The organism is Collinsella aerofaciens, assembly GCF_005845035.1.
Lineage (GTDB): Bacteria > Actinomycetota > Coriobacteriia > Coriobacteriales > Coriobacteriaceae > Collinsella > Collinsella aerofaciens_I.
Genome location: NZ_SPFO01000002.1, coordinates 115,695 through 172,763 on the forward strand (window position 1 = coordinate 115,695; position 57,069 = coordinate 172,763).

The 57,069-nt window shown below is 60.3% G+C and carries 52 protein-coding genes and 4 tRNA genes (1 of these 56 cut by a window edge); 8 read left to right on the forward strand and 48 right to left on the reverse strand.

What is annotated here, in order from left to right:
* Positions 1-248 precede the first annotated feature (248 nt).
* The 3 genes from FGQ67_RS01600 to serS form a co-directional block, all read right to left on the reverse strand.
* Positions 249-325, reverse strand: a tRNA-Arg gene (locus tag FGQ67_RS01600).
* 77 nt (positions 326-402) lie between these two features.
* Positions 403-780, reverse strand: coding sequence for a hypothetical protein (locus FGQ67_RS01605; protein WP_099432632.1), 378 nt, complete (start codon positions 778-780; stop codon positions 403-405).
* Positions 781-953: 173 nt separating this feature from the next.
* Entirely contained in the window at positions 954-2,237 is a 1,284-nt protein-coding gene (serS, locus tag FGQ67_RS01610) for a serine--tRNA ligase (protein WP_138339722.1), read from the reverse strand.
* Between the two features lie 111 nt (positions 2,238-2,348).
* Here serS and FGQ67_RS10025 point away from each other — a divergent pair, with 111 nt between their 5' ends.
* Entirely contained in the window at positions 2,349-2,522 is a 174-nt protein-coding gene (locus tag FGQ67_RS10025; protein WP_171025133.1) for a DUF6724 family protein, read from the forward strand.
* A gap of 157 nt (positions 2,523-2,679) precedes the next feature.
* Here the strand turns inward: FGQ67_RS10025 and proC are convergent, their stop codons facing one another.
* The 26 genes from proC to FGQ67_RS01740 form a co-directional block, all read right to left on the reverse strand.
* On the reverse strand, positions 2,680-3,450 hold the full coding sequence (gene proC / locus FGQ67_RS01615; protein ID WP_138339723.1) for a pyrroline-5-carboxylate reductase: 771 nt from the start codon (positions 3,448-3,450) through the stop codon (positions 2,680-2,682).
* A gap of 73 nt (positions 3,451-3,523) precedes the next feature.
* On the reverse strand, positions 3,524-3,994 hold the full coding sequence (gene rlmH / locus FGQ67_RS01620; RefSeq protein WP_138339724.1) for a 23S rRNA (pseudouridine(1915)-N(3))-methyltransferase RlmH: 471 nt from the start codon (positions 3,992-3,994) through the stop codon (positions 3,524-3,526).
* Between the two features lie 6 nt (positions 3,995-4,000).
* The gene (locus FGQ67_RS01625; RefSeq protein ID WP_117746891.1) at positions 4,001-4,939 is read right to left on the reverse strand and encodes an SPFH domain-containing protein; all 939 of its coding nucleotides are present in this window, start codon (positions 4,937-4,939) and stop codon (positions 4,001-4,003) included.
* Between the two features lie 387 nt (positions 4,940-5,326).
* A tRNA-Leu gene (locus FGQ67_RS01630) sits at positions 5,327-5,413 on the reverse strand.
* A gap of 43 nt (positions 5,414-5,456) precedes the next feature.
* On the reverse strand, positions 5,457-6,374 hold the full coding sequence (locus FGQ67_RS01635; protein WP_138339725.1) for a TatD family hydrolase: 918 nt from the start codon (positions 6,372-6,374) through the stop codon (positions 5,457-5,459).
* Entirely contained in the window at positions 6,364-7,224 is an 861-nt protein-coding gene (gene rsmA / locus FGQ67_RS01640; RefSeq protein WP_138339726.1) for a 16S rRNA (adenine(1518)-N(6)/adenine(1519)-N(6))-dimethyltransferase RsmA, read from the reverse strand. The genes FGQ67_RS01635 and rsmA overlap by 11 nt, the downstream gene beginning before the upstream one ends.
* 110 nt (positions 7,225-7,334) lie before the next feature.
* Entirely contained in the window at positions 7,335-8,936 is a 1,602-nt protein-coding gene (gene metG / locus FGQ67_RS01645) for a methionine--tRNA ligase (RefSeq protein WP_138339727.1), read from the reverse strand.
* Between the two features lie 69 nt (positions 8,937-9,005).
* On the reverse strand, positions 9,006-9,884 hold the full coding sequence (gene rsmI, locus FGQ67_RS01650; protein WP_138339728.1) for a 16S rRNA (cytidine(1402)-2'-O)-methyltransferase: 879 nt from the start codon (positions 9,882-9,884) through the stop codon (positions 9,006-9,008).
* Positions 9,885-9,890: 6 nt separating this feature from the next.
* Positions 9,891-10,952, reverse strand: a complete 1,062-nt coding sequence (locus FGQ67_RS01655) for a glycoside hydrolase family 5 protein (RefSeq protein WP_118256686.1) — start codon at positions 10,950-10,952, stop codon at positions 9,891-9,893.
* A gap of 483 nt (positions 10,953-11,435) precedes the next feature.
* A tRNA-Phe gene (locus FGQ67_RS01660) sits at positions 11,436-11,508 on the reverse strand.
* 123 nt (positions 11,509-11,631) lie between these two features.
* Positions 11,632-11,919 (reverse strand): ribbon-helix-helix domain-containing protein, encoded by a 288-nt coding sequence (locus FGQ67_RS01665; protein ID WP_212745995.1) that lies wholly within the window; start codon positions 11,917-11,919, stop codon positions 11,632-11,634.
* A 322-nt stretch (positions 11,920-12,241) separates the two neighbouring features.
* Positions 12,242-12,601 (reverse strand): DUF192 domain-containing protein, encoded by a 360-nt coding sequence (locus FGQ67_RS01670; protein WP_232512976.1) that lies wholly within the window; start codon positions 12,599-12,601, stop codon positions 12,242-12,244.
* Positions 12,598-13,074 (reverse strand): hypothetical protein, encoded by a 477-nt coding sequence (locus tag FGQ67_RS01675; protein WP_099432621.1) that lies wholly within the window; start codon positions 13,072-13,074, stop codon positions 12,598-12,600. Before FGQ67_RS01675 ends, FGQ67_RS01670 begins: the two co-directional genes overlap by 4 nt.
* Entirely contained in the window at positions 13,074-15,227 is a 2,154-nt protein-coding gene (locus FGQ67_RS01680; protein ID WP_249934351.1) for a hypothetical protein, read from the reverse strand. Before FGQ67_RS01680 ends, FGQ67_RS01675 begins: the two co-directional genes overlap by 1 nt.
* Complete coding sequence (locus FGQ67_RS01685) at positions 15,199-15,735, reverse strand: TadE/TadG family type IV pilus assembly protein (protein WP_138113974.1); 537 nt, start codon at positions 15,733-15,735, stop codon at positions 15,199-15,201. Before FGQ67_RS01685 ends, FGQ67_RS01680 begins: the two co-directional genes overlap by 29 nt.
* Positions 15,671-15,889, reverse strand: a complete 219-nt coding sequence (locus FGQ67_RS01690; RefSeq protein WP_138113972.1) for a hypothetical protein — start codon at positions 15,887-15,889, stop codon at positions 15,671-15,673. The genes FGQ67_RS01685 and FGQ67_RS01690 overlap by 65 nt, the downstream gene beginning before the upstream one ends.
* A 1-nt stretch (position 15,890) precedes the next feature.
* Positions 15,891-16,121: a hypothetical protein gene (locus tag FGQ67_RS01695; RefSeq protein ID WP_138113970.1), complete on the reverse strand. Its 231-nt coding sequence runs from the start codon at positions 16,119-16,121 to the stop codon at positions 15,891-15,893.
* A 296-nt stretch (positions 16,122-16,417) separates the two neighbouring features.
* Positions 16,418-16,651: a hypothetical protein gene (locus FGQ67_RS01700; RefSeq protein WP_138339729.1), complete on the reverse strand. Its 234-nt coding sequence runs from the start codon at positions 16,649-16,651 to the stop codon at positions 16,418-16,420.
* Positions 16,652-16,661: 10 nt separating this feature from the next.
* Entirely contained in the window at positions 16,662-17,303 is a 642-nt protein-coding gene (locus tag FGQ67_RS01705; protein WP_138339730.1) for a type II secretion system F family protein, read from the reverse strand.
* A complete protein-coding gene (locus FGQ67_RS01710; RefSeq protein ID WP_138339731.1) occupies positions 17,300-18,226 on the reverse strand; it encodes a type II secretion system F family protein in 927 nt (308 codons plus the stop codon). Before FGQ67_RS01710 ends, FGQ67_RS01705 begins: the two co-directional genes overlap by 4 nt.
* Entirely contained in the window at positions 18,199-19,527 is a 1,329-nt protein-coding gene (locus FGQ67_RS01715; protein WP_138339732.1) for a TadA family conjugal transfer-associated ATPase, read from the reverse strand. The genes FGQ67_RS01710 and FGQ67_RS01715 overlap by 28 nt, the downstream gene beginning before the upstream one ends.
* Positions 19,524-21,173 (reverse strand): nucleotide-binding protein, encoded by a 1,650-nt coding sequence (locus FGQ67_RS01720; protein ID WP_138339733.1) that lies wholly within the window; start codon positions 21,171-21,173, stop codon positions 19,524-19,526. The genes FGQ67_RS01715 and FGQ67_RS01720 overlap by 4 nt, the downstream gene beginning before the upstream one ends.
* Positions 21,173-21,832, reverse strand: coding sequence for a Flp pilus assembly protein CpaB (cpaB, locus tag FGQ67_RS01725; protein WP_249934352.1), 660 nt, complete (start codon positions 21,830-21,832; stop codon positions 21,173-21,175). The genes FGQ67_RS01720 and cpaB overlap by 1 nt, the downstream gene beginning before the upstream one ends.
* 252 nt (positions 21,833-22,084) lie before the next feature.
* Entirely contained in the window at positions 22,085-23,038 is a 954-nt protein-coding gene (rsgA, locus tag FGQ67_RS01730; protein ID WP_171025139.1) for a ribosome small subunit-dependent GTPase A, read from the reverse strand.
* A gap of 272 nt (positions 23,039-23,310) precedes the next feature.
* Entirely contained in the window at positions 23,311-23,562 is a 252-nt protein-coding gene (locus tag FGQ67_RS01735) for a helix-turn-helix domain-containing protein (RefSeq protein ID WP_118266160.1), read from the reverse strand.
* Between the two features lie 11 nt (positions 23,563-23,573).
* Positions 23,574-24,062 (reverse strand): hypothetical protein, encoded by a 489-nt coding sequence (locus FGQ67_RS01740; RefSeq protein ID WP_138339735.1) that lies wholly within the window; start codon positions 24,060-24,062, stop codon positions 23,574-23,576.
* A gap of 161 nt (positions 24,063-24,223) precedes the next feature.
* Between FGQ67_RS01740 and FGQ67_RS01745 the strand changes: the two genes are divergently transcribed.
* Positions 24,224-24,658 (forward strand): hypothetical protein, encoded by a 435-nt coding sequence (locus FGQ67_RS01745; protein WP_118266158.1) that lies wholly within the window; start codon positions 24,224-24,226, stop codon positions 24,656-24,658.
* Positions 24,659-24,675: 17 nt separating this feature from the next.
* The gene (locus FGQ67_RS01750) at positions 24,676-25,173 is read left to right on the forward strand and encodes a hypothetical protein (RefSeq protein ID WP_118266157.1); all 498 of its coding nucleotides are present in this window, start codon (positions 24,676-24,678) and stop codon (positions 25,171-25,173) included.
* 602 nt (positions 25,174-25,775) lie between these two features.
* Here the strand turns inward: FGQ67_RS01750 and FGQ67_RS01760 are convergent.
* Complete coding sequence (locus FGQ67_RS01760; RefSeq protein ID WP_138339736.1) at positions 25,776-28,457, reverse strand: cation-translocating P-type ATPase; 2,682 nt, start codon at positions 28,455-28,457, stop codon at positions 25,776-25,778.
* Between the two features lie 441 nt (positions 28,458-28,898).
* Between FGQ67_RS01760 and pyk the strand changes: the two genes are divergently transcribed.
* Positions 28,899-30,359, forward strand: coding sequence for a pyruvate kinase (gene pyk / locus FGQ67_RS01765; protein WP_055250555.1), 1,461 nt, complete (start codon positions 28,899-28,901; stop codon positions 30,357-30,359).
* Positions 30,360-30,571: 212 nt separating this feature from the next.
* On the opposite strand, the gene FGQ67_RS01770 is transcribed toward pyk, so the two are convergent.
* From FGQ67_RS01770 to pheS, 6 genes are all read right to left on the reverse strand, one after another.
* On the reverse strand, positions 30,572-31,420 hold the full coding sequence (locus FGQ67_RS01770) for a hypothetical protein (protein ID WP_117734721.1): 849 nt from the start codon (positions 31,418-31,420) through the stop codon (positions 30,572-30,574).
* Between the two features lie 80 nt (positions 31,421-31,500).
* Positions 31,501-32,271 (reverse strand): energy-coupling factor ABC transporter ATP-binding protein, encoded by a 771-nt coding sequence (locus tag FGQ67_RS01775; RefSeq protein ID WP_138339737.1) that lies wholly within the window; start codon positions 32,269-32,271, stop codon positions 31,501-31,503.
* Positions 32,272-32,315: 44 nt separating this feature from the next.
* Complete coding sequence (locus FGQ67_RS01780; protein ID WP_118098060.1) at positions 32,316-33,152, reverse strand: energy-coupling factor transporter transmembrane component T family protein; 837 nt, start codon at positions 33,150-33,152, stop codon at positions 32,316-32,318.
* A complete protein-coding gene (gene cbiM / locus FGQ67_RS01785; RefSeq protein WP_138339763.1) occupies positions 33,130-34,212 on the reverse strand; it encodes a cobalt transporter CbiM in 1,083 nt (360 codons plus the stop codon). The genes FGQ67_RS01780 and cbiM overlap by 23 nt, the downstream gene beginning before the upstream one ends.
* Positions 34,213-34,379: 167 nt before the next feature.
* Positions 34,380-36,833 carry a phenylalanine--tRNA ligase subunit beta gene (gene pheT, locus FGQ67_RS01790; RefSeq protein WP_138339738.1) on the reverse strand — a complete coding sequence of 818 codons (2,454 nt, stop codon included), beginning with the start codon at positions 36,831-36,833 and terminating at the stop codon, positions 34,380-34,382.
* Positions 36,834-36,995: 162 nt separating this feature from the next.
* On the reverse strand, positions 36,996-38,072 hold the full coding sequence (pheS, locus tag FGQ67_RS01795) for a phenylalanine--tRNA ligase subunit alpha (RefSeq protein WP_117794012.1): 1,077 nt from the start codon (positions 38,070-38,072) through the stop codon (positions 36,996-36,998).
* A gap of 504 nt (positions 38,073-38,576) precedes the next feature.
* Between pheS and FGQ67_RS01800 the strand changes: the two genes are divergently transcribed.
* Positions 38,577-40,151, forward strand: coding sequence for a carboxypeptidase M32 (locus FGQ67_RS01800; protein ID WP_138339739.1), 1,575 nt, complete (start codon positions 38,577-38,579; stop codon positions 40,149-40,151).
* A 499-nt stretch (positions 40,152-40,650) separates the two neighbouring features.
* Here FGQ67_RS01800 and glmM read toward each other — a convergent pair whose 3' ends face one another.
* The 7 genes from glmM to FGQ67_RS01835 all read right to left on the reverse strand — a co-directional run bounded on the left by glmM (position 40,651) and on the right by FGQ67_RS01835 (position 50,259).
* The gene (glmM, locus tag FGQ67_RS01805) at positions 40,651-41,982 is read right to left on the reverse strand and encodes a phosphoglucosamine mutase (protein WP_138339740.1); all 1,332 of its coding nucleotides are present in this window, start codon (positions 41,980-41,982) and stop codon (positions 40,651-40,653) included.
* An 83-nt stretch (positions 41,983-42,065) separates the two neighbouring features.
* A complete protein-coding gene (locus FGQ67_RS01810; protein ID WP_138339741.1) occupies positions 42,066-44,378 on the reverse strand; it encodes a DUF4012 domain-containing protein in 2,313 nt (770 codons plus the stop codon).
* Between the two features lie 149 nt (positions 44,379-44,527).
* Positions 44,528-45,550, reverse strand: coding sequence for a DMT family transporter (locus tag FGQ67_RS01815; protein ID WP_171025135.1), 1,023 nt, complete (start codon positions 45,548-45,550; stop codon positions 44,528-44,530).
* A 439-nt stretch (positions 45,551-45,989) separates the two neighbouring features.
* Positions 45,990-46,262, reverse strand: a complete 273-nt coding sequence (locus tag FGQ67_RS01820; RefSeq protein ID WP_187362341.1) for a hypothetical protein — start codon at positions 46,260-46,262, stop codon at positions 45,990-45,992.
* 384 nt (positions 46,263-46,646) lie between these two features.
* On the reverse strand, positions 46,647-47,552 hold the full coding sequence (locus FGQ67_RS01825) for a TVP38/TMEM64 family protein (protein ID WP_233539623.1): 906 nt from the start codon (positions 47,550-47,552) through the stop codon (positions 46,647-46,649).
* Between the two features lie 188 nt (positions 47,553-47,740).
* Positions 47,741-49,528 (reverse strand): sensor histidine kinase, encoded by a 1,788-nt coding sequence (locus tag FGQ67_RS01830; RefSeq protein ID WP_249934353.1) that lies wholly within the window; start codon positions 49,526-49,528, stop codon positions 47,741-47,743.
* Positions 49,525-50,259 (reverse strand): response regulator transcription factor, encoded by a 735-nt coding sequence (locus tag FGQ67_RS01835; RefSeq protein WP_117743134.1) that lies wholly within the window; start codon positions 50,257-50,259, stop codon positions 49,525-49,527. Before FGQ67_RS01835 ends, FGQ67_RS01830 begins: the two co-directional genes overlap by 4 nt.
* Before the next feature lie 259 nt (positions 50,260-50,518).
* On the opposite strand from FGQ67_RS01835, the gene FGQ67_RS01840 reads away from it, so the two are divergent.
* Both FGQ67_RS01840 and FGQ67_RS01845 read left to right on the forward strand, forming a co-directional pair.
* Positions 50,519-50,593: transfer RNA gene (locus FGQ67_RS01840), tRNA-Val, on the forward strand.
* A 316-nt stretch (positions 50,594-50,909) separates the two neighbouring features.
* Complete coding sequence (locus FGQ67_RS01845) at positions 50,910-51,596, forward strand: DUF5710 domain-containing protein (protein ID WP_138339742.1); 687 nt, start codon at positions 50,910-50,912, stop codon at positions 51,594-51,596.
* Between the two features lie 445 nt (positions 51,597-52,041).
* Here FGQ67_RS01845 and FGQ67_RS01855 read toward each other — a convergent pair whose 3' ends face one another.
* A complete protein-coding gene (locus tag FGQ67_RS01855) occupies positions 52,042-52,437 on the reverse strand; it encodes an HNH endonuclease (protein ID WP_171025136.1) in 396 nt (131 codons plus the stop codon).
* Between the two features lie 18 nt (positions 52,438-52,455).
* Positions 52,456-53,124: a hypothetical protein gene (locus FGQ67_RS01860; RefSeq protein ID WP_138339745.1), complete on the reverse strand. Its 669-nt coding sequence runs from the start codon at positions 53,122-53,124 to the stop codon at positions 52,456-52,458.
* A gap of 215 nt (positions 53,125-53,339) precedes the next feature.
* On the opposite strand from FGQ67_RS01860, the gene FGQ67_RS01865 reads away from it, so the two are divergent.
* On the forward strand, positions 53,340-53,831 hold the full coding sequence (locus FGQ67_RS01865) for a hypothetical protein (RefSeq protein ID WP_138339746.1): 492 nt from the start codon (positions 53,340-53,342) through the stop codon (positions 53,829-53,831).
* 100 nt (positions 53,832-53,931) lie between these two features.
* On the opposite strand, the gene FGQ67_RS01870 is transcribed toward FGQ67_RS01865, so the two are convergent.
* The 3 genes from FGQ67_RS01870 to FGQ67_RS01880 form a co-directional block, all read right to left on the reverse strand.
* Positions 53,932-55,398 carry an ATP-binding protein gene (locus FGQ67_RS01870; RefSeq protein ID WP_138339747.1) on the reverse strand — a complete coding sequence of 489 codons (1,467 nt, stop codon included), beginning with the start codon at positions 55,396-55,398 and terminating at the stop codon, positions 53,932-53,934.
* 428 nt (positions 55,399-55,826) lie between these two features.
* Positions 55,827-56,675 carry a PTS system mannose/fructose/sorbose family transporter subunit IID gene (locus tag FGQ67_RS01875; RefSeq protein ID WP_138339748.1) on the reverse strand — a complete coding sequence of 283 codons (849 nt, stop codon included), beginning with the start codon at positions 56,673-56,675 and terminating at the stop codon, positions 55,827-55,829.
* Positions 56,675-57,069: the 3' portion of a PTS mannose/fructose/sorbose/N-acetylgalactosamine transporter subunit IIC gene (locus tag FGQ67_RS01880; protein ID WP_138339749.1), read on the reverse strand. It continues 379 nt past the right edge of the window; only the last 395 of its 774 coding nucleotides appear in the window; its start codon lies off the right edge, out of view; the stop codon is at positions 56,675-56,677. The genes FGQ67_RS01875 and FGQ67_RS01880 overlap by 1 nt, the downstream gene beginning before the upstream one ends.

Genomic DNA, 57,069 nt, shown 5'->3' on the forward strand with positions numbered 1-57,069 from the left:
ATCCAGGCAGTGTTGCCATAAAAGAAAAGCCCCCGTTGCCGGAGGCTTCAAGTTCAATTGGTGCGGCGTATAGGATTCCGCGTATCCGCTTCGCGGATCCGCACCGGCTTCGCCCGCCTGCCGGCGTGCTCGCCCGCGGGCTAAAAACGCTCCGCGTTTTCTTTACGCCCGCGCCTCGACCGAGATTCGAATCCATGGGATACCGCCATAAAAGAAAAGCCCCCGTTGCCGGAGGCTTCAAGTTCAATTGGTGCGGCGTATAGGATTCGAACCTATGACGTTCTGATTCGTAGTCAGACCCTCTATCCAGCTGAGGTAACGCCGCAGCGCAAGACATATAAAACCACTTTAGCTTATTGGAGTCAAGCACAATCTCAAACTTTTTTGTGAAACGCAGTTTTGTCATGCTGCTCCGCACATACCGACGTTCCCCGTACGATCGATTGGCTTTTCGATCACGTCAAACTTAGCATCAAGTTCCCTCAGGAGCGATCTCACCCGCTGGGCACAGTCATAATCGGCAAACGAGATGCTCAGCATGCGCGCGACCTGGTTGGAAGTCCCAACTCCATAGAAGTGCTCCAGCGCCACAAGCCCCTCGTGCGTCACAAAGGTCTCGACCACATGCGGCGACTCCTCAAAGCACCATTGGGTCAACGGGCCCTCGCTCGCCTGCCGAACCACCAGGCCACCCATGCCAGACGGCTCACACGTTACAAGCAGGTACTCCCCGCCCTCGTCGCTCTCAAACAAAACCACCCGATCATCAAACAACTCCATCGCGTCCCCTTTCTCTCGCTCTTATTTAGCAAAAGCATAGCAGGTAGATGGCTGTATACAGAACAGTTGTTCGTGTGTTTTCTATTGAGCTGTCCGCACGGCATGGTATGGACCTGCGCACGAAATAGGGCGCCCCCGAAGGAGCGCCCTTGCATATCCCCTATGCAGCCAACTTACGCGACCGGCTCGATCTTCTCGAGACCGCCCATGTAAGGACGCAGGACCTCGGGGATCGTGATGGTGCCGTCGGCGTTCTGGTAGTTCTCCAGAATGGCGGCCATGGTGCGGCCGGCCGGCAGGCCGGAACCGTTGAGAGTGTGCAGGTAGCGCGAACCCTTGAAGTTCTCGGGGTCGCGATACTTGATGTTGGCGCGGCGAGCCTGGAAGTCACCGCAGTTGGAGCAGGAGCTGATCTCCTTGTAGGCGTTGTAGCTCGGCAGCCAGACCTCGACGTCGTAGGTCTGACGGGCAGAGAAGCCCAAGTCGCCGGTGCACAGGCTAATCACGCGATACGGAAGGCCCAGCTGCTGCAGCAGGTACTCGGCCTCGGCGGTCATGCTCTCGAGCTCCTCGTCGGACTCCTCCGGCTTAGCGAACTTGACCATCTCGACCTTGTCGAACTCGTGCTGACGGATGATGCCGCGGGTGTCGCGACCGGCGGAACCGGCCTCCTCGCGGAAGCAGGGGGTGAAGGCGGTGTAGCGGCGCGGCAGGGTGTCGGCGTCGAGGACCTCGCCGGCGTGCAGGTTGGTGAGCACGACCTCGGCGGTGGGGATCAGGAAGTTGTCACCCGAGACGTGGTAGGCGTCGTCCTCGAACTTGGGCAGCTGGCCCGTGCCGAACATGGTCTGACGCTTGACGACGATGGGCGGCCACCACTCCTTAAAACCACGGCTGGTGTGCGTATCGAGGAAGAAGTTGATGAGGGCGCGCTCCAGGCGGGCGCCGGCGCCACCGAGAACGGTAAAGCGGCTGCCGGAGAGCTTGTTGCCACGCTCGAAGTCGAGGATGTCCAGATCGGTGCCCAGATCCCAGTGCGGCTTAAAGTCGAAGTCGAACTCGCGCGGGGTGCCCCAGCGGCGACGCTCGATGTTCTCGTCCTCGTCCTTACCGTACGGGGTGGCATCGCACGGAATGTTGGGCAGGTGAGCCATGAAGCCGTACTGCTCCTGCTCGAGAGCGGTGCGGCGCTCGGCCAGACCGTCAATCTTCTCGTTGACGGCGCGCACGGCCTCCTTGGCGGCCTCGGCCTCGTCCTTCTTGCCCTCCTTCATCAGGGCGCCAATCTTCTTGGACTCGGCGTTACGCGTGGCCTGGAGCTCCTCGACCTCGGTGATGACGGCACGGCGCTCGTCGTCGAGTTCAAAGAACTTCTCGCGATCCCAAGACGTCTGGCGATTTGCCATGGCGGTATCGATGGCATCGGGGTTCTCGCGAACAAACTTGATATCAAGCATTAGATCCTCCGGCGATATACATTCCATTTAGGTTGCAACCTTGTACATGTATGGGCAAGTATATACTTATGAGCGTTTACGACCCAACCCAACTACGCAAGAAGGCACCCAATGGACGCAGTTTTTTCCTTTTTGTTTGGCACCCGCACCGGTTTTGCCATCCTTTTCGCCGGCGGCATCCTACTGTTTGCGATTCTTGCCTTTGTAATGGAGAAGCGCACCCATAAGATGTATGTCGACCGTGGCCCCAAGTCCGAGGACGAAGAAGACGGCTTCTGGGACTAGCCTGCCAAAAAGAGACAGGCTTATTTTGGTCGGTTTTATCTGGGCAAACGCAAGCGCCCCGCAACTGGAATTGAGCCAGTTGCGGGGCGCTTTTCGTACATGCAACAAAACCGCAGGAAAAACCTGCCAAAATAAACCTGTCCCTAAATGGCGGGTTTTACTGGAGGGTGGCGTCGATGGCCTTGACCAGGGCGCTGCGCATGCCGGCGTCCTCGAGCGCGACGACGCCCTTGATGGTGGCACCACCGGGCGAGCATACGGCATCCTTCATCGCCGCAGGATGCTGCCCCGTTGCAAGCTGCAGCTTTGCCGTGCCCAGCACCATCTGGCTCACAATGCGATAGGCATCGGCGCGCGGGATACCGTGCTTGACGGCCGCGTCGCCCAGGGCCTCGATCGCCATGGCGACAAATGCCGGTGCGCAACCGCCCACCGTGCCGCCCACAAACAGCAGGCTCGTGTCGAGCTCGACGACAGTGCCAAGCTTACCGAGCAGGTCGAGCACCACGGCACGCTGCTCGCCGTTGAGCGTAGAGGACTTCTCGCAGGCGATGACGCCCTCGCCCACCGAAACCGGCGTGTTGGGCACCGTCGAGATATGCGCGACACCCGGCAGGACCTGCTCCCACTTGGCGCTATCCCAAGTCCAGGCGACCGAAAGGACAACCTTGTCGGCTAGAGCGTCCTTGAGCGGAGCGAAGACCTTCTCGATCATGTACGGCTTGACCGCAGCAACCACGATATCGGATGCAGCGACAACCTCCGCCGCATCACGACAGGCAACCATCCCACGCGTCTCACAACGCTCAACCAAGGCGTCGTAGTGGCCCGCGCAGGCGCACATATCGCTCGCAGCCACACCGGCAGCGATCCAGCCATCGGCCATAGCGCTCGCCATATTGCCAAAACCGACAAATCCAATCTTCATATCTCATAGTCCTCTCAGACACGCTCTTCAAAACGAAGGCTATTGTCCCACGGCATTGTTTCGTATTGCCGACCTATTTGTGATACGGCTCGCCACGGCTAATCTTGCAGGCGCGGTAAATTTGCTCCAGCAGCACCACGCGCGCCAAGTTATGCGGCAAGGTAATGCGTCCAAAGCTGAGCATCTCGTCGGCTCGTGCGCGCACGTCATCGCTCACGCCGTCCGATCCGCCAATCACAAAGGCGATGTCGCTGTTACCACGCAGCATAAGATCATCGAGCCGCGCCGAAAGCTCCTCGCTCGAGCGCTCTTTGCCCTCAATGGCAAGCAGGATCACATGCGCTCGAGGCGGCAGGGCTGCAAGTATCGCCGCCCCCTCCTTGTCGCGCGCGGCATCCACGCCGCCCGCCTTAGCCGGGTCGATATCAGCCACCTCGCGGACATCCACCTTGGCATAGGCGCCCAGGCGCTTGGTGTACTCGGCGCACGCGTCCTTCCAAAAGCGCTCCTTGAGCTTACCGACGCAAACGACGGTGTATTTCACGCGCGTCTACTCCTTCGAATCGTTTTGAACTTTGCCGGCGGCCAGCATCTGCTCGAACATCGAGGCCGACTGCGAAAAGTCGCTCGGCAGCACGACCGTCGAGGTTTTACCCGTGCGAGCGAACTCCGTCATCATCTCGGACCACTGCGTAAACATGAACAGTTGGTTGGCCTCGTCATTGCCGACACCCGTCTCCTGGATGATCTCGAGCGAATCTTTGATACCCAGCGCGATGGCCTTGCGCTGGTTGGCGATGCCCTCGCCCGCCTTTTCCATAGCCTCAGCCTCGGCGGTCGCCTCGGTGACGCGCTTGATGCGGTCTGCCTCAGCGAGCTCCTGTGCCGCAGCGCGCTTGCGCTGGGCGGCGTTGATGTCGTTCATGGAGTTCTCAACCTCGGTCGGCAGTGCGATTTTGGTGATGAGCGTCGACACGAGGGTGAAGCCGTAGGCGGCCATCTGCTCGGAAACGGTAGCGTTGACATCCTTGGCGATGTCGTCCTTCTTGGCAAAGACCTCATCGAGTGTGTAGACGGGAATCGAAGAGCGCAGGGCGTCGGTGATGAAGTCACGCATCTGGTCGACGGGCTCCTGCAGCATATAGTAGCTCTTGTAGATGCCCGAATCTGCCGGGCCGGCGCCCATGTCATAGCTCACGTGGTACTGAGCAGAGACCTCAAGGCCGATGGTCACGTTGTCCTGGGTCTTAACGTCGATGCCAAAACCGTTTTTCATGGTTCGCAGACTCACCGTGGCGGCCTTGCGGTCGATCACGGGCACCTTCATGTGGAAGCCCGCGTTGACGATGCGGTTAAACTTGCCCAGACGCTCGATGATCACGGCATGCTGCTGTTCAACGACGTAGCAGGCGTTGGGAAGCAGCAGCAACAGAATGATGATGGGAATCAAAAGGCTGGTAAGGGCAGCGATGATACCGGACAACAGCATGGTCTCTCCTCTGATAGGCACACGTTGGCATTAGGATACCCGCACGAAGCAGCTGTGTGACACCAACAAGAGGACCCGTGGTCAAAAAAGGCCAAATATGAGTACTGTTACCAGTTTAGTAACAGCGTATTTGGGTCAAAATCGCCTCGTTGAACCCGAGGTCTATCGAAATTACTTCATTTTGTCTCAAGGTTGAGCCAAATTAGCGTACATCTGTTGCGCAAAATGAGCAAAAATAGCTTCATGAAATGTCTCTATTTTCATGTCAGTACTCATATTTGCCACTTTTTGACCACAGGGACATCTACCGCGCGAAATCGATATGTCAAATCTGCCAAAACGGCCCATAACAAAAAAGCTCCCATTGCTGGGAGCTCTTTCAATCAATGGTGCGGGCGAAAGGACTTGAACCTTCATGGGGTTGCCCCCATACGGACCTGAACCGTACGCGTCTGCCAATTCCGCCACGCCCGCGTGCAGGAATTAGAATAACGGAGCGCCACCACGAACGCAAGAACTATTTTTGAAAAAGTTTGCAGGCATTCTCCCAAGCGGCTTGCGCGATTGTTTCGGCGTCCTCACCAGTGCGATCGACACGGTCGTTAACCAGCGCGTTTGCCGTAATGGAGATCATTGCGGGCTCGCATTCAAGACCGCGGATGGGCTCCGGAGCCATATACGGGCAATCCGTCTCGAACAAAATTCGATCGAGTGGGGTTGCCGCAAATGTCTCGCGCACGTCGTCGTTGCGCTTGAAGGTGGCCGCACCACCATAGGCGATATAGCAGCCCAGCTCCACAAAGCGCTCCATCGTGGCGCGGTCCTCGCCAAAGCAGTGCAGCACACAACCGGCCTGGGGCACGCCCACCTCACGAAGCACGTTGTAGGCGTCCACGTGCGAGGTGCGCTCCTGGTCCGTGTCCTCGTGACGCAGATGTAGCTCCACCGGCACGTTACGGCACACGGCAAGCTCGAGCTGGCGCGCCATGCAGTCAATCTGCACGTTATGGGGTGCCGGCGCGATATCGTCGTCATAGTCCATGTGGTAGTCCAGGCCGATTTCGCCAATACCGGCGCATAAGGGATCATCGAGTGCGGCAACGACCTGTGCGTGAACGTCGTCGGCATAGTCCGGCGCGCCATACGGATGCACGCCGGCAAGATACTTGATCTGCGGGATATCCTGCATCGGCAGAATCTCGCGCGTCAGCCAGTCGCTATAGTCCGTCACGCTGCGTTTATCAGCGATGGGGTCGAACATCGTCACCAACAGGTCGACGCCCGCCGCCTTGGCACGCACGAGCGTCTCAGGCACATCCTTGCCCCAGAACGAAAGCAGATGCGCATGCGTGTCGGCAAGCGGTGCCAAGGGCACGGGACAAGCAACCGTCTTCTTTTTCTTGGTAAACGTCACACGTTCGGCATTAGGCATCATGGATTAGCTCCTGGGCCAGACGGACAAAGTCAGCAACATCAAGCGTCTCGGCGCGCGTGGTGGGTGCAATACCGCAAGCCTCAAAGGCAGCATCGAGCACGTCCTTGGCAAAGCCGTTGGCGCTCATGGAATTGCGGATGGTCTTGCGACGCTGAGCAAATGCAGCATCAATCACGCGGGCCACAAATTCGCGATCGAACCCCTCGGGCACCACGCCGTCAACACGGTCGATACGCACGACGGCCGAGTCCACGTGCGGCGCCGGCATAAAGCAACGCGGCGGCACCTCAAAGCGACCCGTCACCTGCGCGTACAGGCCGAGTTTTGCCGTGTAGCCGCCATAGGTCTTGTTACCGGGCGTTGCGGCAATGCGATCGGCAACCTCCTTTTGCACCATGACGACGGCACGCTTGAGCGCCGGCATCGTCTGGAAGAACTGAAGGATGATCGTCGCCGCCACGTTGTAGGGCAGATTCGCGACAAACACCGTCGGCGTACCGCCCGCAACCTGCTCAATCTGCTCCGGGCCCACCTTGAGCGCATCGCCCATGATAAAGCGGAAGTTGGCATAGTCGGCGGCGTGGGCGTCAAGCACCGGCTCAAGCTCGGGATCGGCCTCGATCGACGTAACGCACGCCGCCTCCTGCAGCAACGCAAGTGTCAACGTGCCGCAACCCGGACCCACCTCGAGTACGCGCTCGTCACCTGCAAGCTCGGCAAGCTCGCAGATACGCTCGATCACATGATTGTCGATTAGAAAGTTCTGGCCCAGGCGATGCTTAGTCGCAAGGCCAAACTCCTCTAGCAGCTCCCTGGTGGCCGTGGGGTTTGCCAAAGGCGAAGTTGTCATGGTTGCCTCCTTAGCATGATGGCGGCGTCTTGAAACAAAAGGGCATGGACCGTGGCGGCCATGCCCTTACAGCTAAACAACAAATTGCCGATATGGCGCTCGCGCGGTCTCTACGCCAGACGCGGGAACAGCGGATCGCCCTTCTCGACGGGCTGACCACCAGCAAGCAGGCCCCAAGCGCAAATGCCCTTGAGGTCGTCGCTCGCGGCCTCGTCCTCGCAGGACAGGCGGCGCAGAGCCTCGGCAGAAGTCTGGGGCATGAGCGGCATCAGCAGGTGAGCGGCAATGCGGATGGCCTCGAGCAGGTTGTAGATCACAAACGCCAGCTCGTCAGCCTTGGCCTCGTCCTTGGCAAGTGCCCAAGGCTCGGAGTCCTCGATGTAGTGGTTGGCGGCGTGGATGAGCTCCATGACCTCATCCTTGGCTCCGCCGTAATCGAGCACGTCCATCTTGGCCATGTAGCGGTCGACCAGGCCATCGGCGATCTTTGCCAGCGGGTTGTCAAACGCGTCGAACGATGCGGGCTTGGCGGGCGCGCAACCGTCAAAATACTTGCCGCTCATGTTGAGCGAACGCGAAATGAGGTTGCCCCAGCTGTTGGCCAGGTCGGCGTTGTAGACCTGCTCCATGCGGTCGAAGCTGATGGCACCGTCGGTGCCGGGGACGACGTCGGTCATAAAGTAGTAGCGATAGCCCTCGACGCCCAGCATGTCGATAACGTCCTGCGGAGCGATGGCGTTGCCGCGGCTCTTGGACATCTTCTCGGCCTTGCCGGTCTCGGCATTGCGCACGGTCAGGAAGCCGTGGGCAAAGACGTGCTCGGGCAGGGCCTCGCCGATGGCCATGAGCATGGCGGGCCAAATGACGCAGTGGAAGCGGATGATGTCCTTACCCACGATGTGGAACTGCGCGGGCCAGCGATAGGCCAGCTCGGCACGCGCGTCGTCGGTGTCGACACCGTAGCCAACGGCCGTCATATAGTTGAGCAGAGCATCGAACCACACGTAGGTCACGTGACCCTCGTCAAACGGGACCTGAATGCCCCAGTCAAAGCTCGTACGGCTCACGGAAAGGTCGTTGAGGCCGCCCTCGACAAAGCTGCGAACCTCGTTCATGCGGAACGCAGGCTCGACAAAGTCGGGATGCTCGTCATAGAGCTTAAGCAGCTTGTCCTGGAAGGCGGAAAGCTTAAAGAAGTAGGACTCCTCCTGCACGCGCTCAAGCGGACGGTGGCAGTCGGGGCACAGGTGCTGGCCGACGCTGCCGTACTCCTCGTCGCCCTTCTGGACCTGCGTATCGGTAAAGTAGGTCTCGTCAGGCACGCAATACCAGCCGTCGTAGCTGCCCTTATACAGGTAGCCGGACTCCTTCATGCGCTCCCACAGGTACTGCACGGCATGGTGCTGGCGCGGCTCGGTGGTGCGGATGAAGTCATCATTGGAAATCTCGAGCTTGCTCCAAAGCTCCTTGAAGTGCGGAGCCTGGCTATCGGTCCACTCCTGCGGCGTCATGTTGTGCTTGGCCGCGGCCTCGGCGACCTTCTCGCCGTGCTCGTCCATGCCGGTCAGGAACTTGACGTTATAGCCGGCGGAACGGCGATAGCGAGCCTGAACGTCGGCGATGATGGTGGAATAAGCCGTGCCCAGGTGCGGATCGGCGTTGACGTAGTAGATGGGCGTCGTGATAAAGAACGAAGGCTTGCTTTGATCCATGGGGTTTGTCCTCCAGAAAAACGTTGCATACAGAGGATGATTCTAGCGCAAGGGCTGGATATCCTCCATCTATTGCATATCGAGCACCATGGCATAGACATCGCGCTTGCGGCGCGAATACTTCTGAGACAGGCGCTTGGCCACCGCAGACGCGGGCTCCCCCTCCTCGAGCGCGGCGCGGATATCCGCGCGCAGGGCCTCGTCGGGATCCGCTGCCGCGGCGCCAACCGGCGCGACACCGGCCTCCTCATCCTCGCTCGGCGGCGCGATGACCAGCGCAATCTCGCCCTTTACCTCGCCGCGAGCACGCAGCTCCTCGGCAAGCTGGGCAGCGGGCCCGCGCAAGACCTCCTCGTGCAGCTTGGTGAGTTCGCGGCAGACGGCAACCTCACGCTGGGGAAAGACCTCCGCCACGGCCTCGAGCGTCGCCACGATGCGATGTGGAGACTCGTAGAAGATGAGTGCGCCGGGCACCACGGCAAGGCGCTGTAAACGGCGCACGCGGTCGCCGTGCTTTCGGCCCAAAAAGCCCTCGAAGAAAAAATGCTCGCAGGGAATGCCGGACGAAACGAGCGCCGTGACGCAAGCAGAGGGCCCGGGAATAACTTCAACGGGCACATCGGCCTCACGCGCCGCCTCGACCAGCGCCTGTCCGGGATCGGACACACTCGGCATGCCGGCGTCCGAGGCAAAAGCGAGGGTCTCCCCCGCCAGCAGACGGTCGACCAGGCCGGCGGCGCGGCTGGCGATCACATTCTCATCGCAACGGACAAGCGGCTTGGAAATGCCCAGATGCATCAGCAGCTTTGACGTCACACGCGTGTCTTCGCAGCAAATGACATCGGCGGCGGCAAACGCCTCGCCAACGCGCGGGGACAGGTCGCCCAGGTTGCCGATGGGCGTGCCGACCACATAGAGTTTGCCCGTATGGGCGCTGTTTTGCGTCATATCAACCTATTCAATCATGCCACGCTCGAGCGTACCGAGCGCCGCGCGGGCGTCCCATGCTGCAATGCGCTTCTCGGTCTTCCACGTTTGGAAGAACCAACCGGCAGCCGGTGCAAACGAAGCCAGTTGGTTGGCGATAAACACGCGCTCGTAGGCATTGCGGCCCTCGGGCGTAACCGACGAGTTGGCAAAGATCGCCGCGCCCGACCATTCGCCCACCAGCACGGGGAACCCAGTCGAAATCGCTTCTTTGAGCTCGCGCTTGTTACGAGAAATCGCCGTCGTCAGCCCGCGGGGGCTCGTGATGTCGAGCGCATGCTCGTCGCGGTAATGGTACAGGTGAAGGTCCATGTAGACGTTCTTGTACTTGGCGCCGCGCATAAAATGCTTCCACTCGCTGGGATGCCCCGACGACGAGAAGACGACGATCTTATCCTCGGGCATATACGAACGGACGAGCTCGTAGGCATCGCGATAGAAATTGCGCAGGTAGTGAGCAGGAATGCCATCCGTCATGGTGAAGAGGCTCTTGCGGACACTCATCTGCGGCGTATCCAGCAGCTCAATGCCCAGCAGGCTCTCGGCCTCGCCGTAGCGATCAGCCAAGCGCTCGAGCACGTCGAGTGCGACATGACGGCCGTTAGTGGACGAATGCCACTCGGCAACAGCCTCTGGCGTGGCGGGCGAATCGTTGGAATCGCCCTGGCCACCGGGCACAGTTGCTAGATCAAGCAGCACGCGGATGTCGTACTTGGCAGCCCACTCAATTGCACGGTCGATGTAGTCGACAACCGAGATGTAGGACGCATCGGACTCCTGCGAGCCAAAGGCATACCAGGGCACCGGCAGACGCACGGCATTGAGACCGATCTGCGCCATGCGACGGAAATCGTCCTCGCTCACAAACGTCTCGTAATGACGGCGCATGCGCTCGTTATAGGCGGCGGTGCCCATGGCCTCCTGCAGCTCGGCCGCGTTGGATGCACCGGTCGCCGCGTATAGCGACGGGGTCACCCAAGGCTCGGGAATAAACCAGCCAGAGAGATTAACGCCGAGTATCCTCTCCATCACTGCCCCCTTTTGAATCATACGGGCTAAGCCCGCATCGCTCTTGCATGACATATCTATCGATTTGAGTATACCCGCGCATGCAGACAGGCGACCGAACGGTCTACAAAGTGGCGCAAAAGTGGGAGGAATGTCTGGGACAGGTGGGCACGAGCTGGTGCGCCGAGATGTGCGCGCACGTCGGAAGTAAGCGCCGGAAAGCGCATCCCGTTTTTCGCAAAAGACTGGGATGCATTTTCCGTTCGAGGCCTCAATCGGAAAATGCATCCCGTTCTGAGCGCGAGATCTGGGACGCAGTTTCCGCCAAAGGCCGCAAAAGGAAAGCACGTCCCATTCTGACGCCGGATTCCGGGTCGCGCTTTCCCAAGCGACATCAAAGCGGAAAACGCATCCCACTCTGAAGCCAAATTCCGGGACGCAATTTCCGCAGAGCCCTCGATAAAAGAAAAGAACCCCTTTGCAGAGGTCCTAGTCAATTCAAGGTGGCGGGGAAGGGAATCGAACCCCTGACACGAGGATTTTCAGTCCTCTGCTCTACCAACTGAGCTACCCAGCCATTTGATGTGTGCCTTGTTTCAAGGCTTGATTAGTATAACCAAGGACGCGTTCCGGTCAACCGAGAATTTTAAAAAAGTTTTTGAGCACAGCCTCGGTTCTATAAATCGGCACGTCAGAGGCATCAGCCGGCAGCAAGAAGTTTTTCACTCAGAGCCGCACGGGCAAACTCACTTGGCGTCATCCCCTCGGCAGCCGCCCGTCGACGAATGGCCTCCTTCATTCCCAGAGGAATCTTGACCGACAGCGTTGCCGTCCCCTCACCTGAGAGCGGGGGCCGTCCACGCACGATTCCACCAACGGTGTGTTCGCCATCCGGAAACTCTCCGCGCTCGTACGACTCACACCACGCGTCAATCATTTCATCCGTTACAACCTGACCATTAGCGGCCGTATACGTCTTGCCCATCATCGACCCCTCTGCCGAGCTCGCTCGATCTCTTGCCAGAATTTCTTCTGAACCGGAGACAGGGCATGAATAATGAGCCATCCACGAATTAGTTCGACCGCAACAAGTTCCACACTTCGACCATCTGGAAGCCATCCAATGGCAAGCCATCTCGGCGGCTCGTCCTCCGACTCGCGGCGAATGCACTCAGTAACCGCGAACCAGGCACCAAGCACCTGCTTTTCCGTCAAGTGTTTTTTTGGCGTTCGGATGGATCTCAACATCCATGCATCTTCTCCTCCATCTTACCCAATTTCGTATGACGAAAGTCCGCTGTCGCCAATTCTTACGCCGGCACTTGTTGGAGGGCGGGAGGTATAGCGAGTATGGAAGGCCGCTCCAGTACTGCCCAGGCGCCTGGGTGGGAGCACGTGCGCCAGGGGCGAACGTTTTCGCAGCAAGCAAGGACATTGCCGTTGCGATCGATAAAGGCGATGTCGATGGGATAGGTCATAAGGCAGGTGTGAACCGAGAAGCAGCGCGGAAACGCCATGACAAACGGCAGTCCGCTGGCGGCAATCGGACGCCGTCCCAGCATGCCGCGCAGACGCACGGTAAACGACTCCGCCACCACAAACTCGGCCGGCGTCCAGCCCAACCTGTTGAGCGCCCGCGCGTAGGCGATATAGGACGAGACCGCGGTCACATGACCACCCCCGGACGCCATGGATCGACCGTCACCGCGCGCTCATGCGTGAGCACGGCCGGCGCCCCCAGCGAAACGCCGGCGATGCTCAGCGAACTCGGCCACGGCTCGTAGTGCATGGTGCAGGTATAGGTCCTAAACGTGCCAGAAAGAGAGAGCAGGCCACCATCCGATGACGCCGCGCCTTGCTCGCTCGAGACCTCAACCTGTAGGTCATATCTCTCCATGGCATCCTGAATCTGAGCTTGAACGGTCGCGGAAGCGTCAATGGAGCTCTCGTCACCCTCCCCGCCCGGCGCCACGGCGTGCGCCAGCACGATGTCGGGCACCACGCGGTCGAAGCGCGCGACCGCGCCGGCAAAGATCATAACGTTGTACGCGACGAGAGCCAGCACGAGCAGGACAGGCGTGACCACGGCCATCTCGACCGTCGCCTGGGCACGCTCCTCGCGCAAGCCCGCGCGAATGCCCATTACGACCCACCGCCAAAAGCTCCCACCAGCGTGGCAACATCGACAGTGAGCGGGATGGAGCCGCCTCCCGGCAGCGGGATCTCCGCAAGCGTGAACACCGCGCCGCTGATGGTGCGCTCGACGTGATATTCCAAGGCCTCGCAAAGTGCCTTGGGGTCAGTCACGCCCAAGGGGATTTTTCGCAGGGTATTTTGAGTTTTGGAGATGCCCGCGATATCGGACCCCGGACTTTTGATGACATTGGCGGTATCGGTCAGCACCGGTTTTCGCAGACGTAAATCGCATGGTTCGAGTCCCAGCGCCGCCACGGAGGACGAGACGGTGTCACCGAGCCAGGACGCGATGGAACCCAACGCGCCGCCACCCCCTCCCAAGCCACCGATCAGCTCTCCCATAAGCTCGTCGGCCGCACCCTGGATGTCTCCGTACCCCACAAGCAGGCGGCCCCAAACATCCATAACGCCATCGAGCACGCCGGCAACGCCGCCCGAACGCTCCTCCAGCGTCGAGAAAAACCGCGAGAGAACGTTATTCTGTGCCGTCGCATCATCGGGCGCCAGCACTGCAGCAGAAATTGCACCACGATCGCCAAGCTCAACTGCCGTGTTAAACGAAGAGTTGAGCTCGTCGGGACTCGTGACATCGCCCGAGACCGCAAAGGCGACCACGCCGTTGCGACCGGGCGGGGCGATGCGCGGACGCTCACCGGATAGTTCTTTGATGGCGGTATCGAACGCATTGCCCGCACGGTCGGCTTCGTCCTCGGTCTGACGCTCGAGCTCAAGCTCCTTGTTGCGACAGTCGACGTAGTCCTCCAGGGCGTCTTTAAACTTGTCAAAGTGATACTCGAAGCCGTTTTCGATAGAGGTTGAAGGCGCCGCAACAGCACCAAGCGACGAAACGCCAAAATGGCATTTGCTGCATTTATCTTGCCCATCGTAATCGGCAACCGAAGCAAATCCGCTCGGCGTTCCTTTCTTATAGCTAGGGCAGGTCGTCCCGTAATGCAGATACGCCTTGCCATCGTTCACGCTCGTCGGCCACACCGCATCGGTATAGAGTTCCGTCGCCCGAACCTCATCAGAGTTGCGCGGCAGCAGCGGAATATAGGAGGAAACCCTGTCTCCGTTCTCGGTTATATATGCCCGATCGACTTCCGCGCTCGCATAGGTATAAAACGCCTTACGCGCCGCAGACTCTGCCTTCATCTCGACACTCGAGCCTTGGGGCTTCTCATTTGCCAGACGCCGATGGTAGTAGTCCTTCGAGCGATCAAGAGCAACTTGAGGCTCCCACGTAATGCTCGATGAGTAATGCGGATTATGAACACCGGAGAGATCCGTTAGGCTTTTTGCGCGCTCCCACATACACGAACAGCTGCCGACCGAACCTTTATCCGATCCACCGCAATCCGCTAGCCAGGCGCGCTCTTTGGCCTTCGCCGTCTCCTCCGATGCTTTTTGTAGCTCCTCGGCCGCGCGCTCCAGATCTTCCGACGCATCTTTAATGGCATCGGTCGAGATTTCGGATCCTTCGAGCGCAACAAAATCCGACTCGGATGTCCTGGGCACGGCAAGCGCCGTACCGGTATAGGTCACGCCGTCGGTATCCTGCGCCGATACTGCCTGCATGGCACGCGCGGCAACCAGGTACGGCAAGGCGGTCTCAATCTTTTGCAGGCCCTTTGCCGCGCTTTTGGCAAACTTGTTACGCGTTTTAATGATCTGGGTTCCCGTATCGATGATATCGCTACCGACAACCTCGGCGCCTGGAATGAGAATGGCAACCAAGCCGGTGCCGATCGTGGCAAACCCCGCCAGGCCCAAACTCAAAATGCTCGCATCCACCACCGTGGCGGCTGTGTGATAGGACGACACCACGTTGGCACCCGCCAGCGCGCCGCTATCGGCCGCCACCTGGGTGTCCCCCGCGCGCGACATGCTCCATATCGCCGCGGTCGACGAAAACAACAACGTGAGCACCACTAGGATGACCACGGCAGAAGAAAGCGTGGTGTAGGCACCGTCTTCGATAAACAGGTCGATACCGGCGCGGCCCATAAAGCCGCCTCGCTTGCGATGGCAGCTCGGACGGCGCGTCAAAACGCGTCTAGACCAGAAACGCTTAATCCCATGCAGCAATCCACGAATCATAATCTCCCTCCAGCCATTCGGGACGTGATTGATACGAGACATCGACCTTGAGCTCAACGTAGCCACCCTCGGCGGTACCACCCATAGCCTGCGCAAACGCACCGATCACAGGCAACGGCTTGACCTCGCCGGAAACGGACACGGACGAGACGCCACCCGCATCGGCCCGGCTAAGCTCAATATCCCACGACAACGGCCCGCCGGCATGAAAGATCGAAACGTTGGGCACTGCGGCAAGCCGGCGGCGGGTGAACTCCTTAAGATCGTCGTCCTCCGCCGTCGTCGTGATCATGAGCCGCGCGGTCTCGGCGGCGGCAGACTCCATGACCGCGCGCGTATAAAGCAGGCACACCGGTTGCAGTGCGAGAAGGATGAGCGTCAGAAACGTCGGCAGCAAAAAAGCGGCCTCGACCGTAGACTGCGCCCAGTCCTCGCGCGCGATATCAATACAACGCGATGTCCTTAGCGCCCGCAGCGGCGTCGATAACCGACGTCGAGGCAACGCCATGGGATGCCGCCCGCTCAACCAGCGCCGCCAAGCGTCCATCGGTGCCAGCACGCCAAAGTCCCACAATCGCCAGCACGATCGATAACAGCGCCACCGTGACGATGGCGTATTCCACAGTCGCTTGGGCAGATTCCTCGCGCAGGACGTCATGCATTTCACGACCCCTCCTTTGAGTTCGATGCCTGCGGGCTCAGGCGGATCACGCGCAGGCGGCACGAGGCATCGCCGGCATCCGCGGCAACCGTCACCATATCGACCCAGCCGCGCCCATCGCGCACGATGGCGCCCCATACGTTGCCCTTAATATCAAGATAGCCGCTCAGGGCGAGCTGGGCCGTTGGCACCTCGCGGTAGGCGCGTAACATATCCGCCGCTGCCTCGGTCATCGGTCGGTCCTCAGACCATGCAAGCCGGACCGTAATCGCGTTGTCCTCAGGCGAATCCGTCGCAGTGCCAGACCGCTTGTCGAGCGTCCGCAGAAAGGTTTGCGCCGTGACAGCGACATCCGAATCGTCCGCATCTCGCATCTCATCTTTTTGAGACGCCACCGCCGAATCTGAGCCCGAATCGAAGGCGGCCCCAGGACGCTGCTGTCGCGCAACGCCCAGTCCCCAAAGCGTCACCGCTATTGCCACGAGCAAACAGGCGAGCACCAGCGGCGAACCAACAGGACGCCTGCCTCCTACAGGCTGTTGATGCCGTCTTTGATCGCGTTCCATAGTTCTTCGACTTTGCTCTTAAACGCGACGATGGCGATAATCGCGATCACTACGAGCACGCCGACCAAGATGGCGTATTCGGTAGTGCCCTGTGCGCTCTCCTCCCGCAACAGCGCCTTGGCACGCTGGCGAGCGCGGATTGTCCGGCAAAAAGCCCAGCTCCAAGCCTTGCCCGCAATGTCGGTCATCGTGTTCATGTATTCCTCCCTACATCATCCCGCCTGCTCCCAGCAGCGGGCCCAATATGGACAGAAGCAACGCCGGCAAGATAAGCGTGCCGGTGGGAATCAGCAACTTGACCGGTGCGCGCTCGATCTCGCGCTCGACTGCGGCGCGATGGGCCGCACGGATCTCGCGACTTTGAGCAGCCAACGTCTCGGCCAGCGGAGCGCCCAGGGCAAGCGCCTGCCCCACCGTGATGGCAAAGGTCTCGAGCGCCCTCACGTCCAAATCACGCGCGGCGGCCAACAGCTCGGCCTCGCGCGTCCCCACGCCCACCTGCCACGCCATGCAAGCTCGTTCAAGACGGACGGCCAGCACCGACCGACGGTTGGCACAGAAAATCTCGAGCGCCGCGTCAAACGAAAGGCCGGCAGAAAGCCCCAGGCGCACCACGTCGATCATCTCGGACACCTCACCGAGCGACACCCGCGCCGGCCCGCCCGCCCCAATCGCGCCCTTCATTCGCGCGGTCAGGGCATCAATCACCGAGCAGCCCGCAGCAATGACCAGTACCGCCTCACGCTTGCACGTCTCTGCAATCTTGCGAGCATCCGCACGCTCCAAACCCGTCGCGGCAAATACGCTCAGGGCACACAGACAAGCCGCGACCCCGACCAGGGCGCTCATAACTCCACCCGCATAATGCGCCGGATAACTACCAGGGCAACGACGTTGAGGGCAAGTCCCAGCACCACGGCGCCCGCACCAGCCGGCGTCGCAAGACCGCGGCGAAAGTCCGCCGAAAGCAAAGCCAGTACCGCGCACATGCCCGCCGGCATCGCCGCGACCATGTGTGCCGACATACGCGCCTGTGACGTCTTAACGTCCAGACGGCGTTTGAGCTCAATGCGCTCACCCACCATGCCCGACGCCTCGGACAGCAAGCCGGCAAGCGGAGCCCCGGTACGCTGCGATACTTTGAGCGCCAAGGTGACAAGCGAAAGGCCGGGGGCATCGATGCGAACGAGTAGGTCATCAAGTGCGTCGGTCGCCGAGATACCGCAATCGATTGCCGCCGCCACCCGCAAAAACTCGGTATGCACCGGCTCTTGCGCATGGGCGCCCACAAAGCGCATGCCCTGTGCCAGCGAATGCCCCGAGGCAAGCGACATGGATAACGCTGTGAATGCCTCGGGCATGGCCTCTTCTACATCATGCTGTTCGCGTCGGCGATCGAAGGTGTCACGCGCGGCACCCACGCCAAACGGCACCACCAGCCCCAAGACAAAGCCGATGGGCGACAACGACGCAACGGCCAGCAAAACGCTGCAGACACCGCTCGACAGCAGCAGAAATGCCAGACGAGCCGCGTTATCCTCAATAGCAAGCCCAAGGCGATCTGCGGGGATCAGCGACACCCACGAGCGGGCAATCTTTGTCAGCAGGTCGTTTTCCGCCAACTCACGCGGCAGCTTCTCCGCCATCGATTCGAGCGTCTGGCGCGCCAGCTCCGCCGGCGGCATCCGCGGCACACGAGGCTCTGCCCCACACGCCGTCGCGACAGAAAGCCCCGCCAAACCCCCTACGACGAGGGGCATAGCGATCTCCATTCGTCCACCTCCTCTTGCGTGAGCGTTCCCGACCGTAAGCCCTCCGCAATAAACGGCGGCTCGCGGTCGAGCGTCCAGGTGCGCTCGGCGGCATCGAACGTCACGTAGCGCTCGAGCTCAACACCGCCCGACGCGCCGCGGTGAACCCCCGAATATGAGGCCACAAAGCGCCTGCCATCTGCATGGCGCTCGGACATCACGATGCCGTCGAGCGCCATGGCGATCTGCTCTTCGATAAGCTCACTCGGCAAATCGATGCCGTAGCGCGCAAGCAGCGTCAGGCGAACCACGGTCTCCTGCTCGGTACCCGCATGGAGCGTGGTGAGCGAGCCGTCGTGGCCCGTGTTCATGGCCTGCAGCATGTCGCAGCACTCGGCACCGCGCACCTCGCCCACGACGATGCGGTCGGGGCGCATACGCAAAGCATTGGTCACCAGGTCGCGAATCGTCACCGCACCCTCGCCCTCGATTGACGCCTCACGCGCCTCCAGACGAACAACGTGTGGGTGATGTGCAAACTTGAGCTCGGCGGAATCCTCGATCGTCACGATGCGCTCGCCGGTGGAAATCTCGCACGACAGCGCGTTGAGCAGCGTGGTCTTGCCCGACCCCGTGCCTCCCGCAACCGCCAAGTCCTGCCGCAACGACACCGCGCACGACAGCAGCTGCGCATACCAAAGCGGCAGTGACCCCAACCCCACAAGCTCGTCCAACGAACAGATACGGTCCGAGAACTTACGGATGGTGAGGATTGGTCCGTCGATCGCCACGGGTGGAATCACCGCGTTGACGCGATAACCCGTCTTGAGGCGAGCGTTGACGATGGGGCTACGCTCGTCGACACGACGGCCAAGCGGCGAGATGATGCGGTCGATGAGCACGCGGATCTGCTCGTCGTCCTCAAACGCGTGCTCGATGGGATGCAAAACGCCGCTGCGCTCAAAAAAGGCAGAGCGACAGCCGTTGATCATGATTTCGGTAACGGTGTCGTCCTCGATGAGCGGCTGCAGCGGTCCCAGGCCCACCACGTCATCTAGGATCTCGTCGACGATGATCTCACGCTCAGGCGTCGCCAAGTCGGTCGGCTCTTCCACGTTGAGTGCCGCTTCCACCGCCGGACGTAGCTCAGAGCGGGCAAGGGCCGAATCGACGTAGGCGCTGATGCGCGCCACCTCGTCGTAGCCCATGCGGTCCATCACCGCACGCTTGGTGCGGCGTTTAACGGCACGGTGGCGTCCCGCATCAACGGGAGCAGCCGCGGCGGCCGCGCCAGCGGCTTTAATCCTCGTCTGCAGACTCATCGCGAATCACCCTCACGCGACCAGGGAAGACGGATGCGCGGGCGCTCGGTGCGGGTCGCGCGGTCGGCGACCATATCGCTCCAGGAACCGACGGCGCAGCCCAGCTCCACGAGCATCTCGCGCGTGGCCTCGCGCACGCTGGTCGCAAAAGCGCTCGTCTGACCCACTGCCTCGTCGGCGCGACCGAATGCCATGAGCGCGGCCAAATCCTGACCGCCATCGGCGATGCGGATCTTGGAGCTCAGTGCGCAGGCAATCTCGAAGCGCATGGCGACGTCCTCGTCGGCACCGCGCGCACCAAACCGGTTGAATACGGCGCTCATACGCGTGCGTGGCACGCCCACACGGCTCGCCAGCTCAATGACGCGCGAAGCGGATGTCGCGGACGATACCGCCGCATCGCCTACGACCAGGCAACGGTCGCTCGCCGCTACCGCGGCGGCCACGGCATCACCCCAAAAGACCGAGGTGTCGACAAAGACCACGTCGGATTCGCGGCGCAAAACATCGAGCAATAGCTCCACCGGAGGTGCCATGAGCTCGGCCTTCTCGGGGGCCGCGACAGGTCCCCAGAGCGTGACGCCCGGGGCGACGCGCATCGATGCGGCCACGATATCCGGCTCGGCAAGTGCGCCCGCCGCCGACGGCTCGATAAGCATCGCCATATCGTGCGGGGCATCGACACCCAGTAGATCGTATAGGTTTCCAAACATGAGGTCCAAGTCGAGCACAGCGGCACGCAAACCCAACAGCGACGCCGCATGCGCCATGGTGGCAACGATCGTCGACTTGCCGCAACCGCCCGATCCCGAAACGGCGCAGACGATCGGTGCCCGACGCGACGGAATCGAAGCGTCCGCCGACAGCGCGGGGGCTGACGGTGCAGGAACCGGCGACACGGACGCGGGCGATAACATCCCCGTCTCCCCCGCCGCGGTCACGCGCTGAGCCCAAGCCGGCATGGCAGGCTGCCCGGGCTGCGGTTCCGAAGCCAAAGACGCAGCGGCACACGCCTCGCCAGCCCCGGCAAAACCCTCGACCTCGTCGAGCTCATCGGCCAGATTTACGCCGTGCACGTATCCCATATCCTCAGCCAGAACGTCATCGCCATACGGTACCGGCCCTCCAGCGTCATCGTATGCAAGGGGGTCCCGGGGGCGCCGACCATGCTCGGCTTCCGCTTTTCCATATTCATCAACACGCGGGCCTCTTGTAGCGCGAGGCGCCCCGGATTCCCTATCAACAAAAGCATCGGGCTCAATCGTCATGCGCCGATCGGAATCAACCGTTCCCTCGCCCGCGCGCCCGTTGCCGCACAAACTGTGCGCAGCGATGACCTCGGTCGCCCCTGCGCGAAACAGCCCTTCGATATCCGACGGGTCGAGCGTCTCGATCAACACGACGACACGACTCACACGGCCCTCGGCCGTCAGGCGCGCAACGGTCTTCCGCACGTCTTCGGTATCGAACAGAGACGCCGCGATGATGGCGGCACCGCGGCGCGACGGAAACGCCCGCGCCATGGATACCAGCCCGTCCAGGTCGCCCACGCGAAGCACCTGCGCGCCCACATCGCGACCCTCGACTTCCTGCTGTAGCAGCCCGTAATCGCCGCACGCGCAGCACGCAAGCCAGATCGCCTTCATCACTCGTCGCCTCCGCTCTTTTTGCCGCGCGCCGTGGCGGGAATCGTCAAGCTGACCGTTCCCTTTCCCGAGGCTCCCAGCAATTCCTTGACATCTTCGGGGTCTGCCGCCAGTGTCACCCACTCGATCTTGCCTTCACGCGTGGTGCCGGCATCTTCGCTGGTATCGATCACGTACGCGCCGCACAAACGATCGGTCACGCCATCTTTTTGCACGTACACGTCCACATAACTGCCCACGCCCGTGGCACCACCGACCGAGTGCTCGGCATCGACCGCCACCGAAACGGCAACCTTGCCTTTAGGCACCTCGAGCTTGTGGCTCTCGGCCTTGGTGTAGACATTGCAAATCACGGCGTTTTTAGGAATGCGCGAGGTCGTCACGTCGCCGCGCACCTGACGCAGCTCGGTCGCCGCATCACGCGGCAACAGACTGGCCAACCATTCCTGAGTTATGACATTAGTCTCGTCGAGAGTCTCGCCCGCATCGATATCGCGCGCCGCGACGCACACCTCAACGCGGTCGCCGCCGTATTTTGCCAAAGTCTCGGCCTGGACCTGCTCGGCTTGCGAGCGGATCGACGAGCCGTAGACCATGCAGAGCGCCGCGGCAAGCACGCCCGCGACCAGACTGATGGTGATGCGCTTGCTCTTGTTCACGGCCGCTCCTCTCATGGCGGTGCCGGGCAAATGCCCGTACCACCATTGTCTGGGCGACCAGGGCGCAAAGCGGCGCAATCGCGATCTTGGTTTTACGTGTCAAACCAATTGCTGACCAAAAGCTGACCAGCGCGTCAAGCTCGTGGCATGGTTTTGGTCAGAACGTCGGCAAAACGCATATTTCGAGACGCTTTGGCAGCAAAAAAGCCGCCTCCCAAGCAGTTGGGAGGCGGCTGTCATAGGAAAAATCAATTACAGATGAACATCGGGATCGAGCATTTGGGCACTCACGCGCATGGATGACGCCAGGTTTTGGAACGTCTCCAGACGCAGGCTGTCGATCTGCCCCGCGTCCTCGGCCTCGCGAACGGCGCAACCCGGCTCGTGAGTGTGCGTGCAATCGCCAAACCGGCACGCACGCGACGCCTCGACGATCTCGGGGAAGGCACGCGCCAACCCTCGTTCGTGGCCCACAAGCGGCAGGCTGCGCAGGCCCGGAGCATCGGCGATCACGCCGGCGTCGCCCGGCAGTGCCACCATCACGCGCGCAACCGTAGTGTGGCGGCCCTGGTCATCACGCTCGCGCACGCCGCCAGTGGCCAGCGCATCGTGGCCCAGTAGCGCGTTGAGCAGCGTCGACTTGCCGGCGCCCGACTCGCCCAAGATCATGGCACAGCTCCCAGCCGGCACGCAGGCGCGCACCTCGTCCAGGCCGAGGCCCTCGGCAGAAGACGTCACGATCACGCGCACGTCCGGACCCACCAGACGGCGCACGCGGTCCAGATCGCGCTCGAGCTCATCGGCCTCGCAGCGGTCGGCCTTGGTGAGCACCACCACTGGCTCGGCATCGCAATCGAGCGCCAACACCAGTGAGCGCGCCACGCGATCGAGCAGCACCTCGCCGGCGCCGAGCGCCTGCACGATCAGCACGCTGTCAACGTTGGAGCAGAGCACCTGGCGCTCACCGCGGGCACGGCCACGCCAACGCTCAAAGCTCGTTCGGCGCGGCAGTACGCACTCGATCACACCCATGTCGTGCCCGGGAGCACGGCGAACCGCTACGCGGTCGCCCACGGCGGGCAGCAAGACCTCGTCCTCGCCACGCGACTTGGCAAACCCTACGGCATGCTCGGCACGAAACGTGTCATCGGCAGTCACCACCAGCGGAAACCCGCGGTCCAGGCGCACCACAGCACCGAGCTGCATCTGCTCGGGCTCCTCGGCCTGCGCGCAAAAGTCATCAAATGCAGCCTGCTGAGCCGCATCGACCGGCAGGTCATCGAACGCCGGAACATCCTGCAGCGCATCAAGCCCCGGCACGCTTGCCAGCAACTCCTCAGCAGATGCAGGGGCTTCGGTCGCGAGCTTCCGACGACGATCGCGCTTAGCCCGCGCCCCCGTCGTCTTTTTCTTCGCTTTAGCCTTAGCCTTGCCCACAAGCGCCTCCCAGCACCAAACCACACAACTGAGCAGGTATTTTAACGCATTGTTCCGTCCGACTTACCAAATGCTGCGGCGTACTCGTCATCATCCATCCAATCGATGATGTCGCCGGGCTTGCAATGAAGCGCCTCGCACATTGCTTGAAGTGTAGAAAAGCGGATCCCCTTGAGTCTTCCCGTTTTAATTCGAGACAGATTAACAGGCGATATTCCAATGATTTCGGCAAGTTCCTGCGACGAGATTTTACGGTCCGCCATCACGCGGTCAAGACGCATAACAATCGGCACCGTGCCACCCCCTAGAGAATCTCGTCTGCATCTTCCTGCAATACCCTACCGTATTCAAAGACCCCCGCCAACGCAAAGAAAACGAGTCCGTAAGAAAGCGATTGAAAATCAAACTCGGGAAACACGGGCTCAGCCGTTCCAAGAACATTGCTGTATGGCAATTGAATCGTCGGCCATATGATGCTGATGACGGCTTTTACCGACATCAGGAGGCCAGCCGCGACCAAAATCCTGGTCTGCCACTTACCAAAAGGACGACCCTCATGCCTGACTTTCGCCGTCAGAATCGTAAACAGAAGAAACGTTGCAGCGTCGCAAAGCGTGCTAACCATAAACAAGAGCAGAAATCCGCCGCTCACCGCAGAGATACCCTCGATGAGCAACAGGTTCGCAAGATGAACGAACAACACCACGCAACATAGCGCTTGAACCGCCAGGGCGATACAGAAGATTGTCAGAAAACTCGTCGTCAACCGCAGATGTATATCGCGATCTTTCATTTCTCCTCCTTTTTTCCTTATTTCCCTGCGTTCATTGTACTTTTCAATCCAACCGCTCTCGCTCAAAACCATTTACCGGCAAATCGATACCGTTCATTTTAAAGAATCTTTATTTAATGTTTTATATAAATTAATTTGACTTTATAGAGTTTGGAGGACCCATGAGAAAGCAAACCGTCCTTATCCTTATCTTATCGCTGTCCCTTTTCGCCCTCTTCTCGTCAGTACGAACCAATTCCGATCCAATCAATATCTCATTGCCCGAATTTCGATCGAAATTAAGCAAAGGCGAATCTTTTATCGTGCAAATTGAGCTGGAGGGCTGCCCGGCCTGTGAAGAACTCCGTGCGGCAGAGCGCTCGCTTTCGCCGAGTCTCAAGAACGACATCGAGATCCTCGTTGTCCCTAAGAGCCAAAAGGAAGTTGATAGGGAAACACTTAAGGCGCTTCTGCCGTCATTCGAGTTTTATCCTTCAATTTTTGCCATCTCTGAAGGAAAGATAGCGTCCGAGTTCGACCTTTCCACGCTTGATTCGTTTGAAATGCGTTTCACGGATTGGAGGCTGAATCTGAACAACACAGCAATGTCAAGCTAAATGTCAGGAGGATACACATGCTACGCAACGTTCCCGTAAGCCGTAAGTCATTCATCGCAAGCGCAGTTGCGCTTTGCTCAATTGCCATTTCACCAAAGCAATCTAAGGCGCAACCTCTTGAAGTAGAGTTCCCTTCTGCCGAAGAGTACATTGAAGCTGTCAATGAGTCCGGCACAGGATGGACGACATACGCACTAGATGAAAACGGAGATGTCCAAATTATCGATCGATTCCAGACCCTGTCTTTGGATGATTTAGCAACTGCCACACGCGGCGCTAAAGAATGGATCGTCAAAATTGCCATTTTTATTGGAAAAGAACTCATCGGCTATGTAACGGGGCTTGTAATCGACGGACTGATTAAGAAAATCATAAGCAAAACCGGAGGTACTTGGCCTGAGTATGCAGCAAAGCAACTCCTTGGACACCCCGTACCCGCAGGCAACGCGTACCGTCTACCTTGCAGCGTCTATCCCCCCAACTCCGGAGAATACATTCGTTGTATAAATAGTTAGGATACGGCTATGTTGCCAGTCATCATTGCCCCCGTAATTGGTGTATGGGGCATCCAGTATTTCCTCAACAAGAAGTGGCTCTGGGGCATTGGGTGCATAGCGATAACATTAATATGCTATTTCCTTAGCCTCATTGTCAAAGCATGCTGGCCGAGCGCCATCTCTTTTGGAATTGCTCTTCTCAGCTCGGTCCAGCTATATGGAAGCAAAAAGGGTTTGTCCTTCTTTAATGCCCTGATATCGGCTCCGCTACCTCTGCAAATCTACTGGGGAATTATGGCCGTCATCGTTCTCTTTATGCCTCAAATCCCCTTCAGCGACGTTCCCGGCTTCTCCTAACGCGTCGCCGATTCAACCCCATACAATCCAGTTCACAAAAAGAGTCGGTCGAGCAAATGCTCTAAAAAAGAGCTGGCCGGGCAAAGCCCGACCAGCTCACATACTTTCCCTCAGCCCTTTTCATCCGCACGGGAGAAAAGCCAGCAAGGATACCGCAGGGCCCGCCCGCCGGGAGGGGTTTCCTAAGGGCACATCCCGCAGCCGCAAAGCGGCGAGGACGTGCCCGTGGAAACCCCGCAGGCGGTCGGGCCCGGACAGGTACGTTACTCTTTCTCCACAGCGCGCATGATCGCCTTGTAGATCTCCATCAGCGGGATGATCAGGAAGGCCAAGCCCAGCGCGGCGATAACGCCCTTGAGCTCAAGCGTCACAGGGCCAAAGAACATCTCGGCAAGCGTCGGCTGCACGGTCACGATCACCGTCAGCACCAGCGCCAGCGCAGCCGAAGCCCAAAGCCACTTGTTCTGCTTCTTCATGCTAAACAGCGACGCACGACGGCTGCGCATATTGAAGCAGTGGAAGATTTCGACCATGTTGAGCGTGATGAAGGCCATCATCACGCCTTCCTCGTCGGCATTGCCGGCGATCATATCGGCGATGTGGATGTAGCCCATGTCAAAGTACACGCCCACAAAGAAGCTCGCCAGCACCAGCACGGTGATGATCAGGCCCTGGACTACGCAGTCCAGACCCATATTGCCGGCAAAGACGCCGTCCTTGGCGTTGCGCGGCTTGCGCTTCATGATGTCGCCCTCGGCATCCTCCATACCCAGCGCGAGCGCGGGGAAGCAGTCGGTGACCAGGTTCACCCACAGCAGCTGCACCGGCTGAAAGATGGTAAAGCCGATAAGCGTGGCGATAAACACCGAGAACACCTCGGCAAGGTTGGCCGAAAGCAGGAACTGGATGACCTTGCGGATATTGTCGTAGATGCGGCGACCCTCTTCGCAAGCACCGATGATGGTGGCGAAGTTGTCGTCGGCAAGCACCATGTCGGCAACGTTCTTGGTAACGTCGGTGCCGGTGATGCCCATGCCCACGCCGATGTCGGCGCGCTTGATGGACGGGGCGTCGTTGACGCCGTCGCCCGTCATGGCCACGATCTGGTCGCGCGACTTCCAGGCCTCGACGATGCGGGTCTTGTGCTCGGGCTGGACGCGGGCGTACACGCCGTAGTCCTCGATGTGCGCGTCGAGCTCCTCGTCGCTCATGCGATCGAGGTCGGCACCGGTGATGGCATGGCTGCGATCGGTGACGATTCCCAGCTGTTTGGCGATGGCCACGGCGGTGTCGATATGGTCGCCCGTGATCATGACGGTGCGGATACCGGCGTCGTGGGCCTCGCGGATGGCGTCGGCGACCTCGGGGCGGACAGGGTCAATCATGCCGGACAGGCCGCAGAAGACCAGGTCGTGCTCGAGCGCAGCGGGGCTGCAGTCGCTCGGGACCTCGGTGTAGGTGCGGCTTGCCAGCGCCAGCACGCGCAGGGCCTCGTCGGCCATGGTCTTGTTGGCGGCCACGAGCTCGGCGCGGCGCTCCTCGGTCAGCGGAACGACCTTCTCACCATCATAGATGTGGGTGCACAGGCCGATCACCACGTCGGGCGCGCCCTTGGTGTACTGCTCGTACTCGCCGTCCAGGGTCTCGACGACCACGGACATCATCTTGCGGCCCGAGTCGAACGGGGCCTCGCCCACGCGCGGGTGCTCGGCAGTCAGGCCGGTGAGACCAGCCTTGCCGGCGTCGTTGACGAGCGCGCACTCGGTCGGCTCGCCCACGGCCTCGCCCAGCTCCTCGTCCCACTGGGCATCGGAGCACAGGGCCATACCGGCCAGGAACTTCTCCTTAGGCGCGGCGAGCTCGTGCTTGACGACGGTCATCTTGTTTTGGGTAAGGGTACCGGTCTTGTCGGAGCAGATGGTCTGCGTGCAGCCGAGGGTCTCGACAGCAGAAAGCTTGCGGATGATCGCCTGGCGCTTGGCCATCTTGGTCACGCCGAGCGACAGCACGATGGTCACGACGGCGACCAGGCCCTCGGGGATGGCGGCGACGGCGAGCGAGACGGCGACCATAAAGGTGTCGAGCAGGGCGGTCGGGTCGGTAAGGACGTTGCCCACGCCGTGGCGGAGGATATCAACGCCAAAGATCACGACGCAGATGATAATCACCATGATGGTGAGGATGCGGCTGAGCTCGGCAAGCTTCACCTGCAGCGGCGTGAGCTCTTCCTTGGCCTCGGCCAGGGCACCGGCAATCTTGCCCATCTCGGTATCCATGCCGGTGCCGACCACGACGGCGCGGCCGCGGCCGTACACAACGGTGGAACCCATGTAGCACATGTTCTTGCGATCGCCGAGCGGCACGTCATCGGTGCCCGCGGCAAGCTCGATCACGTTGGCGTGCTTCTCTACGGGCACGGACTCGCCGGTGAGTGCGGCCTCTTCAATCTTCATCGTGGCGCTCTCGAGGACGCGGCAGTCGGCCGGGACGGAATCGCCCGCCTCGAGCATGATCACGTCGCCGGGCACGAGCTCGGCGCTCGGCAGGTGCACGAGCTTGCCGTCGCGCAGCACCTTGGACTGCGCCGCGCTCATCTCCTGCAGGGCCTCGAGGGCCTCCTCGCTCTTGGCTTCCTGGACCACGCCCAGCACCGAGTTGACGATAACGACGAACATGATGATGACGACATCGGCAAAGTCGGGCTCGCCCTTGACCATACCCGTGAGCGCGCTGATGACGGCGGCAACGATCAGCATGATGACCATGGGGTCGGCCATCTGCTCAAAGAAACGCTTCCACAGCGGCGTCTTCTCGGCTTCCTCGAGCTTGTTAGGGCCTGTCTTGGCGAGGCGCGACGACGCCTCGCCGGTGCTCAGGCCGAGGTTCTCATCGACACCCTGGTCGCTGAGCACCTCCGCCGCGGCGGACAGGTATTCCTTTTGCATATAGAGTCCCCTCCTGGGATTCGGGCCACTCAGCAGATTGATGCCCGATCATAATTCCCAGGAGAAGGGCAAGGGCTCATCAAGGCTGCCGTGCTGAGCGGCAGTTGATAGTGGAGCTATGGTACCCCAAAGCAACGCGTCTAGCCAAAACAATCCATTTGGAAATATGGTCCATAAGCAACGGTGCAGACCGTGTGATGCTCAACATTGATAAAACGTTTTTTCTTCGGCGCATCATCAAACTGAAATATCGCCCAGATAGCAGCGGTTAGAACGGTTGGTAAAATTTTTGCATATACCGTTTTTCCGCAAAAAATGAACTTCTAATTCGGCATACGGTCGATTTTTGGGGGTATTCGGTCGCCATTTCGTTATAATCATCTCAGTTTTATTTCTTATGGTTTATCTATCAGCGCAAGACGATGTCAGATGGAGGTCTGAATGTACAAGCGCACTAAGATTGTATGCACCATGGGTCCCGCCTGCGATAGCGACGAGACCATCCGCGAGATGATCAAGGCGGGCATGAACGTCGCCCGTTTTAACTTCTCGCACGGATCCTACGACGAGCACCACGGTCGCATCGAGCGCGTCCGTCGTATTTCCAAGGAGCTCGGTCTGCCCGTCGGCATCCTGCTCGACACCAAGGGCCCCGAGGTCCGCACCGGCCTTCTGGTCGACGGCAAGAAGGTTGCCGTCAAGACCGGCGACAAGATCGTCGTCACTGCTCAGCCTACGTCCGAGGATTTCCACGGCACCGCTGAGCACATCTCCCTCGACTACCTGGCTCTGCCCTCCGAGGTCGAGAAGGGCTCCCTCATCCTGATCGATGACGGCCTGGTTGCCCTCGAGGTCGAGTCCGTCGACGGCCAGGATATGACCTGCGTCGTCAAGAACGACGGCCTGATCGGCGAGCGTAAGGGCGTCAACATGCCCAACGTCAACATCTCGCTGCCCGCCATCACCGAGCGCGATCGTCAGGACATCCTCTTTGGCCTGACCGAGAACATCGACTACATCGCCGCTTCCTTCATCCGCGACGGCGAGTCCGTCCGCGGCATCCGCGAGCTTTGCCGCGAGAACGGTGGCGAGCACGTGACGATCTTCCCGAAGATCGAGTGCGCCCTGGGCGTCGAGAACTTCGACGAGATCCTCGAGGCTTCCGACGGCATCATGGTCGCCCGTGGCGACCTGGGCATCGAGATTAAGCCCGAGCTCGTTCCCCACATCCAGAAGGAGATCATCGCCAAGTGCAACGCGGCCTACAAGCCCGTTATCACCGCTACGCAGATGCTCGACTCCATGCAGCAGAACCCGCGCCCGACGCGCGCCGAGGTTGCCGACGTTGCTAACGCCATCTACGACGGCACCGACGCCGTTATGCTCTCTGGCGAGTCCGCTGCCGGTAAGTACCCGGTCGAGGCCGTCAAGATGCAGGCCAGCATTGCTCTCGAGACTGAGAAGTACCTCCCGGCTCACGCTCCGCTCGAGGTTCCGGCTGACGCTCACGGCACCCGCGTCGTCAACAACGTTGTGGGTATGTCCGCTGTGAACATGGCTACCACCGTTGGCGCCAAGTGCATCACCGTGCCGACGACCACCGGTCGTACCGCTCGCCTGATCTCGCACTTCCGTCCCAACATGCCGATCTGCGCGTTCTCCCGCCACGAGTGGGCCGTCCAGCAGATGATTATGTACTGGGGCGTTATCCCGCACCAGGCCGAGATTACCCAGGGCACCGTCAACGGCACGATCGTCAAGGCGATCGAGACCGCTAAGGAGCTCGGCTACGTCGAGGCCGGCGATCTGACCGTCGCTACCGCCGGCGATCCCCGCATGAGCGTCCAGCTCGAGGACAAGGTCTCCTCGACCAACGTTGCTTACGTCGCTCAGGTGCGCTAAAACGCACTTGCAAGCACACTTGCATTGCAAAGGGCCCGGAAGGCATTGCCTTCCGGGCCCTTTTTCTGTGCGCCGATGTCTACTGTATGGCATGACACGCAACCAACTGCTTATGGCATGCTATGAGATGTGCAGCTCGTTTGCCGTGTTTACGCCATGCGACGGAAGCTGTTGATCAATTGGGGTGAGCTATTCACTGCCGGGCCGGCCAGCTAGCAGCTAGCAATCAGGGGCAGTGCGGGTGTGCCGGGAGCGGCTACGCGCTCGGCAAAGCCTGCCTCGGTTAGCTCGATGACATCGGTAAACGTTGCATCGAAAAACTCCTCAGTTAGCAGGCGGTATGGCGGATGATCGGGCTCACCGGGGTTTTCGCGCACAATCTCGTGCATAACGCCGATGGTCTTGAGCACATACTCCTTATGGATGGGATACTGCCCAAAACGCGTCGCCGCGGTATACAGGCGATTGGTCGCACGCGGAATCGAAACAATGCCCAGCGTCTTGCCAAACCAGTCAAAGTCGCCTTGCTTTTTAATGCGGAACTCCTCACACGGCTTGCCGCCGTGCGCCTCCAGATACTGGTTCACACGCGTGTTCCATACCGTGTCGGCCACCAGATGCGACCAGACGCCCAGCGTTAAATCGAGCAGCGACTGCGCCACATCTTCGGACGCAAGCGAGAACTCACTAGCGCCGGGACCGGCAACCGGCTCGGCATACTTGTAGCGCTGGGGATAGTGCACGCGGTTCAATCGCTCGCGTTCCTCGATAATCGAGGTCGCCGCGGCCGGCGCACCGGTGGGCGAACTTTTAAGCAACGGTGCCACATAGGTATCCCAGAACTCATGCTCACGAGGCTTAGGGATGGGCTCAGGCTTGGCAAAGTGCGTAATGCGGTACGGGATGGGATCGGCGATGCCAGGGACCATATAGCCCACGAAGATATCCGGAACCACGCAGCCAAACAAAAAGGCATTGCGGTCGCGCACACTATCGGCAAGCACACTGGTGCGATCCAGCAAGCGCTCCGTTTGAGCGATATGAATGTTCCAGCTTGGCATAGCCACCCCCATAAAAAACCTGGATAACTATACCATCACGGCAAAGCCGCGCGGGCGGCTACGCATCCTCTACGCAGCAACTATTCCGCAGCACCGCTCTCGGTTCCATACGACGGCGAAGGCGCCTCGACCACATGGTGATATCGATCGATATAGATGGCGCGGGCACCCAGGCGTCGCACCAGATCCTGGTGATGCGTACTCATCAAGACCGTCTTACCCGCCGCGACGTAGGCCAGCAAGAAGTTGACCACGATGTCGCATGAATCTTCGTCGAGTCCATTGGTAGGTTCATCAAGGATCAAGATATCCGGGTTCATCGACACCACCGCAGCCAGCGCAACGCGCTTCTTTTGCCCGCCCGAGAGCTGATAGGGAGAGGCGTCGGCAAGGTCGGCAACCTGGAACAGCCCCATGGCATCGCGCACGCGGCGCTCGAGCTCGTCTGCCGGCAGCCCCATCTGGGCGGGGCCAAACGCGACCTCCTCGCCGACCGTGGCGCAAAAGAGCTGCGCATCGGCACTCTGGAACACAAAGCCCACGCGCTGATGGAACCGCTGGGCCGTCGCGGAATCCTTGAGATATGCCGCATCGACCACATGTCCATCAAACAGGTACGTACCCGCATCCGCAAGCTCAAGGCCGTTGATAAGCCGCATGATCGTCGTCTTGCCGCAGCCGTTGGGTCCAAGCAGCGCAACCAGCTCACCGCGATTAACCTGCAGCGACACGCTATCGACCACCGTATGACCCGCATAGGAAAACACCACGTCGCGAAACTCGATGAGCGGCGTGATCTCGGCGCCGGCAGCACCGCTCGCACCCATCGCGTTATTCGTATCGTTTGCCAAAACGCCGCCCTTCCCTACTCACATCGACAGTTCGACCGTCCGCGCTACAACACCGCACACAACACGACGAGCAACGCCACAACGGCCGCGTAAACGGCATCGCGCCAGCCAAACCCGGCGCGCGCGGGCGCCGGATACGCACCGGCAAAGCCGCGACAAAGCATAGCCTCGTCCATCGCGCGGCTGCATTCCATCGCCTTGATAAACGTCATGCCCATGATACCCGCCAGCGAGTCGGTGCGCGAAAAACCCGCAGGCGCGGATCCGACGCTGCGCAGCATGACCGATTCGCACAGATCGTGCGCTGTGCGTCCCAGCACCTCGATATGCTTGAGTGCCATATCAAAGGTAAAGATAACCTCGTCGGGCAGATGCAGCATCTTGAGCGCCGACGACATGCGGCTCCAGGTAAGCGTCCACGAAACGCCCAGTACCAGCGACACATTAATGAAGGTCTTGAGCGCGATCTTGAGCATGGCGCCCGTGGCAGAAGCGCCCAGCAGCAGAGCAGGCAGCGCCAGAACCACTGCGAGTCCCGCGGCGCCGAGCGCCGGCACAAAGGTCGCGCGCAGCCCGCGTACAGGGCGCACGGCAACGAGCACCAGCGCGATAGCCGCCATCAACATGAGATACAGCGGGCTCTGCGTCAGACACACGCACAGGACGCAAACGAACATCCCCACCAGGCGCACCGGAGCCGAAACGCAAGAAAGGGCGCGGTCGACCATCGACCCGCCCTCGTGCGCACCTCCACCCAGGCGAACCCGCTCAAGCAGGCTCGCCAGGTGCAGGACATTCTTCTGCATCACACGATGCCGAGCCCCCACGGGCTCATATCGCTCCTCGGCCGCAAGCCAGCTAGGCAGCTCGGCTATTGCCATGAGCACCGCTTTCCTTGACCGTCAGCGAGACCAGGCGGAATGCGATGGTAAGCACCGCCACGCCAATCACGCCCGAAAGGATATACATCGCGGCCTGGCCGGCAAAGCCAAGGCCCTGCTCCTCGGAATAGACCTGCAGGTAGTCGCCCGTGGGCAGCGCATCGGCAAAGGTCGGAGCATCGAGGCCGACCGAAGCCTGCAGACTGTCGTCACCAGCCTCCTGAACGGCGGTCGCGGCGCCCTCAGCGTCCCACTCGCCCCAGGCGTCACCCGTGGCCAAAAGGCCCAGCGGCGTGGCCAATACAAGTACGGCGACCAGAATGAGCGTGGGGATTAGGGAATTCTTCTTGGCGGTACCATCGGCGGCAAGCTGGCCATCGACGGCCTCGGGCCCGACGATAATGCTCGGCGCCGTCTTCTTAATGAAACCGTAGATGGCGGCCGTCGCCACGCCCTCGATCACGCCGGCAACCAGCATATGCGGAATCAACATAGCCGGAATAGCCACGGACAGTGGGAAGGGGCAGTACAGCGGCGCGCCCGAAACGTTGGTAAAGAGCATCGGTTGAATACCAAACTCGATTGCCGCGCACAGGGCCGCCAGGCACAGGCCGACCCAACCGCTCACGACGGCAGAAACCGAGGTGCCCCAGCTCTTGTCGTGCAGACGACTGTTGAGCGCACCGAACACGATAGCAGCGACAAACGGCAGCACAAAGGCCATGTTAAAGCAGTTGGCGCCAAACGACAGAACGCCGCCGTCGCCAAACAGCAGCGCCTGCAGCGCCAGCGCGACCGAAACCGCGATGGCAGCGGCCTCGGGACCCAGCAGCAGTGCGATGAGCGCACCGCCGACGGCGTGACCCGTGGTGCCGCCGGGCAGCGGCACGTTGAACATCATGAGCAAAAAGGAGAACGCGGCGCAGATGCCCAGAAAAGCCATGTGCTCGCGATCGAGCGTGGCGCGCACCTTCTTGATGCAGTGGACCCAAACGGGCACCATCGCCACCGCCATGACGACATCGGTCTGCGGGGACAGATAATTATCTGGAATGTGCATGTATGCCTCCCGATTGTCGGCACGCGATCGCAGCGCCGTTTGAATCACCTTGCCAGTGTTACGCATTGTTAGGTTCGTAACACGCCGCCGGCTATCATAGCAAACGGCGCACTGCCAACAAAGCAGTGCGCCGTTTTGCAATACATTCGTCACAGACGCAAGCGATCTTAGCCGCGGACCTCGCCGTTTACGCCCTTGCACACCTTGGTGACGATCTTCTGGTGCGCCTTCTCGACCTCTTCGCTGGTGAGCGTGTGATCGTCGGAGCGATACGTAAGCGCAAAGGCCATGGACTTCTTGCCCTTGCCAATGCGGACCGGATCGCGGTAGACATCGAACAGGCGCACGCCCTCGAGCAGCTTGCCGCCGGCACTGGTAATACGGCGCTCGAGGTCCTCGCAGGTCACGGAGTTGTCGACCACGATTGCAAGGTCGTGCTCAACAGCCGGGTACTGCGAGAACTCACGGTAGTTCTCCTGGTTGCGGGCACCCTTGATCAGCTTGTCCAGATCGAGCTCAAAGGCAACGACGACCTCATCTATGCCGCAGGCCTCGCGCGCCTCGGGGTGAATCTCGCCGACCCAGCCCAGCACGGTACCGCCAGACAGAACCTCGGCCGCACGGCCCGGCTGCAAGAAGGCGTAGCCCTCGCCCTCGGCGGGACGGAAGCGAACCTTCTCGATGCGCAGCTGGGCGAGCAGCTCCTCGACAATGCCCTTGCCAAAGAAGAAACGCAGCTTGCGGTACTTCATGTTCCAGGACTGCTCGCTCCACTGGCCCGAGAGCACACCCGCGACGGACTTGGTCTCCTTGGGCAGGCTGGCGTTCTCGCGGCCGTGGAACAGGCTGCCGACCTCGTACAGGTGCACGTTGGGCGTGCCGTGGGCCTCGTTGTAGGCCACAGACTGCAGCAGACCCGGCAGCAGCGAGCGGCGCATCTCGGTCTGCTCGGCCACCAGCGGGTTCATGAGCACCACGGGGCAGCCGCGGCCCTCGGTGGACATACCGATCTTCTCCAGGTCGCCCGGGGCGGCAAAGCCAAAGGTCGTGGTCTCGTTGAGGCCGCAGGCGCGCAGGATCTCGCCGACCTTGCGGGTGAGCTTCTGCTCGCGAGTCAGGCCACCGATGTGGTTCTTGGCAGCCGGGATGGTCGCCGTCACACGGCCCATGCCCCACAGGCGCAGGACCTCCTCGATCAGGTCGATCTCGCGCGGCAGATCAGGGCGGAAGCTCGGCGGAGTGACCATGAAGTCCTCGCCGTCGCGCTCAACGGTGCAGCCCAGGCGGGTGAGCGAACGCTCGATAAAGTCGGGCTCGATGTCGGCGCCGCAGATGGCATGCACGCGGGCCAGGCGCAGCTTAATGCTGTCGATGGTCTTGGGCGCGGGGAAAACGTCAACGTAGCCGGGAGCGACCTCGCCGCCGGCGATCTCCTCGATGAGCGCGCAGGTAACGTTGGCGACATCCACGCAGCCGGTCTCGTCGACCTGGCGCTCAAAGCGGATGGAGGCATCGGAGATCAGCGACAGGTCGCGGCTGGTGTGCGAGGTGCGGCCGGCGTTGAAGCAGGCGCTCTCGACCATCACGTCGACGGTGTCGTCCTCGATCTCGGAATCCATGCCGCCCATAACGCCGGCCAGCGCCACGGGACGCTCGCCGTCGGTGATGAGGCCCATGCCGGCGTCGAGCGTGCGCTCCTCGCCGTCGAGGGTCGTGAACTTCTCGTCCTGCCGGGCGGCGCGAACCACCACGCGGCGATGGCCCTCGCGCTCGGCAAAGGTTGACAGGTCAAAGGCGTGCAGCGGCTGACCGGTGAGCATCATCACGTAGTTGGTGATGTCGACGATGTTGTTGTGCGGACGCACGCCCAGGGCGTTGAGGCGCTTGACCATCCAGTCGGGCGACGGGCCGACCTTCACGTTGCGCACGATGCGGGCGACATAGCGGTCGCACAGGCCCTCGTCGGCAATCTCGACCGAAAGCTCGTCGTCGGTCGCGCGGCCGGTCTCTGCCTTGATGGCGGGCAGCTCCACGTGGAAATCGCGATCGAAAATGGCGCCGGTCTCGCGGGCCATACCGATCATGGACAGGCAGTCGGGGCGGTTGGGCGTGATCTCGCAGTCGAGCACGGTATCGCTCGAGCCCACATACTCGGCAAACGGCATGCCGCAGGGCGTATCCTCAGGCAGAATCATGATGCCGGAGTGGTCGCCGCCCAGACCGAGCTCGCGCGCAGAGCAGTTCATGCCCATGGACACGACGCCGCGAAGCTTGCTCTTCTTGATCTTGACGTCGCCGGGCAGAACTGCGCCGATCATGGCCGTGACGATGTGGTCGCCGGCCTCGAAGTTCTGCGCGCCGCAGACAATCTGCAGCGGGGCGGGGTTGCCGTCGGCGTCGAGGTTCTTGTCACCCACGTCAACCGAGCACACATACATATGGTCGCTATCGGGGTGCGGGGTCTTGGTGAGCACCTTGGCGGTCACCACGTGGTCGAAGGACTCGCCCACGGTGTCAATCGCCTCAACCTCGGTGCCGGTGCGGATATACTCGTCCGAAAGGGTCTTAGGATCTTCCGGAATATCGATCATGGTCTTGAGCCAGTCGTAAGAAACGCGCATGTAGCTCTCCTAGTTCTTAATCTCCGCATAGGGAGGAATATCAAATGAAGACGTTCGCCTTAGGGTTGTCCAGGTGCCCCAGGTTGGCGTGAAAGAGGAGCGACGCGTACTAAAGGTACGCGAGCGACGGTTTGAACGCCAAGATGGGGTGCCTGGGCAAGCCTAAAATTGGTTCAGGAAACGCATATCGCCTGTCATGAGAGTTCTGAGGTCGGGCAGGTCGTAGCGCAGGGCCGCGACACGCTCGGCGCCAATGCCAAAGGCAAAGCCGGTGTACTTCTCGGGGTCGATGCCGCAGTTGATGAGCACGTTGGGATCGACCATGCCGCAGCCCAGGATCTCAATCCAACCGCTGTGCTTGCAGAAGTTGCAGCCCTTTCCGCCGCACACATGACAGCTCACGTCCACCTCGCAGCTGGGCTCGGTGAAGGGGAAGAAGTGCGGGCGGTAGCGCGTCTTGCGGTCCTCGCCAAACATGCACTTAACAAAGTAGTCGAGCGTGCCCTTGAGGTCGCCAAAGGTGATGTCCTCGTCGACGACCAGGCCCTCGATCTGGTTGAACTGCGGCAGGTGGCAGGCGTCGGCCGTGTCGGGACGATAGACGGTGCCCGGGCAGATCATGTAGATGGGCGGCTTTTGCGACTCCATGGTGTGGATCTGCACGCCCGAGGTCTGGGTGCGCAGCAGTACGTCGGACTCGCCATGAGCGTGAGCCTCGGGGTGCGCGACGCTGCCGGGGTTGTTGTCGACCACGTAGAAGGTGTCGCGGGCCGAGCGACTCGGGTGATCCATGGGCGCGTTGAGCGCGGTGAAGTTGTAGTAGGAGGTATCGACCATGGGGCCGGACTCGACGGTGTAGCCGATGCCGCAGAAGATGTCCTCGGCCTCCTCGATGATCTGCTTGATCAGGTGCTGGTGACCGATTTGCGGACGGATGCCCGGTAGCGTAATGTCGACGGCCTCGTGCTCGAGTGCGTGCTTGAGGGCGGCGGCCTTCATCTCGGTGGTGCGCTCGTCGAGCATGCCCTCGATCAGCTGGCGCATCTCGTTGGCGCGCTTGCCCATGACAGGACGATCCTCGGGGGCGAGCTTGCCCATCATACGCATCAGGCCGGTGATGCGGCCCTTGCGGCCGAGCAGCTCAACGCGCGCAGCCTCGAGCTTTGCGGCGTCGTCGGCGCCTGCGACGAGCTCCTTGGCCTCTTCCTCGAGTTTGACCAGATCATCAATCAGACTCATGTCTTCCCTTTCGTCTCTCGCGTATCCGCGCTCCGGGACGGCTGACGCCGCCCGATGCTGCGGATGCGCGGCCCGGTTCGGTAACAAAAAAACCGCCCTCGGGCATGTGCATTGCCCAAGGACGGTTAAATTCCGCGGTACCACCTTGTTTGACCCGGCGGATGTCTGGCCCGCCGCGCCCACTCTGCGCCTCTTGTCGCGAGGCTCACGGCTTCCCTACTGGGGCTTTGCTGCCACTGGCCGCGCGCCCGTTGAGGTCGCTGCTCGGGAGTGAACGCTTGGCCCTTGCCACCGCAGGAAGGCTTGCAGCCCATGACCTTCCCTCTCTTGCCGGCGACGCGGCGGGCAAAACCCTCTCCGTCAACGCATTGGGCTATAGGATAGCACATTTCGCGAGCGCATCGCCGCGTTCCGTTTTGTTCGCGCTGGGTATAAGGCAGGTAACTGTGTAAACTGGCCGCGCACCCGCCTGCGGCGCTCGGCCTGCGAGATTAAGGATACGGTATGGGAAAGAAACTCGATAAGAAGGCCAAGCCCGCAGCGGGCAAGACGCCTAAAGGCATGAAGGTCGACAAGGCCGTCAAAAAGTTCCGCAAACTCGAAGGCAAGCTGTGGACTCGCGAGTACCTGCTCAAGATTGCCGAGTTCGATGGAGCGACGATTGCTCCCGCCAACGGCGCTGCCGCCCGTGCCGACGCCATGGGTACGCTTGCCGGCGAGCATCACAAGCTGCTGACCAGCGAGAAATCCGTTGAGCTCGTACGCTCGTTAGCGCGCGAGACGGTTGCAGGCGGACATGTAGACGACCCGCAGCTGCTCGACGAGATCCGCGTGCTCGGCCGCGACCAGCGCGAAGCGAGCGTTGTCCCTACCGAGGAGGCCGAGGCCTGGACCAGGCTCACCTGCGAGGCCGACGCCGTGTGGCACAAGGCCAAGACGGCCAATGACTGGGCGAGCTTTGAGCCCTATGTGGACAAGATTGTGGGCCAGCTCAAGCATCAGGCCGAGCTTATGGACCCCAAGCGCGACCCATACGACGTTTGGCTCGACCAGTACGAGCGCGGCCTTTCCGCCAAGAGCTTCGATGCGTTTTGTGACGAGGTCAAGGCCACGGTCGTGCCGCTCGTGCACGCCATCGGCGAGCGCGGCCAGCAGCCGGCTGCCGACTTTTTGCACGCCCGCGTGCCCGAGGCCGCCCAGCGTGCCATGAGTTTCGACCTTATGAAGCTTGTCGGCCTGAATCTGGACGACACCACGCTTGCCTTTACCGAGCACCCGTTTAGCGAGGGTTTTGCCGTGGGTGACGCGCGCATCGCGACGCACATCTACGAGGACGATTGTATCTCCAATGTCTACAGCATCATCCACGAGGCGGGACACGCCATGTACGAGCTGGGCGTGAACCCCGCCTATGCGCGCACGTGCCTGGAGGGCGGCACCTCTATGGGCATCCACGAGAGCCAAAGCCGATTCTTCGAGAACACCGTGGGCCGCAGCCGCGCCTTTATGGGGCCGCTGCTCGAGGTACTGCGCCGCCACGCGCCCGAGGTCTATGGCAGCGTGGACGAAGACACGCTCTACCGCGCCGTGAACATCGCGCAGCCGTCGCTGGTCCGCACCGAGGCCGACGAGCTCACCTATCCGCTGCATATTATGGTGCGCTACGAGATCGAGCGCATGCTGTTTGCCGGCGAGGCCACGGCCAAGGACATCCCCGCGCTTTGGAACCGCTTCATGGATGAGTACTTGGGCATTCCCGTTCCCGACGACACGCGCGGCTGCCTACAGGATACGCACTGGAGCGGCGGCTCGTTTGGCTACTTCCCCACCTATGCGCTGGGCAGCGCCTACGACGCCATGTTTGTGCCGGCCATGTGCCGCGACGGCGTCGACCTTACCGGTGCCTGCGCGAGCGGCGATCTGGCGCCCGTCCGTGCCTGGCTGGGCGAGCACATTTGGCAGTGGGGCCGCGCCAAGGACGCGCCGGAGCTCATCAAGGGCGCCTGTGGCATGGACTTTGACGCCCGTTACTACTGCAGCTACCTCCAAGACAAGTTCACCACGCTGTACCAGCTGTAAGGCATAACCGACACGCCAACGCAAATGGGAGCGCCGCGGAATCAATTCGCAGCGCCCCCCTTCACTTAGTCATTGGGGACGCTCTTTAATGACTAGTCGTTTGGGACACTCTTCGCCAGCCAACAACCCGGCACTTGGGGACGTTCCTAAACTGCCGGCAGATAAGGAACGTCCCCAAGTGCCGGCAGAAAGGGAACGTCCCCAAGTGCTGGGTGACTGCCCCGGAGAGGCTGTGGTCAAAAAAGGCAAAAATGAGTACTGTTGTCAGGTTGATAGCATTTATTTCGGGCTAAAACAGGGTCGCAAATGAGATTTAATCTCATTTGCGACCCTGTTTATTGGACATATGAGGAGCAATGTCTGTCGATATAACGCTCAGGCAATGCCGAAACGGCCTTTTGAGGCAAAATTTGCTGTTACTTATTTAGTGACAGTACTCATTTTTGCTTTTTTGGCCACATCATTTTATAACCTCCTGTCAGACAGCCCAAAAGGCGCCCTATAGAGCCTCAAGTGCGTTGGCGATGCGCTTCATGGCGGCATCGGCGGATGCCTGGTCGGGGGCTTCGGCCAAAATGCGAATCACCGACTCGGTTCCGCTCTTGCGCACGAGCACGCGTCCCTCGCCCGCCAGCGATGCCTCGGCCTCGGCGATGGCGGCCTGCACACCCATGTTGCCCAGCGCGGCGTCCTTGTCCGCCACGTGCACGGCCACCTGCGCCTGCGGCAGCAGCTTGCACGGAGCCGTGAGCTGCGAGAGGGTCTCGCGCTCGGCGCGAATCACTTCCATCACGCGCAGCGAGGTCATAATGCCGTCGCCCGTGCGCTCGATATCGCCAAAGATCGTATGGCCCGTCTGCTCGCCGCCCAGGCTGTAGCCGCCCTCGCGCATCTTGGCATACACGTGACGGTCGCCCACGCCGCTGGTCACGGCACTTAGGCCGGCAAGCTCCAGCGACTTGACCAGGCCAAAGTTGCTGGCAATCGTCGGCACCACGGTACCGCCCGAAAGGCGACCGTGCTTGTTCAGATACACGCCACACACGTACAGAATCTGGTCGCCGTCTACCACGCGACCGCGCTCGTCCACGGCCAAGCAGCGATCGGCATCGCCGTCATAGGCAAAGCCCACGTCCAGGCCCTGCTCCACCACATGACGCTGCAGGCGCTCTATATGCGTGGAGCCGCAGTCGACGTTGATGTTAAAGCCATCGGGCGCGGCATTGATCACGCGCACGTCGGCACCGAGCGCGTCAAACACCGGCTTGGCCACCGAGGAAGCCGAGCCGTTGGCGCAGTCGATACCGATCTTGACGCCCTGCAGCGAAAAGTTCGCGCTGGCGATGAGCGAAGCAATGTAGCGGTTGCGGCCCTGCATGTAGTCCACCGTGGCGCCGATGTGGTTGCCCGTGGCCAGCGGTACCTCGCTCTTACCATCGATGTAGTCCTCGATGAGCTCCAGTACGTCCTCGTCCATCTTAAAACCGTCGCTATTGACGAGCCTAATGCCGTTATCGCAAAACGGGTTGTGGCTCGCGCTGATCATGATGCCGCAATCGAAGCAGCCTTCCACGGTCTGATGCGCTACGCCCGGCGTGGGGATCACGTGCAGCATATAGGCGTCCGCACCGCTCGCGACCAGGCCGCTCACCAGCGCCGCCTCGAACATATAGCTCGAGCGACGAGTGTCCTTGCCCACGATCACGCGCGCCTTGCGCTCGCGGTTGGCGCCGTAATACCAGCCCACAAAACGGCCAATCTTATAAGCGTGCTCTACCGTCAGCCCAACGTTGGCCTCACCGCGAAAGCCATCGGTGCCAAAGTACTTCATGCGCTCTCCTTACAAAATAGGGGCGGACAGATTGCCTGTCCGCCCCAAAATGGTACTCGATTATCTGCGCTACCAGAAAAACCCTACGCCGACGCGCTGTCGCGAGCCGCCTGGCATGTAGGAGTCTGACGCAGCGTAAGCGGCTTGTCCCTCGCCTCGGCCGACGTGGTCAGCGTATACGTGATCGTCGTCGTCTCGCCAGCATGCAGGTCAACGGTGCCCGAATAGAAGGGAATTCCATGCCACGTAGCGGCGCCAAGACCAAACTGGGCGCCCTCGACGGTCAGATCAGTAATGTTGCCGCCCGTCGGGGCAAACAGTGAGACATTCAGACGCTCGTCGTCGCGCGCGGCATCGGGCGCGCTCGCCGCGACGTAATCGGGCAGCTTGCCTGCCTCCTCCTGCGTCATGATGTTCGTCAGGGTAACGGTGATGCGATACGAGCACGTGCCGTCGCCGTTCTTGACGCCCTGGCCAATCTGCGTGTCGGCGTTCAGATACCAGTCGAGCTTGGAGAAGCTCAGGTTGTTAAAGTAAACGCCGGCAACGGGATCGGCACTCGGATCATCCGGATCGGGCAGCGAAGCGTCAATGCCCGTCTCTTTGATGGCATTCTGCTCATCATCGTTTCTCATCCAAGCAATCAGACGGCCCTCTTCGGCACCGCGCTCGAATGCACCGACAAGCTTTGTAACGTCGACATCACCGATGCCACCGAGAATCTTGTCGAAGGCGGCGCTGGCAACAGCCGCAAAGATGCCATCCGATTCCTCGACCGGATAGTTCCAATACACATCGTGCATGAGAACCTTCGCCGCGTTGGTACCGTCGACGACCGTACCATCGGGCAGCGAGACATTACCGACAAGGCCCAGCAGGTACTGCAAGAACACCGGGTCAATACCCACGACACCGTCAACGTCCTGGCCATATTGAGATTTCCACAGGGCTGCGACACGTTGCGAGTTGCGGGGCCAATCAGGCGAATAGGTATTGCCCGAGTTGTACAGGTTACTGTGGTTGCCGAACAGCGCCTCATCCTCTTCGTCGACGCTCTCGACTGCCTCATCCTCGCTGAGTCCAATGCGGGGAACAAAGTCACCGATCGACATCTGGCCATCGGTAACTGAAATCAAACCTTGCGAACCGCCAAAGCCGCCGCAGGCACGAATCTCGACGTTGTTCATGGCGTACACAAGGTAGTTGCGCGTCTGGCCGTTGGCGCCGAGCATCTGGGGAAGGACGGGGGCGACCTTCTCCGCCGCGTCAACCGCGCCGTTGAGGGTGGCAAAGCCGTCCTTGGCCTTATCGACCAACTCGGTCACCTGGGAAATATGAGTATCGCCAATGCCCTGGATCTTCTCGTTGACGCTCTTGAACACCTTCGAGCTATCGGAGAGCGAATCGGCGACCGCCTGCAGTGCGGACACGTTGATGGTCCCATCCTGGAACAGCTTGCCGGGCGTGGCCTGCGAAAGGTTATCGGCCATGGGAACCAGCGCGTTGCTCGAGACATCGGACAGGGCGTCGATCATGGTGCGGGCCGCATTGATATCGCTGCCATACACCGGGACAAATGAAGCCGCCGTCCACAGCGGGCTCGAGGTCTCCGCCTTCATGCTGTCGCAGAGCTCATCGATCTTCTTCGCGTCGTCAGGCAGCGTCGAAAAATCGCCCGACGTGACCTTGTCCTTAAGGCCACCGACGATCTCGACAGCCTCCTTCGCTTCGCTCTTTACGGTCTTTGCCGAGTTAAGCAGCATAAAGCCGCTTGCGCCAAGCGCAACGAGAAGCACCGCGACTACAGCGGCAATAATGGCGCCAGTGTGACGCTTTTTGCGCTCGCCCTTGCGATGGCGATGACGGACCAGACCGTCAGAGGTCGAACTCGACGAAGCGTCGCCACCGTAGTTCAAGCCAAAATCGTAATAATCTTCCTTGGAACCCGAGCCCGCAAACTCGACACCGCTATCATCCAGGCGGGCGAACGTGCCAGTCTCGGAGGCGCCGGTGTAAATCGTGCCAAGGTTACCCGTAAGCCCCACGCCACCGGAAGAGGGAGTATTGTTGGCGGCCCTGCCGGCATTAACGTTGCCGTCGGTATTCGCGGCGTTGACAGCACCTGCGTTGTTCGCAGGTGCCGAAGGAGCCCCGCTCGGCTGCGACGTGGAGGTTGCACCGCCCGCAAAGACATTCCCTCTTGCACGGCCGGTCTTTTTTGCCTTTTGAGACTGCTCGTACAGAGCGGTAAACATCGCCGTCTCGCCCGGGGACACGCGCTTACCAGAACCGCCCTGTCCAGCGCCGCCCGGCGTGCCGGCCTTACCAGCCCCGTTCGGACGCGGCGGAACTGCAGGACGGCCGCTATCGCTGCTCTTAAAGTGATTACCAGCCATAAAGAAATCCTCGCAATTGAGTCGCAATGAAAAAGTCCATAACGTTGCTAGTTTATGGCATTTTGGGCATCGACAGCTAAACTCCAGACACGGACATCAATTGGCGAAAATGTGGCACAACACCTTTTCTGTCTTGGCGGCGGCGCCAGCTACACCGTGAGGAACATCATCACGATAATCATGGCAAAGCCGATAAGGTCGGTCGGCAAAAACACCGTGCCCAGCATAACGGCGCTGGTGATGGTCGCCGAAACCGGCTCCACAGTTCCGATGAGGCTCGCACGTACCGAGCCGATGTCCTTAACGCCCTGCATATAGAGCATGTAAGCAAAAAACGAGCCGATAACCACGAACACCGCGAGCGCCTCGACGCCGGCAGCGTCGAGCGCCGGCATATGCGCCCAAGGCTGCACGAAGAAACACGAGACCACGCCCGCCGTGAGCATTGCCGAGCCCGTGACGATGGGGCTGCCGTATTCGGGCAGGATCTTGGCGGGAATCACCGCCATGCATGTAGCGCTGACCGCACACATGAGACCCGCGATCAGGCCGAGCGGCGAGATATTCAGGCTGGTGGGGTCGCCACCGGTGGCGATTAAAAAGGTGCCACCCAGAGCCAGACCGATGCCGATGACTTCTCGAGTACGCGGCATGCGACGATCGGTCACGCAGGTGTAGCCCATGATGATAACGAGCTGCAGGCACTGGAGCACCGTCGCGGTTCCGGCGTTCGTCAGACGCACGGCCGAAAGATAGCAAAACTGATTGAACAGCAGGCCAAAGGCGGTAAAGAGCAGCAGCTGCTTGCGATCGGCGGCTGTGGTCCAGAGCTTAATCAGGCGCTCGCGGTCGCGCGTAACAACCACGGCCATAAAGAGTAGACCGGCGAGAATCTGACGCACGCTCATAAGCCACAAGGTATCGACGTGGTAGGTATCGAACAGAAAGCTCGCGCTGGTGCCCGAGAAGCCCCAAAACGAACCGCCCACCAGCGTAGCCAAGACGCCCATGATCAACTTGCGCGTCGAAGCGCTGTTCAGGCGGTCGCGCCATGCACGGCGGGTGTTGCGGCTGAGCTCGTCGGTGCCCTCGGGCACATCAATGTTCGATATATCGGTCATCGGCACCGAAGCTCCTGCGCCTTCGACCTGCTCGACGCACTCTTTGCTCATTCCACTCCCCCGAAACAGCCTGGAAACAATTCGGCTTACCTTACCACGGCGAAGGCACCAGCCGGAGGCTTGTCCGCTTATCGGTAGGACAATTCCGCAGGCGTCTTTCCATAGCTCGGTACCGCAATGGCCTTGCATTATGCGACAGTCAAATCGCGGCAGCAGGCTCTTTTGAAATGGATATGACAAAGCCCCCGAATTCCACAATGCAAGGGTTGATTTCCGATCTCAGCCGAACACATTAGGCGGACAGGCCGTTCCCGCACCTAGCCGAACGCCCCCGCGGCCCCTCCCGGGGCCCGGGGGCGCCGTTTTCCCAGTTGAAGGAACGGTGGAGATGTGTTTCGATGGGTCCGGTGGCCATGCTCCGCCCGCCGCCCGGCGCCTCTTCCCAGACTCAGCCGAACGGTCGGTTCCGTCTATTCCGTTTTCCCTTAGGCTAGGACGGCGGGGCATCGCCCCTTTCCGCGCGCGCCCGCGCGATGAGCCCCGGCGTCAGGTCGAGCTCGCCGATGGGCACGTCCTCCACGCCGTACGCATCCAGCAGCGCCTCCGCGTCGGCGCCGAGCATCGCCCGGAAGGCGCGGGCGGGCGTCGCGAAGCCGAGCGCGCCGCGGGGCTCGGAGTTCACGTGCGACATCGCCAGCGACAGGTCCGCCGGGGCCAGCCGGTCGAACCTGAGGCCGCGGCCCTTGGGGGCTGCTCGAAGCAAAAACGAACGATCCCACGGACCTCGCGCGCGCCGTCGAGCTCATCGAGATCGGCGGGGGCATCGACGCGTGTCGTGATCTCGCACTCAAGCTCGCGCAAGAGGCGCAAGACACCAGCCGTGCGCTCGCCGAGAACGGCGTCATTTCGCACAACGCCGCTGACCTGCTCTGCTCCATGGCCGATTTCTTCATCAATCGGAGCGTATAGCGGAGTCGCAAGCGCGTAAACCCTCGAAACCTCCCCCAGCAGTGCATTTTGCTCGCGTTTCCGAAAGATTTCGATTTCAGAATGCACATGTTGGGGAGGTTTTGGATTGCTGTGGCGACCGGCGGTCCGATGTAGCCGCAAAAGGCCCATCAGCCGCCGTACATCCTCGCCGGCCGCCTCAGCTCGCCTTGGCACGCAGGCGACGATACAGCAAGCCGCCCAACGCCACGCACAGCAGTGACACGGCAACGACGACACCAACCACCAGCCAGTTTCCGCTGCCCGCAGCGGATGCCGCGGCCGTCGAAGTCACAATGGAGGGAATGCGCCCAAACGTTGCGATGAGCACCACGGGGGCGAAGCGCATCTTGGTGAGGCCGGCGAAATACGTCAAGAAGTCCTTCGGGGTTCCCGGGATCAAGAAAATCACCAGCATGACCAGCTCGAGTCGCTTCGCATTATTGAGCCACGAAAACCGGTCGAGAAGGCTGCGGTCGAAGAAGAGGCCAACCAGGCTCCAGCCCCATCGACGCGTCGCCCAATAAATCGCCGACGTCGCCAGCCCCGAGGCGACGAGACACAGCGCCGTCCCCTCCCAGAAGCCAAACGCGTAACCGCTCGCCAGCTCCACAGGCTCGCCGGGCAAAAAGGCCAAGAAGATCTGAGTGACGTTGATTCCAAGCATGACGAGACGACTTATCACGCTGTGGTCGGCGACGAACGACCGAACCGCCTGAGGGTCTGCAAGCCATGCCAAGATCCCCGGAAGGTATTCCCAGCATGCAGTCGCGAGGATCGCGGCCGAGGCCGCAAGCGCCAAAAGCACGCGACGGCGCAGGATTCGACGGCGGGCATCGAGGCCATCGTCCTCTGCGACGGCCTCGGCCGACATTGCCGCAGCGGTCGCGAATGAGGGGGCGTTTGCGGTCCGCGCGCCGGCAGAAGAGGCGTCGTCCAGCGCGTCATGAGCGCCCGCGACTCGATTGCGAAGCTCGCTCAAAGCGCTTACGTCAAGACGGCGAGCGGCGCCCCCGCAAGAAACCTGATCGGAATACCCTTCGGCTTCGGGCTGCATCCTCATCATCGCGTTACCTCCTTGTGTACCTGACAAGGACAGTTTCGCAACTTGGTGTCTATGTTTTGTCTACCAGCAATGACAATTCAGTAAGCCTTACGTTAAGGTAAGTCATTCTTAAGGTAATAGCAGGTAACTGGTTCGCCGACGGTTCGATGAGCCCGGCGACGCCCGCCCGCGTAGCGCGCGAGCCCTCGTCACAATTCCCCTGTTTCGTCCCCATCGCCGCCCATGCTAAACGTCGCCGTCACACGTGCCCCGCCGGTCGAACCATTCCCTAACTCAAGCGCTCCCCCGTGTAAACCGCACAAAATGCTCGACACATTCAAGCCCAGTCCAAAATGCTCGGCAGATTTGTTCTCGCTAAAGAACGGATCGCACCCGCGCCGCAGGGCTTCGGGCGTAAAGCCCGGACCATCATCGGCAACGCTCAGAGCCAACCTGCCCTCGCGAACAGAAATCTCAACCTCGATGACGCCCTTCGCATGGCCGCACGCATTGCTCAAAAGGTTGTCGAGGACCTCTTCGACCAGGGGTAGGTCGATGTAGACCATGTCGGGACGGGCGCCATCTTCACCCTCGTCGATTGCAACCCTCAACGCGAGCCCTTCCCCGCGCGCCGCAACAACCTCGTTCGCATGCGACTCGAGCTCATCCACAAGAGACCGCGACGCCAGCGGCTTGCGGTCTACAGGCCGATCTTCGAGCTTGCTCAGCCCTCCCATCTCCGTTGCGTACCGCTCCAAACGCACCACCTGGGCCGACAGGGCATCCAACGAACCAACATCGAGCTCATCGCCGCGACGCAGGCGCATCTGCGCCATCTCGACCGTCCCCTTGAGCACCGTGATCGGCGTTCGGAGGTCGTGCGCAAACGCCGCATTGAGCTGACGCCGCCCTTCGGCGGTGCGCCACAGCTCGCGCTGGGCATCGAGCAGCGACGCCCTCATATTCTCCAGCGTCTCAGACAGGCGACCAAGTTCTTTGCCCCGCACGCGCTCGATCGAGAAATCCAAATCCTGACCGGCGATGCGCCCCGCGGCGCTCGCCAGCTCCCCCAAGGGCCCGGCGATGTGAACGCGGTAGAAGTGCTTGAACGTGAGCCAACCCAGGCCGCCGTACGCCAAAACGGGCACAAGCCCCGTCGCAAGCGTGAGGACCCAAGGCATCGGACCATCGGGAGGCGGTGAAGCCGCATAATAGGCAGTGTTCGAGACGAGCCCTTCGCCAAACGTCTCCTCAAGATCGGCTCCCGTCATGTTTTCAAACAGCTCCACGCTCTGCGCGCGGCCCGCGCGGCTCAACGCGTCATAGCGGGCGAGGTTCTCCGCTGGAATCGTGCTGTTCACCTCTAGAATCTCCTCCTGCGGATAGCCCTCGTTGTAATTGAGCCCCCAGTCGTAGAGCTGCACCTGGCCGCTACGAACCATGTCGACGGTCGCGTACAGCGTGCTGATGGTGCGCCCGCCCTCCGGCACGTAATCGCTACCGGTCCCCCAATCGCCCGTCGCAATGAAGACCGCGTACGGCCCATCGCCTGGCAAGTTGAGCTCGGATGCGGGAAGCAGCTGCTGAGAGGTGGGGTCGTAGATGTATGGGCCCGAATCGATCACGCCGTGCTCGGTCAAACCGTTGTCGAGCGTCACCTCGAGTTCGTAATATCCATTATTCCAAGCCGCGAGTACCTCAATGGCGCTCAGCGCAAGCACCGTGGCGACAACAAGATAGGCGACCAGATACGCCGTGAAGATCACGCCCAACGGCCGCAGGCTCCACCAGGCACGCAGGCGCTCTTTTCGCGGCAGGCGTTTCAGCCGCTCGCGCTCAAGCTCGCGGGCCGCGCGTCGCTCGGCGCGGCGAGCTGCGCGGCGGTCGCACCTGCGGACAGAACCGCCATTGTCCCGACAACCGTCCTCGCAAGCGACAACTCGGCCGTCTTCGTGAGGCGCATGGCGCCCACGTGGGCCCTTACCAAAACCTGTCACTTTGCCACCCACTTGTAGCCCACGCCCCATACCGTTGCGATCGGATCGTCCGCGATCCCCGCCGACGTAAACTTGTTGCGAATGCGGCGAATGTGCTCGCGCACCTGCGACGGGTCACCCGCGGCATCCCATCCCCACACACGCTCGTAAATCACATCGCGGTCAAACACCTGGCCAGGGCGCTTGCTCAACAGGGCGATGATGTCGAACTCGAGCTTGGTCAAGTCGACGGTCACCGCGTTCGAATCGCCCCCGGCGGACGAATCCCGATTACCGCCCGCGCCGTGAACCTCAACGATGCGCTGAGCGTAATCGATGGTCATCTCGCCAAAAAAGCGGACGGCGCCGTCGCTTTGCCGATCGCGAGCCCTTCCCTCGCGCGCCATGTGCGCCGCCACGCGACGACCCAGAACCTCGAGAGAAAAAGGCTTGAGCACGTAGTCATCGGCGCCCGCCGCAAAACCATCAAGCTGGTCCATATCCTCAACGCGCGCCGTTAGAAAGATGATCGGGCAGCTCACATGCTCCCGCACGCGGCGACAGACCTCGAAGCCGTCCATCCCCGGCATGTTTACATCGAGCAGCATGATATCGGGGGCGGGGCCAGAAGAAGCCGCCGCCAGGGCCGACGGCCCGTCATGGGCAACCGAAACCTCGTAGCCCTCCATGCGGAAAAACTCCGCGAGCATATTTGCGATATCAACCTCATCATCTACGACCAGCATGTTCATGGTCGGCCCCCATACTACTCAAACAACGGCACACGCCTCGTGCAATCGTGCGCAAGACGGCGAAGCCAGCACATACTTCCCTGAAACCTTGCCACAAACCTGTCTACGCTTTGTCGATAATTTGACCGCAAACGGTCACCTGCAGGCGGCGAGCGGCTTTTTCTCACCAGACCACAATGCAAGCGATTTTTAAAAATGTTCTTGCCACCGAGTTCAGGCTCCGTTATATTATCCCTTGCGCACTTGCGCACCCTTGATCGGGCGTTTAGCTCAGGGGGAGAGCGCTTCCCTGACACGGAAGAGGTCAGAAGTTCAAATCTTCTAACGCCCACCAAATGTTCACAGCTCAGAGGCTATGTCTCTGGGCTGTTTTGTTTTATGTCGCCAAATCCGCTGGCAGCTCCAACCATCATCGCAACGTAGCATCAATTCACCTGACGAATGGCTGCCAAATAAATTCAATACCCCAACATCAACAATAGCCAGGCACAAAACTGCGCCGCAAACTGCTCCAACCGCTCAATAGCCACCGAGGCCGAGACCAACGCGTCTCGAACCCATCCGAACCGCAACTTCTCAGCAAAACGCCGCGATGTCTGCGCTCTGCGGTATCCTTGAGCCACTTGCACCTGCAGCACCAAGGAGCCGCCATGCGCACCGAGCTCGATGTTCCCTTTTCGCACAAAGAAGAAGCCAAGGCGCTGGGCGCCAAATGGGACCGAACCAAGAAGATCTGGTATGTACCTAGCGGCGTCAACCCCGAACCCTTTGCCGAGTGGCTGCCCGGTGTTGACCGATCCGACCTCTCGGCGCCGTATATATATCTAGTACTGGGCAAGCGCGAGTGCTGGAAGTGTCACAAAGAGACCTCGGTCGCGGCCTTCGGCATTCCCTATCGAACCGATAACGACGAGAGCATCGCCATCGCGCACGCACCCAACGAAGCCGGGCACATTGCCATCGACACGGCCAACGCCAACGCACTCGCCATCGTGCCCGCTCTTGGCTGCGCGCCGGGCGAGATCCGCGACTACCTTCATAAGCGCTGCGGCTACAAGCCCGTGGGCGCGCGAGCCTCCAAAGCCCCGTCGCTCGGCAACACGTGCACCAGTTGCGATGCGCTGCAAGGCAGCCGCTATCTGTTCGAGGAGCCCTCATCCCCGTTTGCCCTCACTGCCATCAACAAGCTGCCGGCACTGGAGTTTGTGCGCGTCGAAGTTGCCGGCGTCTTTGGCGTCCCGGCTACGCGCACTGACTTTGACCAGGCGCTCTTTACCTGGGCACGCGACCATCACGCCGAGTTCCACAGGCAACTCGGTGAGGGGATTTATTTGTAGGGACGGAGAGGCCTTCACAGCCAGCTCCTCCGCATCACCTATCCCTCGTCGCCGGCGTCGTACACGATATCGAGGCCACAAACAGGGCATTTCTCCGGGTACACCGGCATATGAACGCCTGTCCGTTTTCTCACTTCGTCGCTGAGTCTGTCGCGCGCATCGATGAACCGAATGTCGAGACACGGTATTTGCGAGCCGCAACAAGGACAGGCGACGACAAACGACCCGCAATCAACTTCTACGCTCGGAAACATATTGTTGTCGATAAGGGCACGCGGCAGTTTTCCGTACTTCCCCATCACGACATCGCCTCGCCAGCTCACGCTCGCTCCCTTCCCGTAATTGAAACCAGGAAGAGCATGCACCAGCAAGTGCGCGCGAAATTGCATCGCCACGCGATCCGATCAAACAACACGATCGTCAAAGAATGCCAAAGCCAAATACGCTAATACGGCAGAAGCCCCGCCTTTTCACGCTTCTTTTCCGAGCGATCGAACTCAATGCGATGGGCCTCAAGAAACACCGTATCGGGTCGCCACTGACGCTCATTCGGCTGCCTTAGCGTCGCACCCGCAAAGGAAGCGTAGTCGGTCTTATCCAGCAGGTACGATCCGCACAGCCGATATTCGCCGCAAACAGGCTCAAACGAAATCAGGTGAGCATCAAATAGGGAATGAAGATCGCGCCGAAGCAGAATACCGTTGCTGGCAACCTGCGATTTGGGTCCCGAGTAATTCTCGATATGTGCAGCCTCCAGAGCTTCGCTGACGCCGCAGTCCGACACCGCGCAACGGCCATCATAGGCGGCAACGAGCTGCTTGCGGAACCATTGCTGCCCCAATCGCTCGCGTCTCAACGCTTAGCGAGCTTTTTCGTCATCGGTCGCACTCTGTCCGGCAAACTCAATGTCGGCTGGCATGTGCTTCAGATAGCTCATGTCGGACGCAAAACGAGGATCAGGCCCGCCTTTATGAACGGGACCATGCAGAACAAACCAGCCGTTTTCGGGCTCAAACCGTTCAACAAACGCAAGGCCGAGCACCTTATAGCCCACCTCGGTTGCAAATATGACTCCAACTGGAACGCCATATTCCATGCAGTTGAGCATTTTACGGTTGTAATTCTGGTCTCGAGAACCAACGACGCCTGGCGCTTGAACCGAATACTTAATGACCCACGTACCGTCATCCAAATAGAGCGGAGGAACATCGGTGTAGAAGCTCTTTTTAGAGTTATGGACCGAAAGCGCAAAGATCTTATTGGGATCTTGCTTCACCCGATCCTGGCCCGGCCAGAAGATCCCTGAATCCCGCGTTACGGGAAAGAAGTCCGCGCCAATTCTCAAACGATACTGATACTGAGGGCTATCTTCCTTGGTGCGGTGCGGAAGGCTGGTCCAAACGCCGCCGCGCTGCTCCTCACCCAGAAACCACTCCCATGCCTCAACGTATTCGGAAGGCACGAGACTGCAGGCACGGTCATAGCTTGGTCCATCCATCAACGGAACAGCAAGGTCAATGTCGTTCATCGCCAGCACCTACAACCATACGAACGCGAGTCATGCCCCTCAATAATATGGCCGAGAGTCAATTATTACGAGATCTCATTCCGCGATCGGCACATCGTTGATGCTCTCGGTTTGCCGCTGGCGCGCTCATACCCCGCTATCCCACTCCCCTGTATACTGATGTAGCACGTGTTTCATCCGGGTTTATTGAGCCGGGTCGTTCATGGGAGGGTTTTGTGGCTGCTTCGAATCCGCCTAAGGGAAGCGTTTCTTCTTCGTCCATCAAGCCGGTTACGCGCAAGGCCGTGCGCTGCCAGCGCGAGGTCGCTTGGCTTGTCACGCAGGCGGCGGGCAGGCTTGTGGCGACCACTCAGGACGTCAATGCGCCTACGCCGAGCTTTGTGTTAGCGGCGGCGCTGGATTTTGTGCGCCAATTGGAGCTTGCCGCACAGGATGCCAGCGGCCACCTCGACTACCAGAATGTTATGGCGCCCGACCTGCAAACGTTCTGCCACATGGCCAAGTTGCCCGCCGCGCCCAATGCGCTTTCGGACGCGGGCTACATGTTTACGCTTTCGGGCGCGGACCTTATCCGCGATATCTACGCATACTGCAGCGAGCTCGCCGAGCGCCACGTCTTTGGCGCGGCTGAAGTCAAACCGGGATATGCCATCAAGCTGGTTCTTAGGCTGTTCTTGATGGATGGGTTCGGGACTATGCCAGCGTAAGCCGGATTTTTAACTTCGCCGTCGACTGGGCAACAACCGCCTTACCTTAGCGGGCGCCAATCGAGAGTCGATTATTGGGTCACCTCGTCCGCTGGCGCATTTATTCCGCACGCTCCAGCAGTCGATACTTGCGGTTGCGACTCGTCGCCGGCGCTGTGGGCTCAAGCTCGCCTTGAGCAATGAGTGTGTTGACGCGCGACCTAACCTGGGAAATTGTGAGCCCTGTGTGCTCCGCCAACTCGCGCGTACCCAGCTCACCGCAACGCTTAAGTGCCGCCACAATTAAGTCACCGCCGTGGTCGACCGGCTCGACCTTTGAGCGATAGAGAACCACTTTGAACCGATCGAATCCCGGGCAGAACAGGGGCTCGGCCAAACCATGAGCACACATGGCGTCGATCATCATCGGAATGCCCGAGCCATTGCCCTCAGCCGGCGAACCTGCGCCATCCGGCAGCGGAACAATCGACATGAGTTTCATGAGCGTCGCGTTGCGGCACCGGGAGCTGCCGTCAAACAAGTTCTCGCGAGTCTTTCCTCCGTATAGGCCGCCGGGGTTCGTCACTTCGATACGGTCATCAAAGACGTCAACAGCGATCGACTGCCCACAGAACCGATCTCCGTATTCTCGGTGGATTACGGCGTTGGCGATTGCCTCACGCAGGACCTCCTCGGGAATCTCCAGCGAGTCGACACGCGAGACGCCTTGGATCGTCGAGGTTCGCCGCAAATTCTTGGCGACTGCCGCGACGGCATCCGAGATCATTTCGCCCAACGTTCCCTCGCAGATCGTACGGTCCATGAACCTCAACGACCCCGCCGCGCCCTTCTGCGTTCCGGCATAGACCGCCACATCGATAAAGAGCTTAGGATAGAACTGCTGAGGATAGGCACCCGCAGCCAGGAGCCCGGCCTTAGTAACTTTGCCCTGGGAGTCGAGGAAATTCAGGCGCTCCAGCTTCGTTTTCTTGTCCGGCGCGCCGCGCATTGCCCGAGGTGTCAGCGAGAAAGCACGCTCTATCGTGCGATCGACCAGTGCCTCGTCAAGATCGCCTGCAACCGCGCCGGGCACTGCATCGCGATCGCTAGGACTCGTCCGCTCGTATGACGACAGTGCCAAAACCTCGGTCGATGAAAGTGGCACGTCTTTGTCATCAATGCGCTTGTAGCTGCCGCCCTGGGCGCCGCGTTCTATTACATAGCAGGGCTTGCTCGACGGGTCGAGCTCCTCAATCGTGATAACGAGAACCACGGTGCCCCGAAGCTCCACGCGCTCAATAGTGTATTTGGGCGGATTGGCCAGTTTTCCGCGACTGCCGGCATCACCCATGCCTGCGACAAATTGGTTGAGCACCTTCTCGGTCTCAAAGTCCTCAACCGGGACAAAGCCCGCGCGCTCGCTCACGCCGAGCACGATAATTCCGCCGGCGGTATTCGCGAATGCGCTAACCGTTTCCCATACGTCGCGAGAAAGCGTCGTGGCGCTCTCCTTGACCTCGACGCTAAGATCGTCCGAGCCCATGCGCCTTAAAGACTCGAGCAGACCGATCAGCTCGTTCTCGTTCATCTGCACGTCCTTTCGCTCGGTCCGGCGGAGAATGCCGCGAATAGATTTCCTTCGTCTCTCAGTTATCTCTCGTAATTATCTCTTGTCTCTCTGTTATCTCTCGTATTAGAGATGAGTGAAAGATGAGAGATAAGATATCTACCATCTGTTTCATTTAAACATGTTTTTGCTGGTAGAACAATCAGTATTGAGACAATACCGTGATTTCTTGTCTCTTTGCTGCTCAGTTATCTCTCATATTCATCTCTCGTCTTTCTGTTATCTCTCGTATTAGTGACGAATGAGAGATGAGAGATGCGTAAGCAATGGACGAGCGTGGATTTTTGGACAGTCGGAAAATCCCTCAAAAAAAACGGGGCCGGCCTTACGCCGAGCCCCGTTTTCAAACGGTCAGTTAGCTATCCAACGCGCGAGCATAGGAGTTAACATTACGCCGCCGCGAACACTCCCAAGCCCGTTCCGATGATGCAGATTGCAAAGATGCCCAAGATGATCCAAATGGTCTTGACGCCCTTTTTGTACAGGGCGACGCAGGCAAAGGTTGCCAGCAAGGGCAGCAGACCGGGGAAGATCGAATCGAACAGATCCTGCAGGACAATCTCCGAACCGCCCACGTCAAAGGTCAAAGCAGTGGACAGTGAGACCTGTGCCGCAATCATGGCGCCGATAACGGTCATTCCGAGGACACCGGCAGCATGCGTCATGCGAGACATAAGGTTGTTCTCTTCGGACTGCTGCAAAAACTTGGTTCCCAGGTCGTATCCCAGATGGGCTGCGACGATACGCGTTGCAAAGTTAATCACGGAGTAAATGAGCGCGTACACGATGGGGCCGAGCGGGTTGCCCGTCGAAGCGATACCAATACCAATGCCGGCAGCGACCACGCGGAACGTACCCCAGTAGAACGAATCGCCAATGCCGGAAAGCGGTCCCATGAGACCGACCTTCATGGCGTTAATCGAGGACGTGTCGAAGTTCTTATCGGCAGCCGCCTGCTCTTCCATCGAAACCGTTAGGCCGGCTACAAACGGAAGCACATGAGGCGTGATGTTAAAGAACTCAGTATGGCGATCGAGCGCCGCATAGTAATCGTCGTCGTTGGGATAGATCTTTCGCAAGGGCTTCTGAATGGTGTACATGAAGCCCATTGCCATCATCTTGTCGTACGACTGCGAGCACTGGCTCGTAAACTGGCGAAGGAACATGCTCCGATACATATCGGGAGTCATAATCGCATCCTTCTTGGCCTCTTTGAGGTCGGTGTTCTGGGTAGCCATTAGAAGTCCTCCTCTTCATCTGCAGCAACCGCCTGCGGACCGGACGAGCCCTCGCGGAAGGCCAGGAGCAGCGCGACGCAAATGGCAGCTGCGGCGACGCCGACCACGTCCATCTTGAGGTAAATGACCATAATGAAGCCGATGAACAGCCAAGGAAGAAGCTTGTTGTCGCCCATGGTCCTAATAAGAAGAGCGAAGCCGATGCAGACCATTACGCCGGACGCAACGTTGAGGCCGTCCATCACAAACTGCGGAATCGCGCTGAGCGCATTGTTGATGAGGTCGGCACCAAAGAACAGCGAGCCAAACACCAGCAGTGCAGACGGAATGCCAATCGACAGCGGCACGATGGTCAGATGGTACAGATTCGCCTTGGCAAGATCGCGATTTGCCA

What these genes read in the sequence shown, in the direction of transcription:
- FGQ67_RS01605 (WP_099432632.1), bottom strand. Translation starts at nt 780, where the DNA reads ATGGAGTTGTTTGATGATCGGGTGGTTTTGTTTGAGAGCGACGAGGGC.
- serS (WP_138339722.1), bottom strand. Translation starts at nt 2,237, where the DNA reads ATGCTTGATATCAAGTTTGTTCGCGAGAACCCCGATGCCATCGATACC.
- FGQ67_RS10025 (WP_171025133.1), top strand. Translation starts at nt 2,349, where the DNA reads ATGGACGCAGTTTTTTCCTTTTTGTTTGGCACCCGCACCGGTTTTGCC.
- proC (WP_138339723.1), bottom strand. Translation starts at nt 3,450, where the DNA reads ATGAAGATTGGATTTGTCGGTTTTGGCAATATGGCGAGCGCTATGGCC.
- FGQ67_RS01625 (WP_117746891.1), bottom strand. Translation starts at nt 4,939, where the DNA reads ATGCTGTTGTCCGGTATCATCGCTGCCCTTACCAGCCTTTTGATTCCC.
- FGQ67_RS01635 (WP_138339725.1), bottom strand. Translation starts at nt 6,374, where the DNA reads ATGATGCCTAATGCCGAACGTGTGACGTTTACCAAGAAAAAGAAGACG.
- rsmA (WP_138339726.1), bottom strand. Translation starts at nt 7,224, where the DNA reads ATGACAACTTCGCCTTTGGCAAACCCCACGGCCACCAGGGAGCTGCTA.
- metG (WP_138339727.1), bottom strand. Translation starts at nt 8,936, where the DNA reads ATGGATCAAAGCAAGCCTTCGTTCTTTATCACGACGCCCATCTACTAC.
- rsmI (WP_138339728.1), bottom strand. Translation starts at nt 9,884, where the DNA reads ATGACGCAAAACAGCGCCCATACGGGCAAACTCTATGTGGTCGGCACG.
- FGQ67_RS01655 (WP_118256686.1), bottom strand. Translation starts at nt 10,952, where the DNA reads ATGGAGAGGATACTCGGCGTTAATCTCTCTGGCTGGTTTATTCCCGAG.
- FGQ67_RS01665 (WP_212745995.1), bottom strand. Translation starts at nt 11,919, where the DNA reads ATGATGGGCAAGACGTATACGGCCGCTAATGGTCAGGTTGTAACGGAT.
- FGQ67_RS01675 (WP_099432621.1), bottom strand. Translation starts at nt 13,074, where the DNA reads ATGGGCATTCGCGCGGGCTTGCGCGAGGAGCGTGCCCAGGCGACGGTC.
- FGQ67_RS01680 (WP_249934351.1), bottom strand. Translation starts at nt 15,227, where the DNA reads ATGATTCGTGGATTGCTGCATGGGATTAAGCGTTTCTGGTCTAGACGC.
- FGQ67_RS01685 (WP_138113974.1), bottom strand. Translation starts at nt 15,735, where the DNA reads ATGGCGTTGCCTCGACGTCGGTTATCGACGCCGCTGCGGGCGCTAAGG.
- FGQ67_RS01690 (WP_138113972.1), bottom strand. Translation starts at nt 15,889, where the DNA reads ATGCATGACGTCCTGCGCGAGGAATCTGCCCAAGCGACTGTGGAATAC.
- FGQ67_RS01695 (WP_138113970.1), bottom strand. Translation starts at nt 16,121, where the DNA reads ATGACCGAGGCAGCGGCGGATATGTTACGCGCCTACCGCGAGGTGCCA.
- FGQ67_RS01700 (WP_138339729.1), bottom strand. Translation starts at nt 16,651, where the DNA reads ATGAACACGATGACCGACATTGCGGGCAAGGCTTGGAGCTGGGCTTTT.
- FGQ67_RS01705 (WP_138339730.1), bottom strand. Translation starts at nt 17,303, where the DNA reads ATGAGCGCCCTGGTCGGGGTCGCGGCTTGTCTGTGTGCCCTGAGCGTA.
- FGQ67_RS01710 (WP_138339731.1), bottom strand. Translation starts at nt 18,226, where the DNA reads ATGGAGATCGCTATGCCCCTCGTCGTAGGGGGTTTGGCGGGGCTTTCT.
- FGQ67_RS01715 (WP_138339732.1), bottom strand. Translation starts at nt 19,527, where the DNA reads ATGAGTCTGCAGACGAGGATTAAAGCCGCTGGCGCGGCCGCCGCGGCT.
- FGQ67_RS01720 (WP_138339733.1), bottom strand. Translation starts at nt 21,173, where the DNA reads ATGAAGGCGATCTGGCTTGCGTGCTGCGCGTGCGGCGATTACGGGCTG.
- rsgA (WP_171025139.1), bottom strand. Translation starts at nt 23,038, where the DNA reads ATGCAGCTCGGTGCTGTGGTGCGCCTGGACCGCGGGTTTCCGCTGGTG.
- FGQ67_RS01740 (WP_138339735.1), bottom strand. Translation starts at nt 24,062, where the DNA reads ATGAAAGATCGCGATATACATCTGCGGTTGACGACGAGTTTTCTGACA.
- FGQ67_RS01745 (WP_118266158.1), top strand. Translation starts at nt 24,224, where the DNA reads ATGAGAAAGCAAACCGTCCTTATCCTTATCTTATCGCTGTCCCTTTTC.
- FGQ67_RS01750 (WP_118266157.1), top strand. Translation starts at nt 24,676, where the DNA reads ATGCTACGCAACGTTCCCGTAAGCCGTAAGTCATTCATCGCAAGCGCA.
- FGQ67_RS01760 (WP_138339736.1), bottom strand. Translation starts at nt 28,457, where the DNA reads ATGCAAAAGGAATACCTGTCCGCCGCGGCGGAGGTGCTCAGCGACCAG.
- pyk (WP_055250555.1), top strand. Translation starts at nt 28,899, where the DNA reads ATGTACAAGCGCACTAAGATTGTATGCACCATGGGTCCCGCCTGCGAT.
- FGQ67_RS01770 (WP_117734721.1), bottom strand. Translation starts at nt 31,420, where the DNA reads ATGCCAAGCTGGAACATTCATATCGCTCAAACGGAGCGCTTGCTGGAT.
- FGQ67_RS01780 (WP_118098060.1), bottom strand. Translation starts at nt 33,152, where the DNA reads ATGGCAATAGCCGAGCTGCCTAGCTGGCTTGCGGCCGAGGAGCGATAT.
- cbiM (WP_138339763.1), bottom strand. Translation starts at nt 34,212, where the DNA reads ATGCACATTCCAGATAATTATCTGTCCCCGCAGACCGATGTCGTCATG.
- pheT (WP_138339738.1), bottom strand. Translation starts at nt 36,833, where the DNA reads ATGCGCGTTTCTTACGACTGGCTCAAGACCATGATCGATATTCCGGAA.
- pheS (WP_117794012.1), bottom strand. Translation starts at nt 38,072, where the DNA reads ATGAGTCTGATTGATGATCTGGTCAAACTCGAGGAAGAGGCCAAGGAG.
- FGQ67_RS01800 (WP_138339739.1), top strand. Translation starts at nt 38,577, where the DNA reads ATGGGAAAGAAACTCGATAAGAAGGCCAAGCCCGCAGCGGGCAAGACG.
- glmM (WP_138339740.1), bottom strand. Translation starts at nt 41,982, where the DNA reads ATGAAGTACTTTGGCACCGATGGCTTTCGCGGTGAGGCCAACGTTGGG.
- FGQ67_RS01810 (WP_138339741.1), bottom strand. Translation starts at nt 44,378, where the DNA reads ATGGCTGGTAATCACTTTAAGAGCAGCGATAGCGGCCGTCCTGCAGTT.
- FGQ67_RS01815 (WP_171025135.1), bottom strand. Translation starts at nt 45,550, where the DNA reads ATGAGCAAAGAGTGCGTCGAGCAGGTCGAAGGCGCAGGAGCTTCGGTG.
- FGQ67_RS01825 (WP_233539623.1), bottom strand. Translation starts at nt 47,552, where the DNA reads ATGATGAGGATGCAGCCCGAAGCCGAAGGGTATTCCGATCAGGTTTCT.
- FGQ67_RS01835 (WP_117743134.1), bottom strand. Translation starts at nt 50,259, where the DNA reads ATGAACATGCTGGTCGTAGATGATGAGGTTGATATCGCAAATATGCTC.
- FGQ67_RS01845 (WP_138339742.1), top strand. Translation starts at nt 50,910, where the DNA reads ATGCGCACCGAGCTCGATGTTCCCTTTTCGCACAAAGAAGAAGCCAAG.
- FGQ67_RS01860 (WP_138339745.1), bottom strand. Translation starts at nt 53,124, where the DNA reads ATGAACGACATTGACCTTGCTGTTCCGTTGATGGATGGACCAAGCTAT.
- FGQ67_RS01870 (WP_138339747.1), bottom strand. Translation starts at nt 55,398, where the DNA reads ATGAACGAGAACGAGCTGATCGGTCTGCTCGAGTCTTTAAGGCGCATG.
- FGQ67_RS01875 (WP_138339748.1), bottom strand. Translation starts at nt 56,675, where the DNA reads ATGGCTACCCAGAACACCGACCTCAAAGAGGCCAAGAAGGATGCGATT.